This is a genomic window from Pseudomonas kielensis (assembly GCF_014236655.1).
Classification (GTDB): Bacteria; Pseudomonadota; Gammaproteobacteria; order Pseudomonadales; family Pseudomonadaceae; genus Aquipseudomonas; species Aquipseudomonas kielensis.
This window is the reverse complement of the sequence record NZ_JACMYG010000036.1, coordinates 1-53,369: the sequence shown is the minus strand read 5'-3', so window position 1 is coordinate 53,369 and position 53,369 is coordinate 1. Positions and strand designations below refer to the sequence as shown.

The following is a 53,369-nucleotide window of genomic DNA, read 5'->3' as shown; positions in this document are numbered from 1 at the left end:
CGTTCGGGCCTCTTTTTTTTGCCTGTAAGTTGTGCCTCAGATCCTGCCGAGCAGTAGCAATACCAGCAATACCACGACCACTACGCCAATCACCCCGGATGGCCCATAGCCCCAACTTTTGGAGTGGGGGAATACCGGCAGACCACCGATCAACAGCAAAATCAGAATAACCAGAAGAATCGTGCCCATGTCGAATTCCTTATTGGAGAGTTATTGAACGACGCATTGGTTGAATAACAGGCCCGACTGCAGTAACTCCGAGCGGCTTACTGTTTCCGACTGTGGCGGGCGCGAGAAAATTCAATGTTTCTTTATTGCTATTGGCTTGCCGGCTTATTTCCTTTATCACCCCCCCGCGAGGGCGCGGCGCTGTGGTTGGGTTTGCCTGGGGCATTCAGCGCTTTGATGGTCATGGGTGTAGGAAATTCCTTCGCTACACTGCGAGCATCTTTCCCAGAACAACAAGGCAACTTCCTATGCAAAATCGCATGATGATCACTGGCGCCGGGTCCGGCCTGGGTCGCGAAATCGCCCTGCGCTGGGCGCGTGAAGGTTGGCAGTTGGCCTTGTCGGACGTCAGTGAACCCGGCCTGCAGGAAACCCTCAAGCTGGTTCGCGAAGCCGGCGGCGACGGCTTTGTGCAGCGCTGTGATGTGCGCGACTACAGCCAGTTGACGGCCTTTGCCCAAGCCTGTGAGGTCAAGTTCGGTGGCATCGACGTGATCGTCAACAACGCCGGGGTCGCCTCCGGTGGCTTCTTCAGCGAGCTGTCGCTGGAAGACTGGGATTGGCAGATTGCGATCAACCTGATGGGCGTGGTCAAGGGCTGCAAGGCCTTCCTGCCGCTCCTGGAGCAAAGCAAGGGCAAGATCATCAACATCGCGTCGATGGCGGCACTGATGCAGGGGCCGGCCATGAGCAACTACAACGTGGCCAAGGCCGGTGTGGTGGCACTGTCCGAGAGCCTGCTGATCGAATTGGCGCAGCAGGAGATCGGCGTGCACGTGGTCTGCCCGTCGTTCTTCCAGACCAACCTGCTCGATTCATTCCGTGGCCCGACCCCGGCCATGAAGGCCCAGGTCGGCAAGTTGCTGGAAAGCTCGCCGATCACCGCCAGCGATATCGCCGACTACATCTACCAGCACGTTGCGGCGGGCGAGTTCATGATCCTGCCCCATGAACAGGGGCGCATGGCCTGGGCGTTGAAGCAGAAGAACCCGCAATTGCTCTACAACGAAATGACCGTCATGGCCGACAAGATGCGCGCCAAGACCCGGCAGAACGCCGGCTGAACTTGCGGCTTGGGGGCACGATGGTTAGGGTTGCCGCATTCTGGCAACCCTGACGAGATGTGCCCATGCTCAATTACCTGTGGTTCTTCCTCGCGGCGCTGTTTGAAATCGCCGGTTGCTACGCCTTCTGGATGTGGCTGCGCCAGGGCAAAAGCGCCTGGTGGATGGTCCCGGCGCTGCTCAGCCTGACGCTGTTTGCCCTGCTGTTGACCAAGGTCGAGGCGACCTATGCCGGGCGTGCCTATGCCGCTTACGGCGGGATCTACATCGTGGCCTCGATCGCCTGGCTGGGCCTGGTCGAGCGGGTTCGCCCGCTGAGTTCGGACTGGTTGGGAGTGGCCCTGTGCGTGCTCGGGGCGAGCATTATTCTGTTTGGCCCACGCTTTACCTCGTCCTGAGTCAATTGGCGGGTACTGCAGGGGAAGTCTGTAGGGTAAATCGATCTGGCGTGTAGGAGCGGGCTGTTTTCCTGGCGCTGTCTTGAAGGTCCGGCGTTCGCCGGCCATCTTCAGGGCTCGGTAATCTCAAGGACCAGAGCCATGCTTGTACTCAGCCGCGTTGTCGGTGAATTGATCTCCATTGGCGACACCATCACGGTGCGTGTTCTCGACATCAGCGGTGGCAACGTGCGGTTCGGCGTTGAAGCCCCGCGGCACGTCAATGTCCACCGTTGTGAAGTCTACGAACGCATCCAGTCCAAGCGCCTGCGGGACAGGCGCGACTGAGGCTCAGTCGAACAGGTGCTTGGGCACATCGTGCTTGAGCATCAGTTGGCATTGCTCGCTCTCGGGGTCGAAGACGATCAGGGCCTGGCCTTTGCTCAGGGCATTGCGCACCCGTAGCACTCGGGTCTGCAGCGGCGTGTCGTCGCCGTTGTCGGTGCCGTCGCGGGTGACGAAGTCTTCGATCAGGCGGGTCAGGGTGTCGACTTCAAGTTGGTCGTGGGGAATCAGCATGGTTACCTCGGTCATCAATGCGCCGATCCTACGGCGCTTCAAGCAGCAGGACCAGTGCAAAGTCACCCAAATCCTAGGACGAACGTTGTCCTACCAGGCTGTCCACCGAGGGCACGCGGGTATCGCTTTCCATTTGTGCATCGTGTTCCAGCTGATGACTGAAGCGATCCAGTGAACCTTTGGCCGGTTGGGCGTCGCTGGCAAACACCGGCGGGCTGAGGATGTAGGCCCCCAGCAATCGGCTCAACGCGGCGAGGCTGTCGATGTGGGTGCGCTCGTAGCCGTGGGTGGCGTCGCAACCGAATGCCAGCAGGGCGGTGCGGATGTCATGGCCGGCGGTGACGGCCGAGTGGGCGTCGCTGAAGTAATAGCGGAACAGGTCACGGCGCACCGGCAATTCGTGCTCGCTGGCCAGCCGCAACAGGTGGCGCGAGAGGTGGTAGTCGTAAGGCCCCCCGGAATCCTGCATCGCCACGCTTACCGCGTGCTCGCTGGAGTGCTGGCCCGGGGCGACCGGCGCAATGTCGATGCCGACAAACTCACTGACATCCCAGGGCAATGCCGCCGCCGCGCCACTGCCGGTTTCCTCGGTGATGGTGAACAGCGGATGACAGTCGATCATCAAGGGTTCGCCGCTGTCGACAATGGCTTTGAGTGCGGCCAGCAGCGCGGCCACCCCGGCCTTGTCGTCCAGGTGCCGGGCGCTGATGTGGCCGCTCTCGGTGAATTCCGGCAAGGGATCGAAGGCGACAAAATCGCCGATGCTCACGCCCAGCGAATCGCAATCGGCCCGGGTGGCGCAGTAGGCGTCAAGGCGCAACTCGACGTGGTCCCAGCTGACCGGCAGTTCATCGACCGCGGTGTTGAACGCATGCCCTGAGGCCATTAACGGCAGCACGCTGCCACGGATCACGCCATTGTCGGTGAACAGGCTGACGCGGCTGCCTTCGGCAAAACGACTGGACCAGCAGCCCACCGGGGCGAGGGTCAGGCGGCCGTTGTCTTTTACCGCGCGCACGCTGGCACCGATGGTGTCCAGGTGGGCGGAGACGGCGCGATCGGGGCTGTTTTTCTGGCCCTTGAGGGTGGCGCGGATGGTGCCACGGCGGGTCAGCTCAAAGGGGATGCCCAGCTCTTCAAGACGCTCGGCGACGTAGCGCACGATGGTATCGGTGAAGCCAGTCGGGCTGGGAATAGCGAGCATTTCCAGGAGGACTTTCTGCAGGTAGGCGAGATCGGGCTCGGGAATCTTGCGGGTCATGGGAATTCCTTGAAGTGGGCGTACGGCGAGCGGCAAGCGCGGTCTGTCGTGGCTTGCCGCTCGCGGCGTTCAGCTATGGGGAAACAACAGATCCACAAACCGCTCGGCCACCGGTTGTGGTTCATGGTTGGCCAGCCCGGCACGTTCGTTGGCTTCAATGAACACGTAGTCCGGCTGATCGGCGGCCGGCACCATCAGGTCCAGGCCCACCACCGGGATATCCAGTGCCCGCGCCGCGCGCACGGCAGCATCGACCAGGGTGGGATGCAGCACCTCGGTGACATCTTCCAGGGTGCCGCCGGTGTGCAGGTTGGCCGTACGCCGCACACACAGGCGCTCGCCTGCGGGCAGGATGCTGCTGTAGGTGTAACCGGCGGCTTGCAGCGTGCGCTCGGTTTCGTGGTCCAGGGGGATTTTGCTTTCGCCGTCGGTGGCGGCCTGCCGGCGCCGGCTCTGGGCCTGGATCAAGGCGTCGATCGTATGCTGGCCATCGCCGATGATTTGCGCCGGACGGCGGATGGCGGCCGCCACCACCTCGAAGCCGATCACCAGAATGCGCAGGTCCAGGCCTTGGTGGAAACTTTCCAGCAACACCCGGGAGTCGAAGCAGCGGGCGTCGTCGATGGCCTGTTGCAGCTCGTCGATGCTTTGCAGATCCACCGCCACGCCTTGGCCCTGTTCACCGTCCAGGGGTTTGACCACCACCCGTTGGTGTTCGTCGAGAAACGCCAGGTTGTCGTCGGCGTTGCCCGCCAGTTGCTGGGCCGGCAGATTCAGCCCGGCCGCCTTGAGCACTTTGTGGGTCAGGCTCTTGTCCTGGCACAGGCTCATGCTGATGGCACTGGTCAGGTCGCTGAGGGATTCCCGGCAGCGCACCCGGCGTCCGCCATGGCTGAGGGTGAACATGCCGGCCTGGGCATCGTCGACTTGCACATCGATGCCGCGCCGATGGGCTTCATCGACGATGATCCGCGCATAGGGATTGAACTCGGCCTGGGGACCGGGGCCGAGAAACAGTGCCTGATTGATGCCGTTCTTGCGCTTGATGGCGAAGGTGGACAGCGTGCGGAACCCCAGCTTGGTGTAGAGCTGCTTGGCCTGACGGTTGTCGTGCAGTACCGAGAGGTCGAGGTAGCTCAGGCCACGGCTCATGAAGTGTTCGATCAAGTGGCGTACCAGCACTTCGCCAACCCCGGGCCGTGTGCACTGCGGGTCGACCGCCAGGCACCACAGGCTGCTACCGTGTTCCGGGTCCGCAAAGGCCTTGTCATGGTTGAGGCCCATGACGCTACCGATCACCGCGCCGCCGTCTTCATCTTCGGCCAGCCAGTAGACCGGGCCACCTTGATGCCGGGGCGTCAGGCGCTGCGGATCGATGGGCAGCATGGAGCGGGCCAGGTACAACTGGTTGATGGCCTGCCAGTCGGCGTCGCTTTGTGCCCGGCGGATGCGAAACCCGCGAAAGACCCGGGTCGCCTGGCGGTAGTCGCTGAACCACAGGCGCAGGGTGTCGGAAGGGTCGAGAAACAGCTGGGCCGGCTCCAGCCCCAACACTTGCTGGGGCGCGGCCACGTACAGCGCAATGTCACGCTCGCCCGGTTCTTCATGGGCCAGTTCCCCGGCCAGGCTCGCCGCGTCGGGGAAGGTATGGCCGATCAGCAAGCGGCCCCAGCCGCAATGCACGGCAATCGGTTCGCCAGCGTCGCTGCCGTCTTCGGCGAAGCGCGCTTGCAGACGCTCATAGGACGGTGCCTGGCCGCGCAGCAAGCGCTGGTTCAACGCTGTGGCGTAAGGTTTCATCAGTCAGATTCCTTGTTCGCTGAGCCACAGGTTCAGCGCTGCCAGTTGCCACAGCTTGGAGCCGCGCAATGGGGTCAACTGTCCTTGCGGGTCGGTCAGCAGGCGGTCGAGCATGGCCGGCTTGAACAGGCCGCGGTCCTGGCTCGGATCCAGCAGCAGTTCGCGCACCCAGTCCAGGGTCGCGCCTTGCAAATGCTTGAGGCCGGGGACCGGGAAATAACCTTTCTTGCGGTCGATCACCTCACTGGGGATCACCAGGCGCGCGGCCTCCTTGAGCACCTGCTTGCCGCCGTCCGGCAGTTTGAATTTCCCCGGGACCCGCGCCGACAATTCCACCAGGCGGTAGTCGAGAAACGGCGTGCGCGCCTCCAGGCCCCAGGCCATGGTCATGTTATCCACACGCTTGACCGGGTCGTCGACCAGCATCACCGTGCTGTCCAGGCGCAGCGCTTTATCCACAGGCGCGACGGCGCCGGGCTGGGCGAAATGGGTTCGGACAAAGTCGCCGGCGGCATCATGGTCGGTCAGCCATTGCGGTTGCACGGTGGCGGCGTAGTCGTCGTAGCTGCGGTCGAAGAAGGCCTCGCGATAGGCGGTATAGGGGTCGCTGGCGCCATCGACCTGCGGGTACCAGTGGTAACCGGCAAACAGTTCATCCGCACCCTGGCCGCTTTGCACCACTTTGCAGTGCTTGGCCACTTCCCGGGACAGCAGGTAAAAGGCGATGCAGTCGTGGCTGACCATCGGCTCGCTCATCGCGCGGAACGCGGCGGGCAGTTGTTCGATGATTTCCTTCTCGTCGATGCGCAGTTGGTGATGGCGGGTGCCATAGTGCCTGGCGATCAGGTCCGAGTACTGGAACTCGTCGCCCCGTTCGCCGCCCGCGTCCTGAAAACCGATGGAGAAGGTCGACAGGTCCTGCACGCCCACTTCGCGCAGCAGTCCCACCAGCAGGCTGGAGTCGACGCCGCCGGACAGCAGCACGCCAACATCCACCGCCGCGCGCTGACGAATCGCCACCGCCTCGCGGGTGCTCTGCAGCACCCGGTCGCGCCAGTCTTCCAGGGTCAGGTTCTGTTCATCGGCACGGGGGCCGTAGGGCAGCGTCCACCAGGTGTGCTGTTCGGTGCTGCCGTCAGCCTCGATGCGCATCCAGGTCGCCGGCGGCAGTTTCTCGATGCCTGCCAGCAAGGTGCGGGGGGCCGGGACCACGGCGTGGAAGTTGAGGTAGTGATTGAGCGCCACCGGGTCGAGGATCGGGTTGATGTCGCCGCCCTTGAGCAGGGCTGGCAAGGTCGAGGCGAAGCGCAGGCGCTGGCCGGTGCGCGACAGGTACAGGGGTTTCACGCCGAGGCGGTCGCGGGCGATGAACAGGCGTTGGCTGTCGCGCTCCCAGATGGCGAAGGCAAACATGCCGTTGAGCTTAGGAAGCAGGTCGGCGCCCCAGGCGTGATAGCCCTTGAGCAGCACTTCGGTGTCGCCGCCGGAATAGAAGGCATAACCCAGGCTTTCCAGCTCGGTGCGCAATTCGGGGAAGTTATAGATCGCGCCGTTGAAGGCCAGGGACAGGCCCAGTTGACTGTCGACCATCGGCTGCGCCGAGCCGTCCGACAGGTCCATGATTTTCAGTCGCCGATGGCCCAGGGCGATCGGCCCCTGACTGTGAAAACCCCAGGCGTCGGGGCCACGAGGCGCCAGGTGATGGGTGATTCGCTCGATGGCGGCCAGGTCGGCCGGTTGATGATCAAAACGTAACTCGCCAGCTAATCCGCACATAAATTCCTTACCGGTTTTTCCGTTGGGGAGGGCAATCTCAAACCCGCCAGAAGTGGCGGGTACTCAGAAACTGACCTAATGCGGTGCTGTGAGTTTTAGATCAATCGGTTATAAGCAGAAGTTGCCTGACGGGCTTCAGGCTTTGCCGCGAATCAACTGGCGCAAGGCAAATCGATTGGGGTGGCAGGCTTCGGCGACGCTGCGGGGCAGGGGCAGCGGTTCATTTTCCAGCCAGGCGGCGAGCAGTTCGCCGGACAGTGGTGCGGTGATCAGCCCCCGGGAACCATGGCCGCTATTGACGTATAGACCTTCGAGCCAAGGGCACGGAGTGTCCGGTACTTGTCGGGCGTCCTTGGCCAGCGCGCCATAGGCCTGGTTGAAGGCCTTGCTGTCGGCCAGCGGACCGACAATCGGCAGGTAGTCGGGGCTGGTGCAGCGAAAGGCTGCGCGTCCCTGGAGGTGCTCCGGGTCCAGTTCGGCAATGTGCAGGCGCTCGACCAGGTCGGGGGAGATGTCCTTGAGCATGTCCAGGTTGCCCAGGTGTTCGGCGGTGGTGGGCGTGAGGTCGTCGCTCTTGAAGTCGAAGCTGGCGCCCAGGGTGTGTTCGCCCAGGCGCGCCGGGGCGACGTAACCTTCGGCGCACACCACGGTGCTGAGGCTCTGGCTCTGTGGGGTTTGGGCCAAACGAGTGATCTGCCCGCGAATACGCTTGAGCGGCAAGTCGGCACTTTGCGCAAACTGCTTGATCTGCGCCGCGCCCGCCAGGATCACCACCGGCGCGCTGGCCAGCAGGGTCTCGCCGTCCCAGGCTTGCCAGAGCGGGCCGACCTTGCGCAACTGCAGCACTTCACGGTGGGCCAGCAGTTGCACCTGGGGGTGGGTCGCTTGCCAGCGGCACAAGGCGGGCGGGTGTACCCAGCCGCCTTCCGGGTAAAACAGCCCGCCGTGTTCCAGGTCGATGCCGGCGATGGCCTGGGCCTGGAGGCGATCCAGTGGATGCAGCAGATCGGTCGCAAAGGCCGCTGTCAGCTTGGCCTGGCGCTCGGCTTCCTTGGCATCGAATGCCAGTTGCAGGACCCCGCAATCATCCCAGTCATGACCGCGTTGCAAGTGTTCCAGCAGGCGCCGGGTATGGCCGAAGCCGCTGACGATCATTTGCGAAAGGGCGGTGCCGTGGGCCGACAATTTCAGGTACAGCACCCCTTGCGGATTGCCCGAGGCTTCCTGGGCCAGGTCGGCGTGCCGCTCCAGCAGGCTGACCTGCCAGCCACGTGCGGCGAGGCTGGCGGCACTGGCGCAACCGGCCAGGCCGGCGCCGATCACCAGTGCGTGGCGTTCGCTGGGGCGCTGCGGCGGACGGGCAAACCAGGTTTTGACGGCTGGCGGTGCCGGGGTCTCTGCGGGCCAGGCGACGAACGCCCCGCGCAGGATCTCCCATTTGTGGCCGATGCCCGGCGTGCGGCGCATCTTGAAGCCCGCGGCGTTGAGCAATCGCCGCACCCAGCCGGTGCTGGTGAAGGTACTGATGGTCGAGCCGGGGGCGGCCAGGCGTGCCAGCTCGGCGAACAGCTCGGCGGTCCACATCTCGGGATTCTTCGCCGGGGCAAAGCCGTCGAGAAACCAGGCATCGACCTGCGCGTCCAGTTGTGGCAACTGCTCCAGGGCGTCGCCAATCAGCAGCGTCAGCGTGACGCGGCCATGGTCCAGCACCAGGCGCTGGAAACCCTGGTGGATGGCCACGTACTGCGCCAGCAAGGGCTCGGCGAAGGACTTGAGTTCCGGCCACAGGGCCAGGGCTCGCTGCAGATCGGCAGGGCTCAGCGGGTATTTTTCGACGCTGATGAAATGCAGGCGCGCGCCAGCCACTGCCTGCTGTTCAAACAGTTGCCAGGCGCAGAGGAAATTCAGCCCGGTACCGAACCCCGTCTCGCCAATCACCAGTTTTTCGCCGGCGCTCAGGGCGGCGAAACGTTCGCTCAGGCGGTTTTGTTCGATGAATACATAGCGGGTTTCTTCCAGGCCCGATTGGTCGGAGAAATACACGTCATCGAACACCCGCGAGCGCGGGCGGCCTTGGTCGTCCCAGTCGAGCTGGGCGTGGGGCAATACAGGATTCATGGCGGGCTCAGCATTGGCAAGGCCGCCATTCTAGCGGATCAGGGCAACGGGAACTGATCTATGGCAGCTCTACGCGTTTTACCCACACAAACCGCCGGTCAATCCGCTAGGCTTGGGCCATCTTGGATGGGAGCCAGTCATGTTCGAATCTGCCGAAATCGGTCACGCGATCGATAAAGAAACCTACGAGGCCGAAGTACCGGCGCTGCGTGAAGCCTTGCTCGAAGCTCAGTTCGAGTTGCAGCAGCAGAACCGTTTTCCGGTGATTGTGCTGATCAACGGTATCGAAGGGGCCGGCAAGGGCGAGACGGTCAAATTGCTCAACGAGTGGATGGACCCGCGGCTGATTGAAGTGCGCACCTTCGACCAGCAAACCGATGAAGAGCTGGCGCGACCACCGGCCTGGCGCTATTGGCGCATGCTTCCGGCCAAGGGCCGTATGGGGGTGTTCTTCGGCAACTGGTACAGCCAGATGCTGCAAGGCCGGGTTCACGGCTTGTTCAAGGACGCGGTGCTGGACCAGGGGATCAATGGCGCGGAACGCCTGGAGAAAATGCTCTGCAACGAAGGCGCGCTGATCTTCAAGTTCTGGTTTCACCTGTCCAAGCAACAAATGAAGGCCCGCCTCAAGTTGCTGCAGGACGACCCGCTGCACAGCTGGCGCATCAGTCCCCTGGACTGGCAGCAATCCCAGACCTACGACAAGTTCGTGAAGTACGGCGAGCGGGTGATCCGCCGCACCAGCCGCGACTATGCACCCTGGCACATTATCGAAGGCGTCGACCCTCATTACCGCAGCCTGGCAGTGGGCAAGATCCTGCTCGCTGGCCTGCAGGCCGCCCTCAAGCGGCCCAATCTCAAGCCGGACAAGGTCAGCGCCGCGCCACTGACCACCAGTGTGGACCGGCTCGGGTTGTTGGATGCCTTGGACATGAGCCAGCAACTGACCAAGAAAGACTATGAAGAGCAACTGATTACCGAGCAGGCACGGCTGTCCGGCTTGCTGCGTGACAAACGCATGCGCAAGCACGCCTTGGTCGCGGTGTTCGAGGGCAATGATGCGGCGGGCAAGGGCGGGGCGATCCGGCGGGTGGCCGCGGCGCTCGATCCGCGGCAGTACAGCATCGTGCCGATTGCCGCACCGACTGAGGAAGAGCGTGCGCAACCTTATCTGTGGCGTTTCTGGCGGCACATTCCGGCGCGGGGCAAGTTCACCATCTTTGACCGGTCCTGGTATGGCCGGGTGTTGGTGGAGCGCATTGAAGGTTTCTGTACACCGGCTGACTGGATGCGGGCCTATGGCGAAATCAATGACTTCGAAGAGCAGATCGATGCGTCCAATGTGATCGTCGTGAAGTTCTGGCTGGCTATCGATAAGCAGACCCAGTTGGAGCGTTTCCAGGAGCGCGAGCAGATCCCCTTCAAGCGCTTCAAGATCACCGAGGACGATTGGCGTAACCGCGAAAAATGGGACGACTACCGTGCCGCCGTGGGCGATATGGTCGATCGCACCAGCACCGAGGTCTCGCCCTGGACCCTGGTGGAGGCCAACGACAAGCGCTGGGCCCGGGTCAAGGTGCTGCGCACCATCAACCGGGCGCTGGAAGCGGCGTTCGAAAAGTCCGACAAGCACGACAAGAAACGCAAGTAGGGGTAGGTCTCTGGCAAGTCGTAAGCGTCGTGTCAGGCTCCATTCATGTTGGTCGCGAGCGAGCACCATGGGTTTGCATACGCGGGGTGAATGATTGTCGCGGTCGGCAGGGCGGTGGATTTATCCTCGATTCACTCCCCTGAACGACAACAACAATGAGGTATGCCATGCGTGAAGTAGTGATCGTCGATAGCGTGCGAACCGGCCTGGCCAAGTCTTTCCGTGGCAAGTTCAACCAGACTCGCCCGGATGACATGGCGGCCCATTGCGTCAACGCGCTGCTGCAACGAAATGGTATCGACCCGGCCAGCGTCGAGGATTGCATCGTCGGCGCCGGCTCCAACGAAGGTGCCCAGGGCTTCAATATCGGGCGTAACGTGGCCGTGCTCTCGCGCCTGGGCACGGGCACCAGCGGCATGACGCTGAACCGCTTCTGTTCCTCGGGTCTGCAGGCGATTGCCATTGCGGCAAACCAGATCGCTTCGGGTTGCAGCGACATCATTGTCGCCGGTGGCGTCGAGTCCATCAGCCTGACCATGAAAAGCGTCAACACCGACAACCTGATCAACCCGTTGCTCAAGGAGCAGGTGCCCGGTATCTACTTCCCCATGGGCCAGACCGCGGAAATCGTTGCCCGTCGGTATCAGGTCAGCCGCGAAGAGCAGGACCGCTACGCCCTGCAAAGCCAGTTGCGTACCGCCCAGGCGCAGGCCGGCGGATTGTTCGACGATGAAATCGTGCCGATGGCGGTGAAGTACAAGGTCGAGGACAAGAACAGCGGCCAAGTGCAGATCCTCGAGGGCATCGTCGATCGTGATGACTGCAACCGTCCCGACACCACCTACGACAGCCTGGCCGGATTGAAGCCCGTGTTCGCCGAGGACGGCTCGGTGACGGCGGGCAACTCGTCGCAACTGTCCGACGGTGCTTCGATGACCCTGGTGATGAGCCTGGAAAAAGCCCTGCAACTGGGCCTCAAGCCCAAGGCGTTCTTCCGGGGTTTCACCGTGGCCGGTTGTGAGCCGGATGAGATGGGCATCGGCCCGGTGTTCTCGGTGCCCAAGCTGCTCAAGGCCAAGGGCCTGCAAGTCGCGGATATCGATCTGTGGGAACTCAACGAAGCCTTTGCCTCGCAATGCCTATACAGCCGTAACCGCCTGGACATCGACAACGAGAAGTACAACGTCAACGGCGGCTCGATCTCCATCGGCCACCCGTTCGGCATGACCGGCTCGCGCCAGGTCGGGCACCTGGTGCGCGAACTGCAGCGCCGCAACCTGCGCTACGGCGTTGTGACCATGTGCGTGGGCGGAGGCATGGGCGCTAGCGGGTTGTTCGAAGCGGTGCGTTGAGCGGACCGACCCATACAGTCGTGTTAGCGGCTAGTGCGCAACTGTCCCTGTGTGATGCCGGCGTGGAAGCCTAGAATGGGGTTTTCACGCCGTCTTGCTCTGGGGTTTGCATGCACATTTCGTCCGGTCGCTGGGTCTATGGTCTGTTCCTGGCCCTGTTGACCGCTTTTTTATGGGGCATTCTGCCGATCAAGCTCAAGCAGGTGCTGCTGGTGATGGACCCGGTCACGGTGACCTGGTTTCGCCTGCTGGTTTCCGGTGGGTGCCTGTTTGTCTACCTGGCGGCCACCCGGCGCCTGCCAAGCCATAAGTCCCTGGGGCCCAAAGGCGGCTGGCTGGTGCTGATGGCGGTGCTCGGGCTGGTGGGCAACTACGTGCTGTACCTCATGGGCCTGAATCTGTTGAGCCCCGGCACTGCGCAACTGGTGGTGCAGGTGGGCCCGATCCTGTTGCTGATCGGCAGTGTGTTCGTGTTCAAGGAGCGTTTCAGCCTGGGGCAGGGGATCGGCCTGCTGGTGCTGTTGCTCGGCTTCGGGCTGTTTTTCAATCAGCGCCTGGGCGAGTTGTTGACGTCCCTGAGTGACTACACCGCCGGGGTGCTCTTGATTCTGTTGGCCTCCACCGTGTGGACGTTCTATGCGCTGGGGCAAAAACAATTGCTGACGGTGTGGAATTCGCTGCAGGTGATGATGGTGATCTACCTGTTTTGCGCTCTGTTGCTCACGCCTTGGGTGCACCCTCTGGAGGCGCTGCAATTGAGCCCGCTGCAAGGCTGGCTGCTGCTGGCGTGCTGCCTCAATACCCTGGTTGCCTATGGTGCGTTTGCCGAGGCACTGGCCCATTGGGAAGCCTCGCGGGTCAGTGCGACGCTGGCGATCACGCCGTTGGTGACGTTTGCGGCGGTGGCGATGGCGGCCTGGTTATGGCCCGAGTATGTACAGGCCGAGCAGATCAATGGCCTGGCGTATGGCGGTGCGTTGCTGGTGGTGCTGGGTTCGGCGCTGGTGGCATTGGGGCCGTCGCTGATGGCCGGGCTCAGGGCGCGGCGGATGCGGGCAGCGGTCAGTCGGTAGAGCGCATTGTTGTTTATCGCGGACACGCCTTGCTCCTACCTGGGGCAAGGCGTACCCGGTGTTAGCGTGCTGGCGGACTCAGCCCTGCTTGCCGGCCTCCAGCATGTTTTCCGGACGCACCCAGGCATCGAACTGCTCGTCCGTCAGGTAGCCCAACTGCAACGCCGCCTCACGTAGGGTCAACCCCTCGCTGTAGGCTTTCTTGGCGATTTCCGCCGACTTGTCATAACCGATGTGCGGGTTCAGCGCGGTCACCAGCATCAAGCCTCGTTCCAGGTGCGCGGCCATTTGCCCGGCATCCGGTTCCAGGCCGGCGATGCAGTGCAGTTGGAAGTTACTGCAGCCGTCGGCGAGCAAACGGATCGATTGCAGCAGGTTGTGGATGATCACCGGCTTGAACACGTTCAACTGCAGGTGACCTTGGCTGGCGGCAAAGCCGATCGCCACGTCGTTACCCATCACCTGGCACGCCAGCATCGACAGGGCTTCGCACTGGGTCGGGTTGACCTTGCCGGGCATGATCGAACTGCCCGGTTCGTTGGCCGGCAGCTTGACCTCGGCGAAACCGGCGCGCGGTCCGGAGCCAAGCAGGCGCAGGTCGTTGGCGAGTTTCATCAGGGTCACGGCGAGGGTTTTCAGTGCGCCGGACAGGGTGGTCAGCGGCTCATGACCGGCCAGCGCGGCGAACTTGTTCGGTGCGGTGACAAACGGCAGGCCGGAGAGGGCGGCCAGTTCCGCGGCAATCGCTTCGCCAAAACCATGGGGCGAATTGAGCCCGGTGCCGACGGCGGTCCCACCTTGGGCCAGCTCGCAGACGGCCGGCAAGGCGCTGCGAATTGCCCGCTCGGCGTAGTCGAGCTGGGCGATGAAGGCGGAAATCTCTTGGCCGAAGGTGATCGGCGTGGCATCCATCAGGTGGGTACGCCCGGTCTTCACCAGCTTCATGTGGCGCGCCGCCAGCTCGGCCAGGCCGCCGGACAGTTCGTTGATCGACGGCAGCAGGTGCTGTTGCACGGCCTGCACCGTGGCAATGTGCATGGCCGTGGGGAAGCAGTCGTTGGAGCTCTGCGAGCGGTTGACGTGATCGTTCGGGTGCACTGGCGCTTTGCCGCCGCGGGGGTTGCCGGCCAGTTCGTTGGCACGACCTGCAATCACCTCGTTGACGTTCATGTTGCTCTGGGTACCGCTGCCAGTTTGCCAGACCACCAGGGGGAACTGCTCGTCGTGCTCGCCGTCGAGTACTTCGTCGGCCGCCTGTTCGATCAGTCGGGCAATATCGGCCGGCAGGTCACCATTACGGTCATTGACCCGGGCCGCCGCTTTCTTGATCAGCGCCAGGGCGTGCAGCACCGCCAGCGGCATGCGTTCGTTACCAATCGCGAAGTTGATCAGCGAGCGTTGGGTCTGCGCGCCCCAGTAGGCGTCATCCGGGACTTCAACCTGGCCAAGGCTGTCTGTTTCAATACGGCTCATGGGTCACATTCCTTCAGGGTTGATAGCGAAGTTTAGGTGCTGATTGTCGCTGGGGGTTCCATCAGTCGATTTTTCTACCGTTGGGTTGCTGCAAATCAGGCCCGGCACGGGGGAGGGGTTGAGCGCACGCGTTTTTTAGGCGCAGAATGGCTCCCCTTGGGGTTTTACCTCGCTTGCTAGAAAAGGAAACTCGATGACCCGTCTTCGTGCCATCTGTACCGCGGTTGCCCTGGTCTGCGCCAGCGGCCAGGCCTTCGCCGATACCGCCAGCCACAATGCCAGCGCCGAGGCTTTCCTGACCCTGGCGCATGCCGACAAGCTGGGTACCCCGGTGTACATGCAGGTGCAGCAGATGTTTGCCCAGCGCTTTGCCCAGACCAAGGCCCCGGAGTCGAAAAAGGCCGTGCTGGAAACCTACCAGGCCAAGGCCAACGCCGCGCTGGACCAAGCCATCGGCTGGAAAAAGCTCAAACCGGACATGGTCAAGCTGTACACCAGCAACTTCAGCGAATCCGAACTCAAGGACCTGGTTGCGTTCTACAAGTCGCCACTGGGCAAGAAAGTCCTGGAAAAAATGCCCCAACTGACTCAGCAATCGGCGCAGATGACCCAGGCCAAGCTGGAAAGCGCGGTACCGGTGGTCAACAAACTGCTGGCCGACATGACCAACGAACTTGATCCAAAAGCCGCGGCAGATGCCAAGAAAAAGCCCTGACCGGAGCCCGTGATGACCATGCAACAACGTATTGAGACGACGCTGAACGCGTTGCTACCCGTGCACCTGGATGTGCTGGACGAAAGCCACATGCACAGCCGCGGATTGCAGACCCACTTCAAGGCGGTGGTGGTCAGCGAACAGTTCGCCGGGCTCAACAGCGTCAAACGCCACCAGAAGGTCTACGCCACCTTGGGCGACCTGATGGGGGAGTTTCACGCGTTGGCGCTGCACACCTACACCCCTGAGGAGTGGGCCAAGACCGGTGCGGCGCCTGCCTCGCCGACCTGTGCCGGTGGCAGCAAGCACTGACCGCCTACAGGCAAGCGGATTTTTGTTAGACTACGCAGCGCGCCGGTTATGCCGGCGCGTTTTTTTTCGCATCCGGTTCACCCTTTACGAGGGTAGCCACCTGGAGAAATACCCATGACACAACAGATTGTCGTGGCGGCACTGTATAAGTTCGTCACCCTGGAAGATTACGTCGCGCTGCGCGAGCCCCTGCTGCAGGCGATGGTCGACAACGGCATCAAAGGTACCCTGCTGATTGCCGAGGAAGGCATCAACGGCACGGTTTCCGGCAGCCGCGAAGGCATCGACGGCCTGATGGCCTGGCTCAAGAACGATCCGCGCATGGACGATATCGACCACAAGGAATCGTACTGCGACGAGCAGCCGTTCTACCGCACCAAGGTCAAGCTCAAGAAAGAGATCGTGACCCTGGGCGTCGAAGGCGTCGACCCGAACAAGAAAGTCGGCACCTACGTCGAGCCCCAGGACTGGAACGCCTTGATCAGCGACCCGCAAGTGCTGTTGATCGATACCCGTAACGACTACGAGGTCTCGATCGGCACTTTTGAAGGGGCGATCGACCCGAAGACCACCAGCTTTCGCGAATTTCCCGACTACATCAAAGCCAACTTCGATCCGGCCAAGCACAAGAAGGTCGCGATGTTCTGCACCGGAGGCATCCGCTGTGAGAAGGCGTCGAGCTACATGCTCAGCCAGGGCTTCGATGAGGTCTTCCACCTCAAGGGCGGGATCCTCAAGTACCTCGAAGAGGTGCCGCAGGAAGAAACCAAATGGCAGGGCGACTGCTTTGTGTTCGATAACCGGGTCACCGTTCGCCACGACTTGAGCGAAGGCGACTACGATCAATGTCATGCCTGCCGTACACCTGTCAGCGTCGAAGACCGTGCGTCCGAGCACTACGTGGCCGGCATCAGTTGCCCCCACTGCTGGGACAAGCTGAGCGAGAAAACCCGTCGCAGTGCGATCGACCGGCAAAAGCAGATTGAACTGGCCAAGGCGCGAAACCAGCCGCACCCGATTGGCTACAACTACAAGCAATCCAGCACCGAGGCCTGAACCATGACCGCGCGCCTGCTCTATGTAATGGACCCGATGTGTTCCTGGTGCTGGGGGTTCGCTCCGGTGGCCGAGGCATTGGCCTTGCAGGCGCAGGCCGCCGGCGTGGATGTGCACCTGGTGGTCGGCGGCTTGCGCACCGGCAGTGGCTCGGCGCTGGAGCCCACCACCCGGCGCTACATTCTTGAGCATTGGCAGGCCGTCAACGACGCCACCGGCCAACCGTTCAAGCTCGACGGTGCACTGGCGGAGGGTTTTGTCTATGACACCGAGCCTGCCTGTCGCGCGCTGGTCACGGCTCGCAGCCTGGCACCGGATTGCGCCTGGCAGTTGCTCAAGCTGATCCAGCAGGCGTTTTATGCACAGGGTCGCGACGTCACCCATGCCAGCGTGCTGGTGGAGTTGGCCGAGCAAGCGGGCTTGCCGCGGATCGAATTCGCCGCGGCCTTCGACCGTGCCGACCAGCACGCCGCCACGGCGGCGGATTTCACCTGGGTCCAGGACCTGGGGATTGCCGGCTTCCCGACCTTGTTGGCCGAGCGTAACGGTCAACTGGCCTTGTTGACCAATGGCTACCAGCCACTTAGCGAGCTGTCCCCATTGCTCGGCCGCTGGCTGGAGCGTGCTGCCTGTGTATGACCGGCCTGACGCCGAACAGCCACCGGAGCGAGTCGATCGGCTGAGTTGGGCACACATCCGTCGCCTCGCCCTGCGGCATAAAAAAGCCTTGTGGATCGCCAACGGTGTCGCCGTCCTGGCGACCCTGTGCAGCGTGCCGATTCCCTTGCTGCTGCCGTTGCTGGTGGATGAGGTGTTGCTGGGCAATGGTGATGCGGCGCTGAAGGTGATGAACCACGCGCTGCCCCAGGCCTGGCAAAGCGCCGCCGGTTATATCGGCCTGATGTTGCTGATCACCCTGACCCTGCGTTGCGCGGCGTTGTTGTTCAACGTGGTGCAGGCGCGGCTGTTTGCGGGCTTGGCCAAGGACATCGTGTATCGCATTCGCCTGCGCCTGATCGAGCGCCTCAAGTGCATTTCCCTGGGAGAGTATGAAAGCCTGGGCAGCGGCACGGTGACCACCCACCTGGTCACCGACCTGGACACGGTCGACAAGTTTGTCGGCGAGACCCTCAGCCGGTTCCTCGTGGCCATGCTGACGTTGGTGGGCACGGCGGCGATCCTGGTCTGGATGCACTGGCAGCTCGCACTGCTGATTCTGTTGTTCAACCCACTGGTGATCTACGCCACGGTGCAGTTGGGCAAGCGGGTCAAGCACCTGAAGAAGCTGGAGAACGACAGCACCTCGCGGTTCACCCAGGCGCTGACCGAGACCCTGGACGCGATTCAGGAAATCCGTGCCGGCAACCGCCAGGGCTTTTTCCTCGGTCGCCTCGGCACCCGTGCCCGGGACGTGCGCAACTATGCGGTCAATTCCCAGTGGAAAACCGACGCCTCGAGCCGCGCCAGTGGCTTGCTGTTCCAGTTCGGCATCGACATCTTTCGTGCGGCAGCGATGCTCACGGTACTGTTTTCCGACCTGTCCATCGGCCAGATGCTGGCGGTGTTTAGCTACCTGTGGTTCATGATTGGTCCGGTCGAACAACTGCTTAATCTGCAATACGCCTATTACGCAGCCGGCGGTGCCCTGACGCGCATCAATGAGCTGCTGTCGCGCGCCGACGAGCCGCAGTACCCGGGAGGGATCGATCCGTTCAAGGGGCGCGAGACGGTCGGCATCGAAGTGCAGGGCCTGAGTTTCAGCTATGGCGACGAGCCGGTGCTGGATCAGATGAACCTGTCCATTGCGCCTGGAGAAAAAGTCGCCATCGTCGGGGCCAGTGGTGGCGGTAAAAGCACCTTGGTGCAATTGCTCCTGGGGCTTTACACCCCCCAGGGCGGCGAAATCCGTTTTGGCGGTGTCACCCAGCACGACATTGGCCTGGAAACCATACGGGAGCATGTCGCGGTGGTGCTGCAGCACCCGGCGCTGTTCAACGACAGTATTCGCGCCAACCTGACCATGGGCCGCGAGCGCAGTGATGAAGCCTGCTGGCAGGCCCTGCAGATCGCCCAGCTCGATGCCACCGTCAAGGGCCTGCCCCAAGGGCTGGACAGCATCGTCGGGCGATCCGGGGTGCGTTTGTCCGGTGGCCAGCGACAACGCCTGGCCATTGCCCGGATGGTGCTCGCCGAACCCAAGGTGGTGATTCTCGACGAGGCCACCTCGGCCCTCGACGCCGCCACCGAGTACAACCTGCACCTGGCGCTGGCGCGGTTTCTCAGTGGACGCACTACCTTGATCATTGCGCACCGCCTGTCTGCGGTGAAGCAGGCCGACCGGGTGCTGGTGTTTGATGGCGGGCAAATTGCCGAGGACGGCGACCACCAGCAGCTGATCGCTGACGGTGGCTTGTACGCTAAGCTGTATGGTCATTTGCAACAGCACTGAGGGCGATTAGCGCTCACTTTCCTGAAACTGGCGCACCCTGTTCAGGACTAGGCAACGAAACCCAAGGTTCGAGCGTTCAAGTGTTCTCGAGGTGGTATACCTCTATGAGCATTAAAAATGCTGCGGCTTGCCGGGAGTGAGATCGCCTCCTAGGCTAGCTGTAGCGAAATCGTGCAGACGACGATCAAGCAGTGCTAACGCAAGGGACCTCATGAAGCAAAAAAGGACTCTCGGGACACCTCGGTTGCTGGGCATCGTCTGGCCGTTTATTGCCGTCGTGCTATTTCAGGCCCTGCTCGGTGGTGTCAGCCTCTACACGCTGTCAGCGGTTCGCGGCTATGTGGCTGGCGAGAGCCTGTGGTCCAAGAGCCAGAAAGACGCGATCTACTACCTCAATCTGTACGCGGACAGCCGCGACGAGTCGATCTTTGGAAAATACCAGCAGGCCATGGCGGTGCCAGAAGGTGGCCATGAGCTGCGGGTTGCGCTGGACAGCGAGCCGCCGGACCGTGAAGCGGCCCGACGAGGCATTATCAAGGGGGGTAATCACCCCGACGATGTACCGAGCCTGATCTGGTTGTACTTGAATTTTCGCCATTTCAGCTATCTGGAAATCGCTATCGATCGTTGGATCGAGGGTGATGCGTATCTGGTCCAACTGGACGAAGTCGCCCGGGAGATGCATGAGCGCATCATCCACAACCAGGCCACCGACGCGGACATGGCGCGTTGGAAGGCGCGGATATTTGCCATCAATGAAGGTGTAACTCCCGCCGCCAAGGCCTTCAGCGATGCACTGGGCGAGGGCTCGCGGGTGATTCTGCGGTGGCTGCTGTTCACCAACCTGGCGACTGCACTCGGCCTGATTGCCCTGGCCTTGCTGCGGACCCACAAACTGCTGGCCCAGCGCCACGCGTTTGCCGATGCCCTGCAACTGGAAAAAGAGCGCGCGCAAATTACCTTGCAGTCCATTGGCGACGGCGTGATCACCACCGATGTGGAGGGCGCCATCGCCTACATGAACCCGGCGGCTGAAGCGCTGACCCACTGGAAGGCCGCACAGGCCGTCGGCCTGCCGCTGGCGGCGTTGTTCAATCTGCTGGATGAAAACGCCCAGGCCGATGGGTTCAGCCTGATTGAGCACATTCTCAGCGGCCAGCTCAGTGGCAGCAGCGAGCACGCCATGCTGATCCAGCGTCTGGACGGCAGTACGGTGTCGGTGACCCTGGTCGGGTCGCCGATTCACACGGCCGGCAAGGTCAGTGGCACGGTGTTGGTGTTGCATGACATGACCCAGGAGCGGCAATACATCGCCAACCTTTCCTGGCAGGCGACCCACGATGCCTTGACCGGCCTGGCCAACCGCCGCGAATTCGAGTTTCGCCTGGAGCAGGCGCTGCTTAACCTGACACGCCAACCGGGGCGACATGCCCTGATGTTCCTCGACCTCGATCAATTCAAGCTGGTCAATGACACCTGTGGCCATGCTGCCGGCGATGAGTTGTTGCGACACATCTGTGCCTTGCTGCAGTCGGGATTGCGCGAGGGTGACACCCTGGCTCGGCTGGGGGGCGACGAGTTCGGCATTCTCCTGGAGAACTGCTCGCCGGAGTCTTCGGAGAGAATCGCCGAAATCCTGCGCCAGACTGTGCAAAACCTGCATTTTGTCTGGAAAGGCCGGCCATTCGTGACCACTGTCAGTATCGGTGTGGTGCACGTCGCGCAGAATCCAACGACCCTGGAATCCCTGTTGCGGGCCGCGGACATGGCGTGCTACATGGCCAAGGAGAAGGGCCGTAACCGCGTGCAGCTGTACCACGTAGACGATTCGGAGTTGTCGCTGCGGTTTGGCGAAATGGCCTGGGTGCAGCGTTTGCACATGGCCCTTGAAGAAAATCGCTTCTGTTTGTACGCCCAGGAAATCGCCACCTTGGGGCACGTCGAGACAGGCGGTGGGCATGTCGAAATTCTGTTGCGCCTGCATGACGAAGCCGGGCGAATGATATTGCCCAACTCGTTCATTCCCGCCGCCGAGCGTTATGGCTTGATGACTTCCCTGGATCGCTGGGTGGTGGAGAATGTATTCAAGATAATTGCCCAGTGTATAGCCCAACAACATGAAGCGCCGATGGCGATGTGTGCGATTAATCTGTCAGGCATTACTATTGGTGATGATGATTTTTTAATCTTCTTGCGTCAGCAGTTTGTAATTCATCGTATTCCGCCTGAAATGATTTGTTTTGAAATTACTGAAACCAGTGCTATTTCAAATTTAGCCAGTGCAATTAAATTTATTAATGAACTCAAGGGTTTGGGTTGCTACTTTTCCCTTGATGATTTTTGTGCCGGAATGTCATCGTTCGCGTATCTGAAACACTTACCTGTAGACTTTCTGAAGATCGACGGAAGTTTCGTCAGGGATATGCTGGACGACCCGATTAACCGCGCAATGGTCGAAGTGATCAACCACATTGGTCATGTCATGGGTAAGCGCACGATTGCCGAATTTGTTGAAACCCCGCAGATCGAGCAGGCCTTGCTGGAGATCGGTGTGGATTATGCTCAGGGTTACAACATTGAACGACCGCAATTGTTTACCACAGACAGCCTGCTCTGTCGGCCGAGTCGACCTCGGCCATTGTTGTTCAAGGCGCCCGGTACGTTCCGTTGAAGTTGTCTGTCGATCTGTAACCATCACAATCAAAAGGAGTGCGACAGTGATCGATACATTCAACAGGACCGGCCCGCTCATGGAAGCTGCTAGTTATCCCGCCTGGGCTCAGCAATTGATTCAGGCGTGCAGCGAGAGTAAGCGCCGGGTGGTCGAGCATGAACTTTACCACCGCATGCGCGACAACCAACTCAGCGCCCGGACCATGCGCCAATACTTGATTGGTGGCTGGCCGGTGGTGGAACAGTTTGCACTGTATATGGCGCAGAACCTGACCAAGACCCGCTTTGCCCGGCACCCGGGCGAGGACATGGCGCGCCGCTGGTTGATGCGTAATATTCGGGTTGAGCTCAACCATGCCGACTATTGGCTGCACTGGAGTCGTGCCCATGGCGTCAGCCTGGAGGATTTGCAGGCGCAACAGGTGCCTGCGGAGCTGCATGCGCTGAGTCATTGGTGTTGGCATACCAGTTCGTCCGACTCGTTGATCGTCGCCATCGCCGCCACCAACTATGCGATCGAGGGGGCGACAGGGGAGTGGTCGGCGCTGGTCTGTTCCAACGGGATCTATGCGGCCTCATTTGCCGATGAGGAGCGCAAGCGCGCCATGAAGTGGCTGAAGATGCACGCGCAGTACGATGATGCTCATCCATGGGAGGCGCTGGAGATCATCTGCACGCTTGCCGGCCATAACCCCAGCAAGGCGCTGCAGGAAGAACTGCGCCAAGCCGTGTGCAAAAGCTACGACTACATGTACCTGTTCCTGGAGCGGTGCCTGCAACTGGAGTTCGTCCACACGCCCAGCATAGTTCGTGGGCGCATGGCGATGGCCGAAGGCTGACGGCGCGGCCTCTGTAGCAACTGCCGAAGGCTGCGTTGGGTTGCGCAGCGACCCCCCCGACATTCTCAAGCAGGGTGACGGGGGACTATCCCGCCATCGCCAGGCGGTTGCGCCCCTCGCGCTTGGCCACGTACAGGGCGCTGTCAGCACGGCGCAGCAGACTGTCAGCCGACTCTGCGGGGAGCAGGGTCGAGCAGCCGAGGCTGACGGTCAGTTCGATCTGCTTGCCCTCTACCTGGTAATCCGCCATCTGTGAGCTGTAGCGCAGGCGTTCGCCGACCATGGCCGCGGCTTCGCGGCTGGTATTGGACAGCAGGATCAAAAACTCCTCGCCACCGAAACGAAAGACCATGTCGACGTTGCGCAGTTGGTTCTTGATCGACGTGGCGACGGCCTTGAGGATCTGGTCGCCCGCCGCGTGGCCATGGCTGTCATTGACGCGCTTGAAGTGGTCGATATCCAGCATCAGCAGGGACAAGGGCTGCTGGTGACGCCGGGCCATGTGGATTTCTCGTTCCAGGGTCTGATCCATGGCAATGCGATTACCGGTGCCGGTCAGGGGGTCTCGCAGCGCGCTTTGCGTCGCCGCGCGATACAGCAGGGCGTTGCGCATCGGGAACAGCAAGGGCACCAGCAGGGCTTCGAGGTTGGCCTGTTCCTGTTCGCTGAAGCGTTGATTGCGCCGGAACACCAGTTCACCCAAGTGTTCGCCCTGATGGCTGAGGCTGTAGCTCACCGAGTGATGGCCGCGCTGGCCGAGCTCAAGGCGCAACTCGCTGGGTTCATGCCGATAGTGCAGGGCGTCCAGGGGAACGAGGCGCTGAACTTCGCGAAAAAACAGGCCGAGGATGCGCTGCGGCTCCAGGCTGGTTTGCAATTGCAGGCCCATTTGCTGGCGCAACTGGCTCAGGCTCGCAGGGCGTTCCACAAGGGGTGGGATCTGGCCAAAACCCAGGCGTTGCAATTTGGCGCTATCAAAATCAATTGCGTGGGTCTGGGTCGGAGATTTCATATGGCGTGCGCCCCCAAGCAGGAATGCTGTCTGACAGGCTGGGTAACAGCGTGTTTGATGCAGATTTAGAGCGAAATGCGTGCCATCGGTTCATTTTCAGGAAAAACCGATTGCAATCAAATGCTTGAGTCACCCCGAGGGGGATGCCTGCGAGCAATGCGACGGTTGTTTGACTCAGCATAGCAGAATAGTGGCATCGGCTTGCTCCCGCCGCGACGGGAAGCCGTCGCGGCGGGCTGCGGCGCCAGCTTACTGGGCGTCGAACGCCTGGCCGTTGATGCCGCTGCTGTCCGGCCCCATCAGGTACAGGTAGACCGGCATGATCTCTTCCGGGGTCGGGTTGTTGTTCGGGTTTTCCCCGGGGTAGGCCTGGGCGCGCATGCTGGTGCGGGTGGCGCCCGGGTTGATGCTGTTGGCGCGGACCGGTGCGACGGTGTCGACTTCATCGGCAAGGGTCTGCATCAGGCCTTCGGTGGCGAACTTCGAGACGCCATACGCGCCCCAGTAGGCACGGCCCTTACGACCCACGCTGCTGGAGGTGAAGATCACCGAGGCGTCCTGGGACAGCTTGAGCAGGGGCAGCAGGGTGCTGGTGAGCATGAACATGGCGTTGACGTTGACTTGCATGACGCGCATGAAGTTTTCGCCGGACAGTTGCTCGATCGGCGTGCGTGGACCAATGATCGAAGCGTTGTGCAGCAGGCCGTCAAGGTGGCCAAACTCAGTCTCGATCATCGCCGCCAGCTCGTCGTACTGGTGCGGCAGGGCGGTTTCCAGGTTGAACGGGATCACTGCCGGTTGTGGGTGGCCCGCCGCTTCGATTTCGTCGTAGACCTGGGTCAGGTTGGCTTCGGTCTTGCCCAGCAGCAGCACGGTGGCGCCGTGAGCGGCGTAGGTTTTCGCGGCGGCTGCGCCGATCCCGCGGCCGGCACCGGTGACCAGGATGACCCGGTCCTTGAGCAATTCAGGGCGAGCGGAGTAATCAAACATAAAAAACCTCTACAAAAATTCTTCAGATCAGGTGCAACCCCGGTGGGGGCGCCGGTGCGGCTATCGCCAGCAGGTGCGCTCCCTTGGATCCCTGCTTAGCAACTGCACAGCGCGCTATCGAGCACCTTGCGTAACTCCAGCGGATGATCCACCACCACGTCCGCCCCCCAGTGCCGCGGGTTGTCGTCAGGGTGAATGTAGCCGTAGGTCACTGCAGCGGTGCGGGTGCCGGCATCGCGTCCGGACTCGATGTCGCGCAGGTCGTCGCCGACGAACAGGACGCTGGCCGGGTCGAGGTCGAGCATCTTGCACGCCAGGATCAGCGGTTCCGGGTCTGGCTTGCTGTTCTTCACGTGATCGGGGCAGATCAGCAGCGCCGAGCGCTCGGCCAGCCCCAGTTGTTGCATGATCGGTTCGGCAAAGCGCAGTGGCTTGTTGGTCACCACGCCCCAGATCAGATTGGCGTTCTCGATGTCGGCCAGCAGTTCGGCCATGCCATCGAACAGTGCGCTGTGGACCGCGCAGCCCTTGAGGTAGCGCTCGAGGAACTCCAGGCGCAGCGCCTCGAAGCCTGGCGCCTGCGGGTCCAGCATGAAGGTCGCGGCGACCATGGCCTTGGCCCCGCCGGAAATCTCGTCGCGGATGCGTTTGTCCGGGATCGCCGGCAGCCCGCGCTCGGCCAGCATGCCCTGGCAGATGGCGATGAAGTCCGGCGCGGTGTCGAGCAGGGTGCCGTCCATGTCGAAGAGAACTGCTCTGATGGCCATGGGCTTACTCCTCGCGCAGGGTCTGGATCATGTAGTTGACGTCAACGTCGGCGGCCAGCTTGTAGTGCTTGGTCAGCGGGTTGTAGGTCAGGCCGATGATGTCCTTGACGGTCAGGCCGGCCGCACGGCTCCAGGCGCCCAGTTCGGAAGGGCGGATGAATTTCTTGAAGTCGTGGGTGCCGCGCGGCAGCAGCTTCATGATGTATTCGGCGCCGACGATGGCGAACAGGTAGGCCTTCGGGTTGCGGTTGATGGTGGAGAAGAACACTTGGCCACCAGGCTTGACCATGCGGAAGCAGGCGCGGATCACCGAAGAAGGGTCGGGCACGTGCTCAAGCATTTCCAGGCAGGTGACCACGTCGAACTGCTCGGGCATTTCTTCCGCCAGGGCTTCGGCGGTGATCTGCCGATATTCCACGCTCACGCCCGACTCCAGTTGATGCAACTGGGCGACCGCCAGGGGCGCTTCCCCCATGTCGATACCCATCACGGTGGCGCCGCGCTGTGCCATGGATTCGCTGAGGATGCCGCCGCCGCAGCCGACGTCCAGGACTTTCTTGCCCGCCAGTTTGACGCGCTCGTCAATCCAGTTGACCCGCAGTGGGTTGATGTCGTGGAGGGGTTTGAACTCGCTTTCGCGGTCCCACCAGCGATGGGCCAGGGCCTCGAATTTGGCGATTTCAGCGTGGTCGACGTTGCTCATGGGTAATCCTCTGAATCTGAAATATTCTGCTGTCAGCCTTGAGGTTCAGCTCAAGGGTTCGTTCTATTCGGTGTGGCCGCTGATGCGTTGGCCCCAGGCGTTGGCCGTGGCGCATAGCTGTTGTTCATCGAGGCGCGTCAGGCGCCGGTCGTCGAGCAATTGCTTGCCGCCGACCCAAAGGTGTTTCACGCAGTCCCGGCCGGTGGCGTAGATCAGTTGCGATACGGGATCGTAGACCGGTTGCTGGGCCAGGCCGGACAGGTCGAAGGCCACCAGGTCGGCAAACTTGCCGACTTCCAGCGAGCCAGTCTGCTGCTCCAGACCCAGGGCGCGAGCGCCATTGAGGGTCGCCATGCGCAAGGCGCGATGGGCGTCCAGGGCGCTGGCGGAACCGGCAACGGCCTTGGCCAGCAGGGCGGCGGTGCGGGTTTCGCCCAGCAGGTCCAGGTCATTGTTGCTGGCGGCGCCATCGGTGCCGACCGCCACATTGACTCCGGCTTGCCACAAGCGCTCCACCGGGCAGAAGCCGCTGGCCAGTTTCAGGTTCGATTCCGGGCAGTGAATCACGCTGCTGTTGCTTTCTACCAGCAATGCCAGGTCATCTTCGCTGATCTGGGTCATGTGCACCGCCTGGAAGCGTGGCCCCAGCAGGCCCAGGCGTGCCAGGCGGGCCAATGGCCGTTCGCCGTGTTTTTCCAGTGCCTGCTGCACCTCGATCGCGGTTTCGTGAACGTGCATGTGGATGGCGGCGTCCAGTTCCTCGGCGATCACCCGGACTTTCTCCAGGGTTTCGTCGCCAACGGTGTAGGGTGCATGGGGGCCGAAGGCGATTTTGAGCCGTGGATGGTGCTTGAGGTCGCCGAACAGTTCGATGCCCTGGCGGATCGCCTCGTCGGCACTGCTGGCGCCGGGAATCGGGAAGTCGAGGATCGGAATCGCGATCTGTGCCCGTATGCCGCTGTTATGTACGCGCTCACTGGCAACTTTGGGGAAGAAGTACATGTCCGAGAAACAGGTGATGCCACCTTTGATCTGCTCGGCGATGGCCAGGTCGGTGCCGTCGCGCACGAAGGCTTCATCGACCCACTTGGCCTCGGCCGGCCAGATGTGCTGTTCGAGCCAGGTCATCAGTGGCAAGTCATCGGCCAGGCCGCGGAACAGGGTCATTGCTGCATGCCCGTGGGCGTTGATCAGCCCGGGGCTGAGGAGCATGCCTGGCAACTCCCGGACCTCGTGGGCGACGAGTTTGAGTGCAGCGCTGCGTGGACCGATGAAGGCAATTCGGCCGTCGCGGATCCCCAGGCCATGCTCTTTGAGCACCACGCCCGCCGGCTCGACAGGCACCAGCCAGGTCGGCAGCAAGAGGAGGTCGAGCGCGGCAACAGGGTTCGGCATCGAGGATTCGGTCCAGTGCTTTTGTAAAGGATGGCGAAGTATACCCGAGCGTCTTCGCGGGGGGATCGCTATAATCGACGGCTTTTGTTCATGAGTACGGGGTGAGGGATGCGCGATCGACTGTTGGCTGCTGAGAAGGTGAAGGCCATCGATTGGCGAGACGGCGCCCTGTACCTGCTGGATCAGCGCCTGCTGCCGTTCGAGGAACGCTGGATTGCCCATGCCACTGCGGCTCAGGTGGCCGAGGCCATTCGTGCCATGGTGGTGCGCGGCGCTCCGGCAATCGGCATCAGCGCCGCCTATGGCCTGGTGCTGGCCGCGCATGCCCGGTTTGCCGCAGGTGGCGACTGGCAGGCGGCGCTGGAAGAGGATTTTGCCCTATTGGCCGAATCCCGTCCGACCGCCGCCAATCTGTCCTGGGCTCTGGGGCGCATGCGCGAACGCCTGGTGCGACTCAAGACTCACGCCAACCCCTTGGCCGTGCTTGAGGCCGAAGCCCTGGCGATCCATGAAAGTGATCGTGAAGCCAACCTGACCATTGCCCAGTTGGGCGTCGACCTGATTCGCAAGCATCAGGGCAATGCGCAGACCATCCTCACCCATGGCAATGCCGGTGCGCTGGCCACGGGTGGTTTCGGCACGGCGCTTGGGGTCATTCGCGGGGCGTTCCTGGAGGGTATGGTCGAGCGGGTCTACGCCGACGAAACCCGGCCCTGGCTGCAAGGCTCGCGCCTGACTGCCTGGGAACTGGCCAACGAAGGCATTCCGGTGACCGTCAATGCCGATGCCGCCGCCGCCCATGTCATGAAGACCAAGGGGATTACCTGGGTGGTCGTCGGCGCTGACCGGATTGCCGCCAATGGCGATGTGGCCAGCCAGATCGGCACCTATCAATTGGCGGTCAATGCCATGCACCACGGCGTGCGCTTCATGGTGGTGGCGTCGAGTTCGACCATCGACATGAACCTGGCCAGCGGCGAGGACATCGTCCTTGAAGAGCGCGATGTCAGTGAGTTGCTCGAGGTGGGTGGCCGTCGGATCGGTGAGGGGGTCGAGGCCTTCAACCCGGTGTTCGACGTCACGCCGGCGGACCTGATCGATGCCATCATCACCGAAAAAGGCCTGGTCGAGCGGCCGGATACCGCGAAGATGGCGCAATTGATGTGCCGCAAGCGCCTGCATTGATGGGGTCGGGTGTCTGGGCGGTTGCTGTCGCAAGCAGGCTCGCGCCCACGGGTTTTGCGCGTAAACCCACAAACCAGCCTTAATCGAGCCTCGAATCTGCATTCGATAAGCCTCTAAGCTTCTCTCGTCCTCTTCAAGCCTGTCATCGGTCAACTAACTATGCTCCATGCGCATCAGGGGGATAGGTGCGTGGCGGCTCTTGTGATAACATCCGGCGGTTTCCAAGGTCGCCCCACGGGGTAACCTTTACTGCGCAGATCCATGGCATAACTCGTTGATTTGTCGTAAGTCGGTGCATGGCACTCAGCCTGCAGCGGCGAGCTTCGTTCGTCCCATCTGGATGTGACGAAGTTTCACCAGAAAAAGGAATCAGGCTTCTCATGGGCGAACTGGCCAAAGAAATCCTCCCGGTCAATATCGAAGACGAGCTGAAGCAGTCCTACCTCGACTACGCAATGAGCGTAATTGTCGGGCGGGCACTGCCTGATGCGCGCGATGGCTTGAAGCCCGTGCATCGGCGTGTGCTGTTCGCAATGAGCGAGCTGGGTAACGACTTCAACAAGCCGTACAAGAAATCTGCCCGTGTTGTCGGTGACGTGATCGGTAAGTATCACCCTCACGGTGATACCGCGGTGTACGACACCATCGTTCGGATGGCGCAGCCATTCTCGCTGCGTTACCTGCTGGTCGACGGCCAGGGCAACTTCGGTTCGGTCGACGGCGACAACGCCGCCGCGATGCGATACACCGAAGTGCGCATGACCAAGCTGGCGCACGAACTGCTGGCTGACCTGCACAAGGAAACCGTGGACTGGGTGCCGAACTACGACGGCACCGAAATGATCCCGGCGGTCATGCCGACCCGTATTCCCAACCTGCTGGTCAACGGCTCCAGCGGTATCGCCGTGGGCATGGCGACCAACATTCCGCCGCACAACCTCGGTGAAGTCATCGACGGTTGCCTGGCGCTCATCGACAATCCCGAGCTGACTGTCGACGAGCTGATGCAATACATCCCGGGTCCGGACTTCCCGACCGCTGCGATCATCAACGGTCGCGCCGGCATCATCGAAGCCTACCGTACCGGTCGCGGGCGCATTTACATGCGTGCCCGCTCGACGATCGAAGACATCGACAAGGTCGGTGGTCGCCAGCAGATCGTCATCACCGAATTGCCTTACCAGTTGAACAAGGCGCGTCTGATCGAGAAGATCGCCGAGCTGGTCAAAGAGAAGAAGCTGGAAGGCATCACCGAGCTGCGCGACGAGTCCGACAAGGACGGTATGCGCGTTGTGATCGAGTTGCGTCGCGGCGAAGTGCCAGAGGTGATTCTCAACAACCTCTACGCCCAGACCCAGTTGCAGGCAGTGTTCGGTATCAACATCGTCGCGCTGATTGATGGCCGTCCACGGATCCTCAACCTCAAGGACCTGCTGGAAGCCTTCGTGCGTCACCGTCGCGAAGTCGTGACCCGCCGTACCGTGTTCGAGCTGCGTAAAGCCCGCGAGCGTGGCCACATCCTGGAAGGCCAGGCGGTTGCCCTGTCGAACATCGACCCGGTCATCGCCCTGATCAAGGCATCGCCAACGCCGTCGGAAGCCAAGGAAGCGCTGATCAGCACGGCCTGGGAATCCTCTGCCGTGGTGGCGATGGTCGAGCGCGCTGGCGCCGATTCTTGCCGTCCAGAGACCCTGGACCCGCAATACGGCCTGCGCGATGGCAAGTACTTCCTGTCGCCGGAACAGGCGCAAGCCATTCTGGAGCTGCGCCTGCACCGCCTGACTGGCCTGGAGCACGAAAAGCTGCTGGCCGAGTATCAAGAGATCCTCAACCAGATCGGCGAGCTGATCCGCATCCTCAACAGCGCCACGCGCCTGATGGAAGTGATCCGCGAAGAACTGGAAGTGATCCGCGCCGAATACGGCGATGTGCGCCGCACCGAAATCCTCGATGCCCGTCTCGACTTGACCCTGGGTGACATGATCCCGGAAGAAGAGCGCGTCGTGACCATTTCCCACGGTGGCTACGCCAAGACCCAGCCATTGGCTGCGTACCAGGCCCAGCGTCGTGGCGGTAAAGGCAAGTCGGCGACTGGCGTCAAGGATGAGGACTACATCGCTCACCTGCTGGTTGCCAACAGCCACACCACGCTGCTGCTGTTCTCCAGCAAGGGCAAGGTGTACTGGCTGAAAACCTACGAAATTCCGGAAGCCTCCCGCGCTGCCCGTGGGCGTCCGCTGGTCAACCTGCTGCCGCTGGACAGTGATGAGTACATCACCACCATGTTGCCGGTCGAGGAATACACCGAAGGTCACTTCATCTTCATGGCAACCGCCAAAGGCACCGTGAAGAAGACCCCGCTGGAATCCTTCAGCCGTCAACGCAGTGTCGGCCTGATCGCGTTGGAGCTGGACGAAGGCGACGTGCTGATTTCCGCAGCCATCACCGATGGCGAGCGTGAAGTCATGCTGTTCTCTGACGGCGGCAAGGTCACTCGCTTCAAAGAGTCCGACGTCCGTGCCATGGGCCGTACCGCGCGCGGTGTGCGTGGTATGCGCCTGCCGGAAGGGCAGAAGCTGATTTCCATGCTGATCCCGGAAGAAGGCAGCCAGATCCTTACCGCTTCGGCGCGTGGTTACGGCAAGCGTACTGCCATCGGCGAGTTCCCGGAGTACAAGCGTGGCGGCCAGGGTGTGATCGCCATGGTCAGCAACGACCGCAACGGCCGCCTGGTGGGTGCCGTGCAGGTGCTCGACGGTGAGGAGATCATGCTGATTTCCGACCAGGGCACTCTGGTGCGTACCCGTGTCGACGAAGTCTCGAGCCTGGGTCGTAATACCCAGGGTGTGACCCTGATCAAGCTGGCCAGCGACGAAACGCTGGTGGGTCTGGAGCGGGTCCAGGAGCCGTCGGAAGTCGAAGGTGAAGAGCTGGAAGGCGAAGAGGGTGTGGTGTTCGACGGCGAAGTCGTGATCGACGACGTGGTTGACGATCAGCAACTCGATGCCGCCGCTGACGAAGAACCGCAAGAGTAAGCGGACAAACAGGGGGCGGATGAAAATTCGCCCCCTTGTTGTTTGTCCCTATGGAAAATTGATGACCCTGTAGGAGCGAGCTCGCTCGCGATGGACGTTAACGATGACGCGGGTTTCCTGATTAAACGCGGCGTCCTCAGGTTTTTCGCGAGCAAGCTCGCTCCTACAGTTGATCGCTGCTCAGCCATGTGAGTGGCGATCGCCCCCTATAAATGTGTGATACCACCAAATCAGAGCGAGATTGGATGTGAGCAAGAGAGCCTATAACTTCTGTGCCGGTCCGGCGGCACTTCCCGAAGCTGTCCTGCAGCGTGCCCAGGGTGAACTCCTGGATTGGCACGGCAAGGGCCTCTCCGTCATGGAAATGAGCCATCGCAGTGATGAGTTCGTGTCCATTGCCACCAAGGCCGAGCAGGATCTGCGTGATCTGCTGAATATCCCTTCGAACTACAAAGTGTTGTTTCTGCAAGGTGGCGCCAGCCAGCAATTTGCTCAGATTCCGCTGAACCTGCTGCCGGAAAACGGCACCGCCGACTATATCGACACCGGTATCTGGTCGCAGAAAGCCATCGAAGAAGCTTCCCGTTACGGCCACGTCAATGTTGCCGCGACCGCCAAGCCCTACGACTATTTTGCAATTCCCGGGCAGAACGAGTGGCAGTTGTCGCAAGACGCCGCCTACGTGCACTACGCACCGAATGAAACCATCGGCGGCCTGGAGTTTGGCTGGGTGCCGGAAACCGGTGATGTGCCGCTGGTTGCCGACATGTCTTCGGACATTCTGTCGCGCCCGATCGATGTTTCGCGTTTTGGCATGATCTACGCCGGCGCCCAGAAAAACATCGGCCCGAGCGGTATCGTGGTCAATATCGTGCGTGAAGACCTGCTGGGCCGTGCCCGCGCGTTGTGCCCGACCATGCTCGACTACAAGGTCGCCGCCGACAATGGCTCGATGTACAACACCCCGCCGACCCTGGCCTGGTACCTGTCCGGCCTGGTGTTCGAGTGGCTGAAGGATCAAGGTGGCGTGGAAGCCATCGGCAAGCTCAACGAAGTCAAGCAGCGCACCCTGTATGACTTCATCGATGCCAGCGGCCTGTACAGCAACCCGATCAACAAGACCGATCGCTCGTGGATGAACGTGCCGTTCCGTCTGGCTGACGATCGTCTGGACAAGCCATTTTTGGCCGGTGCCGACGAGCGGGGCCTGCTGAACCTCAAGGGGCACCGTTCCGTGGGCGGTATGCGCGCCTCCATCTATAACGCCGTCGACATCGTTGCGGTCAACGCACTGGTTTCGTACATGGCAGAGTTCGAGAAGGAACACGGCTAATGTCTGAGCAAGAACTCAAGGCACTGCGCCTGCGCATTGATTCGCTGGACGAAAAGGTCCTGGAGTTGATCAGTGAGCGTGCCCGCTGCGCCCAGGAAGTCGCGCGAGTAAAGATGGCCTCGCTGGCCGAAGGCGAAGTGCCGGTGTTCTATCGTCCTGAGCGTGAAGCTCAGGTGCTCAAGCGCGTGATGGAGCGTAATCAGGGGCCGCTGGGCAACGAAGAGATGGCGCGGTTGTTCCGTGAGATCATGTCCTCGTGCCTGGCGCTCGAGCAGCCGCTGAAAGTGGCTTACCTGGGCCCTGAAGGTACCTTCACCCAGGCGGCCGCCATGAAGCACTTCGGTCACGCGGTGATCAGCAAGCCGATGGCGGCGATCGACGAAGTGTTCCGGGAAGTGGCTGCCGGCGCGGTGAATTTTGGCGTGGTGCCTGTGGAAAACTCCACAGAAGGCGCCGTCAACCACACCCTCGACAGCTTCCTCGAGCACGACATGGTCATCTGCGGCGAAGTCGAGTTGCGGATTCACCACCACTTGCTGGTGGGTGAAAACACCAAGACTGACAGCATCAGCCGTATCTACTCCCACGCCCAGTCCCTGGCCCAGTGCCGCAAGTGGCTGGACGCGCATTACCCGAATGTCGAGCGCGTGGCGGTCTCCAGCAACGCCGAGGCAGCCAAGCGGGTCAAGGGTGAGTGGAATTCGGCGGCAATCGCTGGCGACATGGCGGCGGGCCTGTACGGCCTGACTCGCCTGGCCGAGAAAATCGAAGACCGTCCGGACAACTCCACGCGCTTCCTGATGATCGGTAGCCAGGAAGTGCCGCCGACCGGCGACGACAAGACCTCGATCATTGTCTCGATGAGCAACAAGCCGGGTGCGCTGCACGAGTTGCTGGTGCCTTTCCACGACAACGGCATTGACCTGACGCGCATCGAGACGCGTCCGTCGCGCAGTGGCAAGTGGACCTACGTGTTCTTCATCGATTTCGTCGGCCACCACCGCGATCCGCTGGTCAAGGGTGTGCTGGAGAAAATCAGTCAGGAAGCAGTGGCACTTAAAGTGTTGGGTTCCTACCCCAAAGCAGTTCTCTAAGGGCGTTAACAATGAGTGGCGACTTCCTCGCTCTGGCACAGCCGGGCGTGCAACAACTTTCGCCTTACGTTCCGGGCAAGCCCGTGGACGAACTGGCGCGCGAGCTGGACATCGATCCGGCTCGCATCGTCAAACTGGCCAGCAACGAAAACCCGCTAGGTGCCAGCCCCAAGGCCTTGGCGGCGATTCGTGAAGCGCTGGCCGAGCTGACCCGGTATCCGGATGGCAATGGCTTTGCGCTCAAGACGCTGCTGGCAGAGCAGTGCCGCGTCGAGCTGAACCAGGTGACATTGGGCAACGGTTCCAACGACATTCTCGAGCTGGTAGCGCGTGCCTATCTGGCGCCCGGCTTGAACGCGGTGTTCAGTGAGCACGCCTTTGCGGTCTATCCGATTGTCACCCAGGCCATTGGTGCTGACGCGCGGGTGATCCCGGCCCGGGATTGGGGGCACGACCTGCCGGCCATGCTGGCGGCGATCGATGCCAACACCCGTGTGGTGTTCATTGCCAACCCGAACAATCCGACCGGAACCTGGTTCAGTGCCGAGGCGCTGGATGAGTTCCTGCAGGATGTGCCTGCGTCGGTGCTGGTGGTGCTGGACGAGGCGTACATCGAGTACGCCGAAGGCAGTGACCTGCCCGACGGCCTGGATTTTCTTGCCGCGTATCCGAACCTGCTGGTATCGCGCACCTTCTCCAAGGCCTATGGCCTGGCGGCGTTGCGCGTGGGTTATGGCTTGTCGACGGCGGTAGTGGCTGACGTGCTCAATCGCGTACGCCAGCCCTTCAACGTCAACAGCCTGGCACTGGCTGCCGCCTGTGCCGCGTTGCAAGACGATGAGTACCTGGCTGAAAGCCGACGCCTGAATGAAGCGGGCATGCAGCAGTTGGAAGCCGGGTTCCGTGAGTTGGGGCTGGGCTGGATCCCGTCCCGGGGCAACTTTATCTGTGTTGATCTGGGGCGCAGTGCTGCGCCGATCTTCCAGGGCTTGCTGCGTGAAGGTGTGATTGTGCGTCCGGTGGCCAACTACGGCATGCCGAACCACCTGCGCATCACCGTCGGCCTGCCGGCAGAAAACAGCCGTTTCCTAGAGGCGCTGAGCAAGGTCCTGACCCGTGGTTGATGTCAGTGCCGTGCAGCCTGCTGCGCCGGTGATCGGTCGCCTGGTGGTGGTCGGCCTGGGGCTGATCGGCGGTTCGTTTGCCAAGGGCTTGCGCGAAAGTGGCATTTGCCGCGAAGTGGTGGGTGTCGATCTCGATCCGCAATCACGCCAGCTTGCCGTAGAGCTGGGCGTGGTCGACCGTTGTGAGGATGACCTGGCGGCCGCCTGTGTGGGGGCGGATGTCATTCAGTTGGCGGTGCCGATCCTGGCCATGGAGAAGCTCCTGGCGCTGCTCGCGGGCATGGACCTGGGCGCAGCGATCCTGACGGACGTTGGCAGTGCCAAGGGCAATGTGGTGCGGGCGGCAACCCAGGCGTTCGGCGGCATGCCGCCACGCTTCGTGCCGGGGCACCCGATTGCCGGTTCCGAGCAGAGCGGGGTAGAGGCCTCCAATGCCCAGTTGTTCCGCCGGCACAAGGTGATCCTCACGCCGCTTGAGCAAACTGATCCGGCTGCGCTGGCGATAGTTGATGCGCTCTGGCGCGAATTGGGCGCCGATGTCGAGCACATGCAGGTCGATCGCCACGATGAAGTGCTGGCCGCCACCAGTCATCTGCCGCACCTGCTGGCGTTCGGTTTGGTCGATTCGTTGGCCAAGCGCAATGAAAATCTTGAGATCTTCCGTTACGCTGCGGGCGGTTTCCGCGATTTCACAAGAATCGCCGGTAGCGACCCGGTGATGTGGCACGACATCTTTCTCGCTAACCGGGAAGCGGTGTTGCGCACACTCGATACATTTCGCAGCGACCTCGACGCCTTGCGCGACGCGGTCGATGCAGGGGACGGGCACCAATTGTTGGGCGTGTTCACTCGCGCCCGGGTTGCCCGCGAGCATTTCAGTAAAATCCTGGCCCGCCGGGCCTATGTGGACGCTATGAACTCCAACGACCTGATTTTCCTGGCACAACCTGGTGGCCGCCTGACTGGGCGGATTCGTGTACCGGGCGATAAATCGATTTCCCACCGTTCGATCATGCTCGGCTCCCTGGCTGAGGGTGTGACCGAAGTCGAAGGCTTCCTCGAGGGCGAAGATGCCCTGGCGACCTTGCAGGCCTTCCGCGACATGGGGGTGGTCATCGAAGGGCCGCACCATGGTCGTGTGACCATTCATGGTGTGGGCCTGCATGGCTTGAAGCCGGCTCCTGGCCCGATCTATCTGGGCAACTCCGGCACTTCGATGCGTCTGCTGTCTGGCCTTCTGGCTGCGCAGAACTTCGATAGCACCCTGACGGGCGACGCCTCGTTGTCCAAGCGTCCGATGAATCGCGTGGCCAATCCGCTGCGGGAAATGGGCGCGGTGATCGAGACCGCCGCTGAAGGTCGTCCGCCGATGATCATTCGTGGTGGCCATGCCCTCAAGGGCCTGACCTATACCATGCCGATGGCCAGCGCCCAGGTTAAGTCCTGCCTGCTGTTGGCCGGTCTGTACGCCGAAGGCCAGACCACGGTCACCGAGCCTGCACCCACCCGTGACCATACCGAGCGCATGCTGCGCGGCTTCGGCTATCCGGTGACTGTCGAGGGCGCAACGGCCTCCGTCGAGTCCGGCCACAAGCTGACTGCCACCCACATCGAAGTGCCGGGCGATATCTCTTCGTCGGCGTTCTTCCTGGTCGCCGCTTCGATTGCCGAAGGCTCCGAGCTGGTGCTGGAGCATGTTGGTATCAACCCAACCCGTACCGGGGTGATCGATATCCTGCGTCTCATGGGTGCCGACATTACCCTGGAGAATCAGCGCGAAGTTGGCGGCGAGCCGGTGGCTGACCTGCGTGTGCGTGCAGCTCAACTCAAGGGCATCGAGATTCCCGAGGAGTTGGTGCCGCTGGCCATCGACGAATTCCCGGTGCTGTTCGTGGCGGCAGCTTGTGCGCAAGGCCGGACGATCCTGCGGGGTGCCGAAGAGCTGCGGGTCAAGGAGTCGGACCGCATCCAGGTCATGGCTGACGGTCTGTTGGCGCTGGGCGTCAAGTGCGAGCCGACGCCGGATGGCATTATCATTGATGGCGGCCAGATCGGTGGTGGCGAAGTCCACGGTCATGGCGATCACCGGATTGCGATGGCCTTCAGTGTTGCGTCGCTGCGCGCCAATGCGCCGATCCGCATCCATGATTGCGCCAACGTCGCTACCTCCTTCCCGAATTTCCTCGCGTTGTGCGCGCAGGTCGGTATCCGCGTTGCCCAAGAGGCTCAGTCGTGAACAACATTGCTCCAGTTATCACCATCGACGGGCCAAGCGGTTCGGGTAAAGGCACTATTGCCGGCATGCTCGCCAGGCGCCTGAACTGGAATCTGCTGGATTCCGGGGCGCTGTACCGTCTGCTGGCGTTCGCTGCGCGCAACCACGGGGTCGACCTGACCAACGAGGAATTGCTGAAGAAACTTGCCGCTCATCTGGATGTGCAGTTCATCGCGGCGACCGACGGTCAGCTGCAGCGCATCATCCTCGAAGGGGATGAGGTCAGCGACGCGATCCGCACCGAAGTTGCCGGCGCCGGCGCCTCCCAGGTAGCCGCGCTGCCGGCTGTGCGTGAGGCGCTGCTGCAGCGCCAGCGGGCTTTCCAGGAAGCCCCGGGGCTGGTGGCTGACGGTCGTGACATGGGCACGGTGGTCTTTCCCGATGCACCCTTGAAGATTTTTCTGACCGCCAGCGCCGAGGAACGGGCGCGCCGCCGATATTTGCAGTTGAAGGGCAAGGGCGAGGATGTTAGTCTGTCGAGTCTGCTAGATGAGATCCGTGTGCGCGATGAGCGCGACACCCAGCGAGCGGTAGCCCCGCTCAAGCCGGCGGTCGACGCGATTCAGCTGGATTCCACGGAGTTGTCCATCGATCAGGTGCTGGAACGCATCATGAGCGAAATCGCCCTACGCGATATCGCCGGGTGACCAAGAAGGCCGCAGGGGACCAGTCATAGTCCTGTGGTGCTTCTTTTAATTGAAACTAACCCACACCGTCTGGGGTGTGGAGATGGGCGTATTCTTCGCCCTTATCAACAGGAATTAAAATGAGCGAAAGCTTTGCGGAACTCTTTGAAGAAAGCCTAAAAACCCTGAACCTTCAGGCAGGCTCCATCATCACCGGTGTTATCGTTGATATCGATTACCAAGCTCGCTGGGTAACCGTTCACGCTGGCCTGAAGTCTGAAGCACTCATCCCGCTTGAGCAGTTCTACAACGACGCTGGCGAACTGAACATCAACGTCGGTGACGAAGTTCACGTTGCTCTGGACTCGGTTGAAGACGGCTTTGGCGAAACCAAGCTGTCCCGTGAAAAAGCCAAGCGCGCTGAATGCTGGATTGTTCTGGAAGCAGCCTTCGCAGCCGAAGAAGTGGTCAAGGGCGTTATCAACGGTAAGGTTAAAGGCGGCTTCACTGTCGACGTTAACGGCATCCGTGCGTTCCTGCCAGGTTCTCTGGTTGACGTCCGTCCTGTGCGCGACACCACGCACCTGGAAGGCAAAGAGCTGGAATTCAAGGTCATCAAGCTTGACCAGAAACGCAACAACGTTGTCGTTTCCCGTCGTAGCGTCCTCGAAGCCGAGAACTCCGCTGAGCGTGAAGCTCTGCTGGAATCCCTGCAGGAAGGCCAACAAGTCAAAGGTATCGTCAAAAACCTCACCGATTACGGCGCATTCGTCGATCTGGGTGGCGTCGATGGCCTGCTGCACATTACCGACATGGCTTGGAAGCGTATCAAGCATCCTTCGGAAATCGTCAACGTTGGCGACGAGATCGATGTCAAGGTTCTGAAGTACGATCGCGAGCGCAATCGTGTTTCCCTGGGCCTGAAGCAACTGGGCGAAGATCCATGGGTTGCTATCAAAGCCCGTTACCCAGAAAGCACTCGCGTTACCGCACGTGTAACCAACCTGACCGACTACGGCTGCTTCGCTGAGCTGGAAGAAGGCGTTGAAGGTCTGGTACACGTTTCCGAAATGGACTGGACCAACAAGAACATCCACCCTTCGAAAGTCGTACAAGTCGGCGACGAAGTGGAAGTTATGGTTCTGGACATCGACGAAGAGCGTCGTCGTATCTCCCTGGGCATCAAGCAGTGCAAATCTAACCCATGGGAAGATTTCTCTGGCCAGTTCAACAAGGGCGATAAAATCTCCGGCACCATCAAGTCGATCACCGATTTCGGTATCTTCATTGGTCTGGACGGCGGCATCGACGGCCTGGTCCACCTGTCCGACATCTCCTGGAACGAAGTGGGCGAAGAAGCCGTTCGCCGCTTCAAGAAGGGCGACGAGCTGGACACCGTTATCCTGTCGGTTGACCCAGAGCGCGAGCGTATCTCCCTGGGTATCAAGCAACTGGAAAGCGATCCGTTCTCCGAGTACGTTCAAGAGAACGACAAAGGCGCAATCGTTAAAGGCATCGTGAAAGAAGTTGACGCTAAAGGCGCCATCATCACTTTGGCTGACGACATCGAAGCGACTCTGAAAGCCTCCGAAATCAGCCGTGACCGCGTTGAAGACGCGCGTAACGTTCTGAAAGAAGGCGAAGAAGTAGAAGCCAAGATCATCAGCGTTGACCGCAAGAGCCGCGTAATCCAGCTCTCCATCAAGTCGAAAGACGATGCTGAAGAGAAAGAAGCAATCCAGAGCCTGCGCGACAAGCCAGCTACCTCTGACATTGCTGCTGGTCCTACCACTCTGGGCGACCTGTTGCGTGCACAGATGGAAAAACAGAACTAAGTTCTGTCAGACCATAAAAAGGGCGACTTCGGTCGCCCTTTTTTGTGCCTGGAATTTGAGTTTGCGGCGCTTGAGTGGTGTGGCGGTTATCCATGAAACGAACCCCGGTCAGTGCTGTCTGGTTCTTTGTGCGGAGCATTTCACTATTTGGGCTAGGCTTAGCCTGAAGCAAACAGCGGTCGGGCAGATCGTCCAACCTAAGGAAGCGAATGAACAGGTTCTTCGTCGTGCTTGTTGTGCTGGCTCTGGCGGGCTGTACCACTAATGTGAAGACCCATGCGGTGCGGGGTGTGAGCGGTATCGAGATCGATTGTTCGGGGCTCGGGTCGGATTGGGATAGGTGCTACAAGCGAGCGGACAAGGAGTGCAAAGCGCAGGGGTACAAGGTCGTTGCCAGGTCCAGTGATGTCAAGGAGGAGGATCAGGACTATCCATTTGGTTGGAATCCGGCGGGATACCTTACGCGCACCATGCTGGTCATTTGTAGGTGATCGAGTGGTGAATTTGTATGGTGAGTCTCGGTTTGATGCCTGAAAAACTCGCTTGAGCGGTGAGGTCGTGGTCGTGCAGATAAGTCAATGCATGGGCTGTTCAAATTCCTTCTGGCATGCTAAAACCTTTGAAGCGCTGATCTAGCTGCTTGAAAAAGAAGGGAAAAATATGACGAAGTCGGAGTTGATCGAACGAATTGTCACCCATCAAGGGCTGCTTTCATCCAAGGATGTAGAGTTGGCCATCAAGACTATGCTTGAACAAATGTCCCAATGCCTGGCAACTGGTGATCGCATCGAGATCCGTGGCTTTGGCAGCTTCTCCCTGCACTACCGCGCGCCTCGTGTAGGCCGCAACCCGAAGACCGGGCAATCGGTTAGCCTGGATGGAAAATTTGTTCCCCATTTCAAACCGGGCAAAGAGCTTCGGGATCGGGTGAATGAAGATGAGGAGGAGGGGCTTTGACAGTCTGCGCAACTCAAGGAATCTCTTATGCGTAGCGTGAAGCGTGTACTGCTTGGCGTTTTTGTCCTGCTGCTGGCGCTGGCGATACTGCTGTTTGTGCTAGAGAATCAGCAGTCGGTGTCTTTGCTGTTTCTGGGCTGGGCGGGGCCGCAAATTCCACTGTCGCTGGTTGTGGTGCTTACGCTTCTGGTGGGGATGGTGATAGGGCCTTTATTGGGGTGGTTCCTGGGCCGAGTTTCCAAGGGGGCGCGAAAGCGAGTGCTGTCCTAGCGGAGCACCTTTGGCATACCTCTGGCTTTGGCTGCAGGTTGTCCATATCCATTAGTAAGCCGTGATTGATCGATAAATTGCAGCAATAGTCCACAAATGATTGGGTTTCACGTCGTTCGGACTGAGCCCGGCATAAAACGACTGGTGCATTCATGGATTAGACGGCGGTCCGGTTGGCGATGCTGTCTGCAACTCAAGGGTATGCTTTCGCGTGAAAATTCTAGTAACCGGCGGTGCAGGATTTATCGGTTCGGCGGTCATTCGCCATATCATTTCCAATACGAATGACGCGGTCGTTAATGTCGACAAGCTAACGTATGCGGGCAATCTTGAGTCTCTGGCTGAAGTCAGCCAAAACGCCCGTTACATGTTCGAGCGAGTCGATATTTGTGATCGCGAGCAGATCGACCGTGTCCTGCGTGAACAGCAACCAGATGCCATCATGCACCTGGCTGCGGAGTCTCACGTCGATCGCTCGATCAGCGGCCCGTCCGAGTTTATCCAGACCAATATTATTGGCACCTACACGCTGCTCGAAGCCGCGCGTCATTACTGGTCAGCGCAAGACGATGCGCGCAAGGCCCGTTTCCGATTTCACCATATTTCGACTGACGAAGTTTACGGCGACCTTGAAGGTCCGCAAGACCTCTTCACCGAAACCACGCCCTATCAGCCAAGCTCGCCTTACTCGGCCAGCAAGGCCAGCTCTGATCACCTGGTTCGTGCCTGGGCGCGTACCTACGGTCTGCCAACCCTGGTCACTAACTGTTCGAACAACTACGGGCCGTGCCACTTTCCCGAGAAACTGATTCCGCTGATCATTCTCAATGCGCTGGAAGGGAAGGCATTGCCGGTGTATGGCAAAGGCAATCAGGTGCGTGACTGGCTCTATGTCGAGGATCATGCGCGGGCACTGTATAAAGTCGTGACCGAAGGTGTCGTTGGCGAGACATACAACATCGGCGGCCATAACGAAAAGCAGAACATCGAGGTCGTGCGTACCCTGTGCGCACTGCTCGATGAGATGCGCCCGGGATCTCCTCATTGTCCGCACGCCAGTCTGATCACTTACGTTCAGGATCGCCCGGGCCACGATCAACGCTATGCAATCGATGCCAGCAAGATCCAGCGTGAGCTGGGTTGGACTCCGCAAGAGTCTTTCGAAACCGGCATCCGCAAGACCGTCGAATGGTATCTAACCCACTCTGAGTGGGTGGATCACGTTAAGAGCGGCAGCTACCAGCAGTGGATCGACCAGAACTACGCGGATCGGTCGAGCAAGGAATGAAAATCCTCCTGCTGGGAAAAAACGGCCAGGTAGGCTGGGAACTGCAGCGCTCTCTTGCACCCCTTGGCGAGTTGATTGCGCTGGATCGTCATGCCTCCGATGGCTTGAGCGGCGACCTGTCCGACCTCGAGGCCTTGCGCGCGACAATCCGCCGGGTCAAGCCCAACGTCATTGTCAACGCTGCTGCTTATACAGCTGTTGATAAGGCCGAATCCGAGACCGAACTGGCTGATCGTGTGAATGGTCAGGCGAGTCAGGTCATGGCGGTTGAGGCCAAGGCTCTCGGCGCCTGGCTCGTTCATTACTCGACCGATTATGTCTTTAGCGGGCAGGGCCTGATTCCATGGAGGGAGCTAGATGCTGTTGACCCCGTGAATCACTATGGCGCCAGTAAGCTGCTCGGTGAGCAGGCGATTATTGGGGCTGGGTGCAAGTACCTGATCTTTCGGACCAGTTGGGTCTACGGGGCTCGCGGCAATAACTTCGCCAGGACCATGTTGCGACTGGCCAGGGAGCGCGAGACCTTGAGTGTAATCGCTGACCAGGTTGGGGCCCCTACGGGGGCAGAGCTTATCGCAGATATCACCGCGCTGGCTGTTCAGAAAGCTATGCACAACCCTGAGCTCGCGGGTCTTTATCACTTGGCTGCTGGTGGTGAAGTCTCCTGGCACGGCTATGCTAGTTATGTGATTGATTTCGCCCGCAGCCAGGGGGAACAGCTGTTAGTGGCGTCAATCAATCCGATCGATACCACTGCCTATCCAACACCTGCACGTCGCCCACTGAATTCGCGATTGAATACGCGGAAGCTGCGCGACAGTTTTTCTCTGTGCTTGCCGGATTGGCAAACTGGTGTAACCCGAATGCTAAGGGAAGTCCTGAATAAATGACCACGACAAATCGTAAAGGCATCATCCTCGCTGGTGGCTCAGGTACTCGGCTTCACCCGCTGACGCTTGGCGTGTCCAAGCAGATGCTGCCGATTTATGACAAGCCGATGATCTTCTACCCCCTATCGGTGCTGATGCTTGCAGGTATACGGGAGATCCTGGTCATCTCCACCCCCGAGGACCTGCCGTGTTTTCGCAAGTTACTGGGTAATGGCAGTCAGTATGGTATCCAGCTCAGCTATGCCGAGCAGGCAAGCCCCGATGGCCTGGCGCAAGCCTTTATCATTGGCGAAGAGTTCATCGGCAAGGACCCATGCTGCCTGATCCTGGGCGACAACATCTTCTATGGTCAGCACTTCTCGGAGAAGCTTCGCTCTGCCAGTACCCAGGCCCAGGGGGCGACGGTTTTCGGTTATCACGTCAGCGATCCTCAGCGCTTTGGCGTGGTCGAGTTCGATGCAACAGGCCGCGCGTTGAGCATCGAGGAGAAACCGCTTGAGCCAAGATCCAGCTACGCAGTAACGGGTTTGTATTTCTACGATAACCAGGTGGTGGAGATCGCGAAGAGCATCAAGCCATCCGAACGTGGCGAGTTGGAAATTACCGACGTCAACCGCGCCTACCTTGAACAGCAGACCCTCAATGTCGAGATGCTCGGTCGCGGATTTGCGTGGCTGGACACCGGCACCCACGAGTCGCTGCTGGAGGCCAGTCACTTTGTTCATACCATTGAGCAGCGCCAGGGATTGAAGGTCGCTTGCCTGGAGGAGATTGCTTACAATTTTGGCTGGATTACGCCAGCTGAACTCGGGGCCCAGGCCGAGCGATTGAAAAAAACCGGGTATGGTCAGTATCTGCAGAAACTGTTGGATACATGACTTGAATGACCGAGGTTTTGCGGATTGTGAGTGGTTCGTAAAGTCTTGGTTAGCTGTAGAATGGGCGGATATGCATTTCAGATCGAGCGAGCATCGATAGCTCAGGTCGAACATCAATAGCAGGGCGGCCCTAGCGCAAGCGAGTGGCTTGATGGTTTCGTAGGCGTTAACAGCGATTTGCATCTCAAAGAGGTGCAAGGTGATCGGAATGTAAGCGAGCGCCGTTTTCTGTGGTTAACCTTTCAGTGAGCGAGGATTAAGGAGGTTGAGTATGGAACTGATTCCCGTAATTTTGTCTGGCGGTGTGGGCAGCCGGTTGTGGCCTGTTTCTCGAGAGGCGCACCCCAAGCCGTTCATGGATCTGCCGGGTGGCCAGAATCTGATCCAGAAAACCTTCCTGCGCGCTTCGCGGTTGGAGGGCGTTGTAGAAGTTCTGACAGTGACTAACCGTGAGCTGCTCTTCAAGACTGAAGACGAGTATGGCGCTGTTGATGCCGCCAAGCACTCACAAGGTTTCATTCTCGAGCCTTTCGGGCGTAACACGGCTGCAGCTGTGGCCGCGGCTGCTCTGCAGTTGGAAGCCACCCATGGTCCTGATGTCCATATGTTGGTGCTGGCTGCCGACCATCTGATCAAGGATGAAAAGGCCTTTGCCGCGGCGGTATCCGGTGCCGTAGCGCTAGCTTCCGAAGGCTGGTTGGTGACTTTTGGCATTCAACCTACCTACCCTGAAACAGGGTTTGGTTACATCGAGGCGCAAAAGAATGCTCCGCTGAATGGCGGCTTGAAAGTGGCGCGTTTTGTCGAAAAACCAGATCTTGAAACCGCTCAAGGTTATGTAAGTGCTGGCAATTACTATTGGAACTCCGGGATGTTCTGCTTCCGGGTCGGCACTGTCCTCGAGGAGCTGCGCAAGCATGCTCCGGACGTAGTTGAAGCGGTTATCAAGACTATTGAAAAATCGCGAGTCACTTCGTCTGAAAAGTATCGTTGCCTGACCCTCGACGCTAATGCATTTGCCCAGGTTCCTGATATCTCCATTGATTACGCGTTGATGGAGCGCTCTAACAAGGTTGCGACTATTCCCTGTGATATCGGTTGGAGTGATATCGGCTCGTGGAACGCAGTGGCTGAGCTGACCAGCCCCGATGCCGATGGCAACCGTTTCGAAGGTGAAGTGTTATCTCATGGTTCGCGCAACAACTATGTAAACAGTGAGGGTCGACTCACTGCCTTGGTTGGGGTTGAGGACCTGCTGGTCATTGACACTCCAGATGCCTTGATGATCGCGCATAAAGACCATGCGCAGGATGTGAAGCACATTGTTGGCCAGCTCAAGGCCAGTGGCCATACGGCGCACTTGCTGCACCGAACGGTACATCGTCCGTGGGGTACTTATACAACGCTGGAGAGCGGTGAGCGCTTCAAAATCAAGCGTATTGTGGTCAAGCCGAAGGCTTCCCTTTCCCTGCAAATGCACCACCACCGAAGTGAGCATTGGATTGTGGTGAGTGGCATGGCTGTGGTTGTGAATGATCAGCAAGAGTTGATGCTTAATACCAACGAATCAACATTTATTCGTGCCGGCCATAAGCATCGTTTGCAGAATCCGGGGGTAATCGACCTGGTAATGATTGAGGTACAGAGCGGAGATTATCTAGGTGAGGATGATATTGTTCGCTTTGAAGATAATTATGGGCGGGTAGATACTTTGGTCACTGCTAAGTCTTGAGTTCAATATTCAGTTTGATAGCGTTAATTGCGAGTTGGGTGTGAGTCATGTCTAGTCAAACTCTGCAATCTTAATATAGCTTTTGGTTGTCTATCCAATGCCTGATTTTTTATCTATTGCTGATAGTGGTTACGATAGCCGGGCTGTTGGTCGTGTTGCTATTTTGTTGTCAACGTATAACGGCGAAAAGTACCTGGCGGCTCAATTGGAGTCGCTGGTCTCTCAGGAGTATCAAAACTGGGAAATTCATGCTTCGGACGATGGATCCACAGATAGGACTTTAGAGATTCTTGAGTCCTACCGTGAGCGATTGGGTACTGATCGCTTGAGTATCTATCGTGGTCCTGGTCGGGGGTTTGCGGCAAATTTCATGTCGCTGGTTCGGCGTGAAGAGATACAGGCAAGTTATTTTGCCTTCTGTGACCAGGATGATATCTGGGCCAAGGAAAAAATTTCCACTGCAGTGCGTTGTTTGGATGAGGGAGAACTGGTACCGGCACTCTACTGTTCGCGCACTCGCCTAGTTGATGAGAACGGCGTCGAGATGGGGTATTCGCCGCTGTTTCCTGGCCGGCCCTGCTTTGAGAGCGCTTTGGTTCAGAGCATTGCAGGAGGTAACACCATGGTGCTCAACTCGCCAGCCAGACAGCTGGTGAGTCGAACGCCCGTGACATTGTCGATCGTTTCGCATGACTGGTGGGCTTATTTGCTGGTCAGCGGTAGTGGTGGCAGAGTTCACTATGATCCGACTCCGCAAGTTGATTACAGGCAGCATGCCAATAATTTGATGGGTTCTAATCGGCGTTTAAGTGAACGCTTATCGCGACTTAAAAAGATGTTTGATGGAACGTTTCGCGCTTGGACTACGGCTAATTTAGCTGCTTTGGAGTGTTTTCGACAGGAATTGACGGTTGAACACTTGAAACGGCTTGACATGTTCCGAAAAGCTCGAGTCGCCGCGCTTCCGATGAGGCTGATTTGCTTTAAACGTGCAGGGATCTATCGGCAATCTACCGCCGAGAACGTGGTTTTGATTGCGGCCGTTCTAGTCAACCGCTTGTGAAGCCGATGCCGTTGGCGGAGCGGGAAGCCAATACCACCTGTGCGGATATTGGATTACACTGCGCGCCCATTTCAGACGGGTAGCTGTCATCCCAGGGTTGGGTGAATCGTTGCCTCCAACGGCTCTGATGGAAGAGGTTGAATACACAAGGCGCTGACTGCGCCTCACTTCGGGACAGAATATGGCAGGTAAGTTGAAGATCAGGCTCAAGCAGGCGCTACTGAAATCCAGCATCTACTTTATGCTGGCAGCGGCAAAATATTATATTGCAAATAATATAATTGCGAAGATGCCGATCGAGTCAGTGCGAAAAGCCTATTATCGGCGGATTATGGGGGTGTCGATTGGGAATGACACCCATCTAAGTATGAGGATTTTCCTTACGGGCTACCATAGCCGCTGCCAGGTCGCAATTGGTGACAATTGCGTCATCAATCGCGATATATATCTGGATGGCAGAGCTGGCGTGTACATTGGTAACAATGTGAATGTGTCGTTCCAGGCGTGCCTCTTGAGCCTGCACCATGATCATAATGACCCGAACTTTTCCGCGATTGGCGCGCCGGTTGTTATTCAAGACCATGCCTGGATCGGTGCAAGGGCTATGATTTTACCTGGAGTCGTTGTAGGCGAAGGAGCAGTCGTCGCTGCCGGGGCTGTGGTAACCCGTTCGGTACCTGACTATGCGGTGGTGGGGGGAGTGCCGGCCCGAGTGATTGGTCAGCGCAACCGCGATCTGACCTATGTGACTAATTTCTCTCCTTTCTTCGACACAGATATCTTCGATGAGTCCCATGCTAAATCTAGTTAAGAAAAGCCTTCTTGTTTTCACGCTTTCTCCACCTCTGCCCGCTAATTCTGGCGCGCCTATCTATATCTGCAATACGCTTCTACCGCTCGCCGAAAAGTATGATCTGCATTTATATACCATCGGTGGCCCGGATGAGATTGCGCACATCAAGCGGCATCAGAGCCTCTATGATCGTTACTTTCGTAGTGTGCATGTAGAGCCGCGGGCGCAGATGCCTTCTCAGAAGGGAACTGTTGGCCGGATTGCTCACAGCCTGATGCACCTGTATCACGGTTTGCCTTTTATGGACGCCAGTTATTACAGCCACAGTGCTGTAAAAAATGCCCGCGAAATTGTCAAGAAATACAATATCCAGGCGATGGAGATTCATTCAAGTCACCTGGCTTTTTTCAAGAAGTTCATCCCGCAAGTTCCTGCGTTATTGGTCAGTCACAATATTGAGTCCGATATTTTTCCTTTCTGGATTCCGCAGCATTTGACCGGCTGGAAAAAAGCTGCAGTTGAATGTGTAGCCAGGGCCAGTCGACGTAACGCCCATCAAGTTGAGTCGGAGAACAAATGGAAGTTTGATGCGATGACGTTTATTTCCATGAGCGACATGGAGCGGGTCGGCGCAGGGGTGGATAAAAGCTATATTCCCCTTTGCCTGCCCGTGAAAGGCGTCAACTATTCAGATAAACCCGATGACTGCGTAAACCTGCTCTGGATGGGCGGCTTCTGGTGGCACCCGAATGCTGAAGGGGTACTTTGGTTTGTCAGAAGTATTCTGCCGTTAATCGTCGATAAGCTAGCAGCTTTGAATATTCGATTGCACTTTCTCGGCGCTGGCCCTCCGGACGAATTGAAGGCGATCGACGACGGTCAAAATATATTTGTGCACGGTTTTGTCGACTCCCTGGACGATATGCTTGCTAGCTCGCACCTGCTGTTTGTTCCCCTGTTGTCGGGTGGTGGAGTGCGGGTGAAAATTCTTGAAGCAATGAGTAATGGCATTCCTGTTCTAAGTACCAGTAAAGGGTGCGAAGGGCTGGGGGCCACTGACGGCCTCGATATAGTGGTTCGTGACGAAGCTCAGGCGTTCGCTGATGCTATTCTTCAACTGGCCGCCGACCCGGTGCGACGTGCTCAGTTGTCAAGTGCTTGTAAGCAACTTCTTAATGAGAAGTACAACTTGCAGAACTGCATTAATGAAAAAGATCGGATTTATCATAAGCTGCTGGCGTCGGTTTGAGCCAGCACCCGAATTGAGATGAAACCTCCTCATGATTAGAACTCTTGCATTCGGTGCTCGGAGCTTCATCAAGAGCCGCGAGCTTATCTGGCAGCTTGTCCGGCGCGAAATCAGCCTTCGTTACAGCGGTTCATTCCTAGGGATAATCTGGTCGTTCATCAATCCGCTCGCGATGTTGATGGTATACAGTTTTGTGTTCGGTACGGTCTTCAAGGCGCGATGGGGAGGAGTGGCCACTGAGAGCCAGGATTACACCATTCTGCTTTTTGTCGGGATGTTGATGCATGGCCTGTTCGCCGAGTGTCTGGGTAAGTCTGCGACGTTGATTGTGGCAAACAGCAACTATGTTAAAAAAGTCATTTTTCCTCTGGAAATATTGCCTTGGACAATAATAGGGGCTGCACTCTTCCACTTGTTTACCGGCCTGGTTGTACTGATGGGGTTGCAGTTGTTTCTGACGGGCGGTTTGCAGTGGACGTTGATATATCTACCGCTGATTTTGATTCCGTTTGTTTTGTTCTTGGTGGGGTTGTCCTGGTTCGTATCGGCGTTGGGGGTGTTTTTCAGAGACATCGCGCAACTCGTCGGGATGATTACCGCGGTAATGATGTTCCTATCGCCGGTGTTCTACTCAATCGAGTCGATACCTGAACGGTTTCGTCCTTATATGATGGCTAATCCGTTGACTCTGGTAATTGAACAGTCTAGGCAAGTCCTGATTTACGGTGGTCAGCCTGATCTACAGACGCTGCTTATCCTCAGCTTGGTTGGCATTTTAACCTGCGGCGCGGGCTTGTGGTTCTTTAACAAGACACGGAAAGGATTTAGTGATGTCCTCTAACGATATCCTCATCGACGTGGCCGGGTTGTCCAAGTGCTTTCATATTTATGATAAGCCGGCGCACCGTTTCATGCAGTTTGTTGTTCCTAGGCTGCAACGTGCTGTCGGGCTTCGGCCCAGTAGTTTCATGCATGAATTCTGGGCGTTGCATGACGTTTCCTTTCAACTGCGCCGAGGTGAGACAGTTGGAATTATTGGCCGTAATGGCTGTGGTAAATCCACCCTGCTGCAAATGATCTGCGGCACGTTGACGCCTACCGGTGGACGAGTAGACATACACGGACGAATCGCGGCTCTGCTTGAACTGGGGGCGGGCTTCAATCCGGAGTTTTCCGGGCGCGACAATGTTTTCCTTTCTGGAAGTATCGCCGGTATTTCCCAAGAGGAAATGCGTAAACGGTTCGCTGATATTGCGGCGTTTGCCGATATTGGCGAATTCATTGAGCAGCCTGTAAAGACATACTCTTCAGGTATGTTCGTGCGCCTGGCATTTGCGACGGCTATCCATACGTCTCCGGATATTCTGGTGGTTGACGAAGCGTTAGCGGTGGGGGATACCGCATTTCAGACGAAGTGTTTGACGCGCATTCGCGAACTGCAGAAGAAAGGTACAACCATTCTGTTGGTCACTCACTCGACCAATACCCTGATTGAATACTGTGATCGGGCGATTTACCTCAAGCGCGGAGTTTTGGTCGAGGATGGTGTGTGTCGTGATGTGGTCAAGCATTACGCCAACGATCTGGTGGAAGAAGAGGGTGGTATTGCGCTTGCCGAGAGAACCCAGGATGAAGCGTTGGCGCTTCAGGATCTTGAGTCCACGGCTTTTGTAGAGACGCCAGGTGGAACAGAGGAAAAAATAGCCATTGTCGGGGTGGAGATATTCGATGCTTCAGGGCTAGCGCGCAGTACTTTTTCCTACGGTGATACCTTTTTGGTTCGGGTGAACCTAAGGGTGGGTGTTGCCGTTGAGTTACCTTGTTTTGGCATGCAGATAAAGAGCGTCGACGATATTGTGCTCTGGAGTGCGACTACCCAGAGTATGGAGGTGCCGTTAGGTCAGCTTGCGGTAGGGCATCATCAGCTTACCTGGGTTTGCAAAGCGACTTTTTCGGGCAATCGTTATGTTTTGGCGATTGGAGCTGGAAGCACCGAAACGGGTGAGTATCGCCGACATTCCCGGCTTCCTTATGCCGGGCATATTGATGTATTGCCTCAGGAGCGCAGCGGTTCTGGCTGGTTGGCCCCATGCCCGACTGTTTCGCTTTCATCAGTCTAGTCGTAGGGGATAAGTTATGACTGACAAACCAAAGGTCGTAGTCAGCGGATGGTACGGGGCCAGCAATGTTGGCGATGAGTTGCTCCTGGGAGCCGTCGCAAATTGGGTTGCAAACGCTGGCGGTGAGCTGACGATCATCAGTCTCAACCCCGCGCATACGGCCCAAGTCTACGGAACCGCCGCGGTTGACTTCCACAACCTGGGCGAGATCGCCTCGGCGCTGGCCGACTGCGACCTGTTTGTGATGGGAGGCGGGGGGATCTTCCAGGACCATCATCCGTTTCACATCAGTGCGCTGTATGATGCAACGGCTTTGGATATTGCCCAGTACGCACGTCCGTTCTATCTGGCTCGGCAGTTTGGGGTAAAGACCCTGATCCTTGCTCATGGCGTAGGACCTCTAGCCAGCCATGATGCTCAGGAGATCGTTCGAGACGTATTCAGTCTTGCGGATTTTGTATCAGTCAGAGATGAACCAAGCGCAGCGCTTCTGCGCAAGATTGGCGTTACTCGTGAACTTTTGGTGGCGGCGGATCCTGGCTGGTTTGCTGCAGGGGAGGTTGTACGTGTCTGCCATGAACAAGCGACTCGTGCACCTGATGACAAGAAAAAACTTGCTCTGATCATTCGTGAGTGGCACGCAGGGCGGGACTGGGAAGAGAAACTGGTCGCGGCGCTTAACAGCCATTTACCCGCTGGCTGGGGCTGTGTCTGGTTTGCTTTTCAGAACGCTCTGGATGAAAGTCGCGCGGGCTCTGACAGACCTTTCCTTGAGCAACTATCGACCGGCCTGGATGCGCGTATACACAGTGAGATCGTTGACTACGTTGCTGTCGCAGACGCGGTAAATGCCATCAATGAATGTGACGCGGTGTTGTCGATGCGCCTGCATGGCAGCATTTTGTCACTTGCTCTGGGTAAACCCTGTGCGTTCCTTGAGTACGATGACAAGATGACTCAGGCGCATAATATGGCGCACGTCCCAGAGAATTTGAGACTTGACCTGAATTGCCCTCTGAGTGCCTACGAGCTCATTATTGCCAAGCTTGCGAACCTTGACGCGAGCTGGCGTATCGATCCGCAGGTTTTGCAAGACCTGCAAGTTTCGGCATTGAGCCACAGGGATTTGCTGGTCGGTGCTTTGGCGCAGGCTCGTGCTGGCGGCGAGAGGCGTAGCCGATGGTCAAGTCAGAATCTGGATTGGATGTCTGTCTGGTTGCAGGATCTTATCTGGCAGAAACGGATTATTCAGCAGGCTAGTACACGCGCGCACGAGCTGTTGAAGTACCGCGACCTGCAAATCCATGAGAGAGACGGTCAGCTCAGCGAAAAGGAGCTGCACTTTCAGGTGCTGCAGCAGCAGAATGCTGAGTTAGACCGAGAGCTTCTGCTGAGCAAGCAGCAGATGGCGGAGCTTGGAAAGCTGCATCAAGAACTTCTGCAACACAATGCCGAGCTTGCTGCTTCTCCGCTGAAAACCCAAGAATTCTATGATCTCGATCATGAACTGCATCAAATTAAACAGCAATTTCTCCTGTTGAAGGCTACTGCCGTTAGCCTACAACAAGAGTTGGATGCCCGGACGACACAGCTACAGACAGTCGAAAGCGCAAAGAAAACCACAGGAATGATCATGTCAGGCAGCATGCAGAATATAACTCGGAAACTTCAGCGCGCGGCTTACTTGTTGCAGAACGGTGGCCCACGCGCATTGCTTTCGGCTCTGAAAAGACGTCGGCAACTGGCGTTGGCGCAACAGATGCCATTGCCGACCATCGAGTTTTCGGAGTCCATGAGCCAGGTTGATCTCGACCGCGCACTGTTTGAAGCAGCTGCGAAACTTCGCGAAGAAGAAATCGTTATTTTTTCCTCGCGCAACTTTGACTCCTTGGGTGGGCATCACCGGGCGGCACAGTTGGCACGGGCGGCCCTGTCTGCCGGACATCGGGTAATTTACCT

Annotated in this window: 46 protein-coding genes; 34 read left to right on the top strand and 12 right to left on the bottom strand. The window is 59.3% G+C overall.

What is annotated here, in order from left to right; all coding sequences use genetic code 11:
• Positions 1-36: 36 nt before the first annotated feature.
• On the bottom strand, positions 37-189 hold the full coding sequence (locus H7995_RS24730) for a DUF3309 family protein (RefSeq protein ID WP_166591341.1): 153 nt from the start codon (positions 187-189) through the stop codon (positions 37-39).
• 287 nt (positions 190-476) lie between these two features.
• On the opposite strand from H7995_RS24730, the gene H7995_RS24725 reads away from it, so the two are divergent.
• The 3 genes from H7995_RS24725 to csrA all read left to right on the top strand — a co-directional run bounded on the left by H7995_RS24725 (position 477) and on the right by csrA (position 2,017).
• A complete protein-coding gene (locus H7995_RS24725) occupies positions 477-1,292 on the top strand; it encodes an SDR family oxidoreductase (RefSeq protein ID WP_166591342.1) in 816 nt (271 codons plus the stop codon).
• A 65-nt stretch (positions 1,293-1,357) separates the two neighbouring features.
• Entirely contained in the window at positions 1,358-1,690 is a 333-nt protein-coding gene (locus H7995_RS24720) for a YnfA family protein (RefSeq protein ID WP_166591343.1), read from the top strand.
• Positions 1,691-1,831: 141 nt separating this feature from the next.
• Positions 1,832-2,017 carry a carbon storage regulator CsrA gene (csrA, locus tag H7995_RS24715; protein ID WP_166591344.1) on the top strand — a complete coding sequence of 62 codons (186 nt, stop codon included), beginning with the start codon at positions 1,832-1,834 and terminating at the stop codon, positions 2,015-2,017.
• Between the two features lie 3 nt (positions 2,018-2,020).
• On the opposite strand, the gene H7995_RS24710 is transcribed toward csrA, so the two are convergent.
• The 5 genes from H7995_RS24710 to mnmC form a co-directional block, all read right to left on the bottom strand.
• Complete coding sequence (locus H7995_RS24710; protein ID WP_095168255.1) at positions 2,021-2,248, bottom strand: YheU family protein; 228 nt, start codon at positions 2,246-2,248, stop codon at positions 2,021-2,023.
• Positions 2,249-2,321: 73 nt separating this feature from the next.
• A complete protein-coding gene (locus tag H7995_RS24705; protein WP_166591345.1) occupies positions 2,322-3,509 on the bottom strand; it encodes an osmoprotectant NAGGN system M42 family peptidase in 1,188 nt (395 codons plus the stop codon).
• A 69-nt stretch (positions 3,510-3,578) separates the two neighbouring features.
• The gene (ngg, locus tag H7995_RS24700) at positions 3,579-5,309 is read right to left on the bottom strand and encodes an N-acetylglutaminylglutamine synthetase (RefSeq protein ID WP_185819058.1); all 1,731 of its coding nucleotides are present in this window, start codon (positions 5,307-5,309) and stop codon (positions 3,579-3,581) included.
• A 3-nt stretch (positions 5,310-5,312) separates the two neighbouring features.
• Positions 5,313-7,085: an N-acetylglutaminylglutamine amidotransferase gene (locus H7995_RS24695; RefSeq protein ID WP_185819057.1), complete on the bottom strand. Its 1,773-nt coding sequence runs from the start codon at positions 7,083-7,085 to the stop codon at positions 5,313-5,315.
• A 135-nt stretch (positions 7,086-7,220) separates the two neighbouring features.
• On the bottom strand, positions 7,221-9,203 hold the full coding sequence (gene mnmC, locus H7995_RS24690; protein WP_185819056.1) for a bifunctional tRNA (5-methylaminomethyl-2-thiouridine)(34)-methyltransferase MnmC2/FAD-dependent 5-carboxymethylaminomethyl-2-thiouridine(34) oxidoreductase MnmC1: 1,983 nt from the start codon (positions 9,201-9,203) through the stop codon (positions 7,221-7,223).
• Between the two features lie 139 nt (positions 9,204-9,342).
• On the opposite strand from mnmC, the gene pap reads away from it, so the two are divergent.
• The 3 genes from pap to H7995_RS24675 all read left to right on the top strand — a co-directional run bounded on the left by pap (position 9,343) and on the right by H7995_RS24675 (position 13,279).
• Entirely contained in the window at positions 9,343-10,854 is a 1,512-nt protein-coding gene (gene pap, locus H7995_RS24685) for a polyphosphate:AMP phosphotransferase (RefSeq protein ID WP_166591349.1), read from the top strand.
• A gap of 167 nt (positions 10,855-11,021) precedes the next feature.
• Positions 11,022-12,206, top strand: a complete 1,185-nt coding sequence (locus H7995_RS24680; protein ID WP_182341645.1) for a thiolase family protein — start codon at positions 11,022-11,024, stop codon at positions 12,204-12,206.
• 110 nt (positions 12,207-12,316) lie between these two features.
• Positions 12,317-13,279, top strand: coding sequence for a DMT family transporter (locus tag H7995_RS24675; protein ID WP_166591351.1), 963 nt, complete (start codon positions 12,317-12,319; stop codon positions 13,277-13,279).
• A gap of 78 nt (positions 13,280-13,357) precedes the next feature.
• Here H7995_RS24675 and H7995_RS24670 read toward each other — a convergent pair whose 3' ends face one another.
• Positions 13,358-14,752: a class II fumarate hydratase gene (locus H7995_RS24670; protein ID WP_166591352.1), complete on the bottom strand. Its 1,395-nt coding sequence runs from the start codon at positions 14,750-14,752 to the stop codon at positions 13,358-13,360.
• A gap of 193 nt (positions 14,753-14,945) precedes the next feature.
• On the opposite strand from H7995_RS24670, the gene H7995_RS24665 reads away from it, so the two are divergent.
• The 7 genes from H7995_RS24665 (at position 14,946) to H7995_RS24635 (ending at position 22,796) form a co-directional block, all read left to right on the top strand.
• Positions 14,946-15,467, top strand: coding sequence for a DUF2059 domain-containing protein (locus H7995_RS24665; RefSeq protein ID WP_185819055.1), 522 nt, complete (start codon positions 14,946-14,948; stop codon positions 15,465-15,467).
• A gap of 12 nt (positions 15,468-15,479) precedes the next feature.
• Complete coding sequence (locus H7995_RS24660; RefSeq protein ID WP_095168004.1) at positions 15,480-15,779, top strand: BolA family protein; 300 nt, start codon at positions 15,480-15,482, stop codon at positions 15,777-15,779.
• 114 nt (positions 15,780-15,893) lie between these two features.
• The gene (gene trhO, locus H7995_RS24655) at positions 15,894-16,835 is read left to right on the top strand and encodes an oxygen-dependent tRNA uridine(34) hydroxylase TrhO (protein WP_166591354.1); all 942 of its coding nucleotides are present in this window, start codon (positions 15,894-15,896) and stop codon (positions 16,833-16,835) included.
• Positions 16,836-16,871: 36 nt separating this feature from the next.
• Positions 16,872-17,474 carry a DsbA family protein gene (locus tag H7995_RS24650; RefSeq protein ID WP_178117407.1) on the top strand — a complete coding sequence of 201 codons (603 nt, stop codon included), beginning with the start codon at positions 16,872-16,874 and terminating at the stop codon, positions 17,472-17,474.
• Complete coding sequence (locus H7995_RS24645; protein ID WP_166591356.1) at positions 17,467-19,284, top strand: ABC transporter ATP-binding protein; 1,818 nt, start codon at positions 17,467-17,469, stop codon at positions 19,282-19,284. Before H7995_RS24650 ends, H7995_RS24645 begins: the two co-directional genes overlap by 8 nt.
• Before the next feature lie 211 nt (positions 19,285-19,495).
• The gene (locus H7995_RS24640; protein WP_166591357.1) at positions 19,496-21,955 is read left to right on the top strand and encodes an EAL domain-containing protein; all 2,460 of its coding nucleotides are present in this window, start codon (positions 19,496-19,498) and stop codon (positions 21,953-21,955) included.
• Positions 21,956-22,034: 79 nt separating this feature from the next.
• Positions 22,035-22,796 carry an iron-containing redox enzyme family protein gene (locus H7995_RS24635; RefSeq protein WP_206684739.1) on the top strand — a complete coding sequence of 254 codons (762 nt, stop codon included), beginning with the start codon at positions 22,035-22,037 and terminating at the stop codon, positions 22,794-22,796.
• Between the two features lie 85 nt (positions 22,797-22,881).
• Here the strand turns inward: H7995_RS24635 and H7995_RS24630 are convergent, their stop codons facing one another.
• The 5 genes from H7995_RS24630 to H7995_RS24610 all read right to left on the bottom strand — a co-directional run bounded on the left by H7995_RS24630 (position 22,882) and on the right by H7995_RS24610 (position 27,663).
• Positions 22,882-23,808, bottom strand: a complete 927-nt coding sequence (locus H7995_RS24630) for a GGDEF domain-containing protein (RefSeq protein ID WP_166591359.1) — start codon at positions 23,806-23,808, stop codon at positions 22,882-22,884.
• 249 nt (positions 23,809-24,057) lie between these two features.
• Complete coding sequence (locus tag H7995_RS24625) at positions 24,058-24,798, bottom strand: YciK family oxidoreductase (RefSeq protein WP_166591360.1); 741 nt, start codon at positions 24,796-24,798, stop codon at positions 24,058-24,060.
• Positions 24,799-24,893: 95 nt separating this feature from the next.
• A complete protein-coding gene (gene mupP / locus H7995_RS24620; protein ID WP_166591361.1) occupies positions 24,894-25,565 on the bottom strand; it encodes an N-acetylmuramic acid 6-phosphate phosphatase MupP in 672 nt (223 codons plus the stop codon).
• Between the two features lie 4 nt (positions 25,566-25,569).
• Positions 25,570-26,268, bottom strand: coding sequence for a bifunctional 2-polyprenyl-6-hydroxyphenol methylase/3-demethylubiquinol 3-O-methyltransferase UbiG (gene ubiG, locus H7995_RS24615; RefSeq protein ID WP_182341636.1), 699 nt, complete (start codon positions 26,266-26,268; stop codon positions 25,570-25,572).
• Between the two features lie 63 nt (positions 26,269-26,331).
• Positions 26,332-27,663: a TRZ/ATZ family hydrolase gene (locus H7995_RS24610; protein ID WP_185819053.1), complete on the bottom strand. Its 1,332-nt coding sequence runs from the start codon at positions 27,661-27,663 to the stop codon at positions 26,332-26,334.
• Between the two features lie 108 nt (positions 27,664-27,771).
• On the opposite strand from H7995_RS24610, the gene mtnA reads away from it, so the two are divergent.
• From mtnA to H7995_RS24505, 21 genes are all read left to right on the top strand, one after another.
• Entirely contained in the window at positions 27,772-28,848 is a 1,077-nt protein-coding gene (gene mtnA, locus H7995_RS24605; RefSeq protein WP_185819052.1) for an S-methyl-5-thioribose-1-phosphate isomerase, read from the top strand.
• 380 nt (positions 28,849-29,228) lie between these two features.
• Positions 29,229-31,883 carry a DNA gyrase subunit A gene (gyrA, locus tag H7995_RS24600; RefSeq protein WP_166591365.1) on the top strand — a complete coding sequence of 885 codons (2,655 nt, stop codon included), beginning with the start codon at positions 29,229-29,231 and terminating at the stop codon, positions 31,881-31,883.
• 247 nt (positions 31,884-32,130) lie between these two features.
• A complete protein-coding gene (gene serC / locus H7995_RS24595) occupies positions 32,131-33,216 on the top strand; it encodes a 3-phosphoserine/phosphohydroxythreonine transaminase (protein ID WP_166591366.1) in 1,086 nt (361 codons plus the stop codon).
• Positions 33,216-34,310 (top strand): prephenate dehydratase, encoded by a 1,095-nt coding sequence (gene pheA / locus H7995_RS24590; RefSeq protein ID WP_017129662.1) that lies wholly within the window; start codon positions 33,216-33,218, stop codon positions 34,308-34,310. The genes serC and pheA overlap by 1 nt, the downstream gene beginning before the upstream one ends.
• A gap of 11 nt (positions 34,311-34,321) precedes the next feature.
• Positions 34,322-35,434, top strand: coding sequence for a histidinol-phosphate transaminase (gene hisC, locus H7995_RS24585; RefSeq protein ID WP_166591367.1), 1,113 nt, complete (start codon positions 34,322-34,324; stop codon positions 35,432-35,434).
• 28 nt (positions 35,435-35,462) lie between these two features.
• A complete protein-coding gene (locus H7995_RS24580) occupies positions 35,463-37,670 on the top strand; it encodes a bifunctional prephenate dehydrogenase/3-phosphoshikimate 1-carboxyvinyltransferase (protein ID WP_232534643.1) in 2,208 nt (735 codons plus the stop codon).
• On the top strand, positions 37,667-38,356 hold the full coding sequence (gene cmk, locus H7995_RS24575; RefSeq protein ID WP_095168025.1) for a (d)CMP kinase: 690 nt from the start codon (positions 37,667-37,669) through the stop codon (positions 38,354-38,356). The genes H7995_RS24580 and cmk overlap by 4 nt, the downstream gene beginning before the upstream one ends.
• A gap of 119 nt (positions 38,357-38,475) precedes the next feature.
• On the top strand, positions 38,476-40,170 hold the full coding sequence (rpsA, locus tag H7995_RS24570) for a 30S ribosomal protein S1 (RefSeq protein WP_014337228.1): 1,695 nt from the start codon (positions 38,476-38,478) through the stop codon (positions 40,168-40,170).
• 209 nt (positions 40,171-40,379) lie between these two features.
• Positions 40,380-40,661 (top strand): hypothetical protein, encoded by a 282-nt coding sequence (locus H7995_RS24565; protein ID WP_166591369.1) that lies wholly within the window; start codon positions 40,380-40,382, stop codon positions 40,659-40,661.
• Between the two features lie 169 nt (positions 40,662-40,830).
• On the top strand, positions 40,831-41,127 hold the full coding sequence (gene ihfB, locus H7995_RS24560) for an integration host factor subunit beta (RefSeq protein ID WP_003369729.1): 297 nt from the start codon (positions 40,831-40,833) through the stop codon (positions 41,125-41,127).
• Positions 41,128-41,154: 27 nt separating this feature from the next.
• Complete coding sequence (locus H7995_RS24555; RefSeq protein WP_166591370.1) at positions 41,155-41,397, top strand: lipopolysaccharide assembly protein LapA domain-containing protein; 243 nt, start codon at positions 41,155-41,157, stop codon at positions 41,395-41,397.
• 211 nt (positions 41,398-41,608) lie between these two features.
• Positions 41,609-42,685 (top strand): dTDP-glucose 4,6-dehydratase, encoded by a 1,077-nt coding sequence (gene rfbB / locus H7995_RS24550; RefSeq protein WP_182341624.1) that lies wholly within the window; start codon positions 41,609-41,611, stop codon positions 42,683-42,685.
• Complete coding sequence (gene rfbD, locus H7995_RS24545) at positions 42,682-43,575, top strand: dTDP-4-dehydrorhamnose reductase (RefSeq protein WP_185819051.1); 894 nt, start codon at positions 42,682-42,684, stop codon at positions 43,573-43,575. The genes rfbB and rfbD overlap by 4 nt, the downstream gene beginning before the upstream one ends.
• On the top strand, positions 43,572-44,453 hold the full coding sequence (rfbA, locus tag H7995_RS24540; RefSeq protein WP_182341618.1) for a glucose-1-phosphate thymidylyltransferase RfbA: 882 nt from the start codon (positions 43,572-43,574) through the stop codon (positions 44,451-44,453). Before rfbD ends, rfbA begins: the two co-directional genes overlap by 4 nt.
• 271 nt (positions 44,454-44,724) lie before the next feature.
• Positions 44,725-46,185, top strand: coding sequence for a mannose-1-phosphate guanylyltransferase/mannose-6-phosphate isomerase (locus H7995_RS24535; RefSeq protein ID WP_182341614.1), 1,461 nt, complete (start codon positions 44,725-44,727; stop codon positions 46,183-46,185).
• Between the two features lie 97 nt (positions 46,186-46,282).
• On the top strand, positions 46,283-47,248 hold the full coding sequence (locus H7995_RS24530; protein ID WP_182341612.1) for a glycosyltransferase family 2 protein: 966 nt from the start codon (positions 46,283-46,285) through the stop codon (positions 47,246-47,248).
• A gap of 181 nt (positions 47,249-47,429) precedes the next feature.
• The gene (locus tag H7995_RS28665; RefSeq protein ID WP_182341611.1) at positions 47,430-48,059 is read left to right on the top strand and encodes an acyltransferase; all 630 of its coding nucleotides are present in this window, start codon (positions 47,430-47,432) and stop codon (positions 48,057-48,059) included.
• Positions 48,043-49,290 carry a glycosyltransferase gene (locus tag H7995_RS24520; protein ID WP_182341609.1) on the top strand — a complete coding sequence of 416 codons (1,248 nt, stop codon included), beginning with the start codon at positions 48,043-48,045 and terminating at the stop codon, positions 49,288-49,290. Before H7995_RS28665 ends, H7995_RS24520 begins: the two co-directional genes overlap by 17 nt.
• 31 nt (positions 49,291-49,321) lie before the next feature.
• Positions 49,322-50,131: an ABC transporter permease gene (locus H7995_RS24515; protein WP_182341607.1), complete on the top strand. Its 810-nt coding sequence runs from the start codon at positions 49,322-49,324 to the stop codon at positions 50,129-50,131.
• Positions 50,121-51,410 (top strand): ABC transporter ATP-binding protein, encoded by a 1,290-nt coding sequence (locus H7995_RS24510; RefSeq protein ID WP_182341605.1) that lies wholly within the window; start codon positions 50,121-50,123, stop codon positions 51,408-51,410. The genes H7995_RS24515 and H7995_RS24510 overlap by 11 nt, the downstream gene beginning before the upstream one ends.
• Positions 51,411-51,426: 16 nt before the next feature.
• Positions 51,427-53,369: polysaccharide pyruvyl transferase family protein (locus tag H7995_RS24505; protein ID WP_185819050.1), on the top strand; the 1,943-nt coding region annotated here is incomplete at its 3' end.

Excerpts from the sequence above, each read along its gene's own strand:
- H7995_RS24705 (WP_166591345.1), bottom strand. The coding sequence starts at position 3,509 with ATGACCCGCAAGATTCCCGAGCCCGATCTCGCCTACCTGCAGAAAGTC.
- H7995_RS24730 (WP_166591341.1), bottom strand. The coding sequence starts at position 189 with ATGGGCACGATTCTTCTGGTTATTCTGATTTTGCTGTTGATCGGTGGT.
- H7995_RS24670 (WP_166591352.1), bottom strand. The coding sequence starts at position 14,752 with ATGAGCCGTATTGAAACAGACAGCCTTGGCCAGGTTGAAGTCCCGGAT.
- H7995_RS28665 (WP_182341611.1), top strand. The coding sequence starts at position 47,430 with ATGGCAGGTAAGTTGAAGATCAGGCTCAAGCAGGCGCTACTGAAATCC.
- H7995_RS24510 (WP_182341605.1), top strand. The coding sequence starts at position 50,121 with ATGTCCTCTAACGATATCCTCATCGACGTGGCCGGGTTGTCCAAGTGC.
- mnmC (WP_185819056.1), bottom strand. The coding sequence starts at position 9,203 with ATGAATCCTGTATTGCCCCACGCCCAGCTCGACTGGGACGACCAAGGC.
- gyrA (WP_166591365.1), top strand. The coding sequence starts at position 29,229 with ATGGGCGAACTGGCCAAAGAAATCCTCCCGGTCAATATCGAAGACGAG.
- H7995_RS24675 (WP_166591351.1), top strand. The coding sequence starts at position 12,317 with ATGCACATTTCGTCCGGTCGCTGGGTCTATGGTCTGTTCCTGGCCCTG.
- H7995_RS24565 (WP_166591369.1), top strand. The coding sequence starts at position 40,380 with ATGAACAGGTTCTTCGTCGTGCTTGTTGTGCTGGCTCTGGCGGGCTGT.
- H7995_RS24515 (WP_182341607.1), top strand. The coding sequence starts at position 49,322 with ATGATTAGAACTCTTGCATTCGGTGCTCGGAGCTTCATCAAGAGCCGC.
- H7995_RS24555 (WP_166591370.1), top strand. The coding sequence starts at position 41,155 with ATGCGTAGCGTGAAGCGTGTACTGCTTGGCGTTTTTGTCCTGCTGCTG.
- H7995_RS24695 (WP_185819057.1), bottom strand. The coding sequence starts at position 7,085 with ATGTGCGGATTAGCTGGCGAGTTACGTTTTGATCATCAACCGGCCGAC.
- H7995_RS24625 (WP_166591360.1), bottom strand. The coding sequence starts at position 24,798 with ATGTTTGATTACTCCGCTCGCCCTGAATTGCTCAAGGACCGGGTCATC.
- H7995_RS24610 (WP_185819053.1), bottom strand. The coding sequence starts at position 27,663 with ATGCCGAACCCTGTTGCCGCGCTCGACCTCCTCTTGCTGCCGACCTGG.
- H7995_RS24640 (WP_166591357.1), top strand. The coding sequence starts at position 19,496 with ATGAAGCAAAAAAGGACTCTCGGGACACCTCGGTTGCTGGGCATCGTC.
- rpsA (WP_014337228.1), top strand. The coding sequence starts at position 38,476 with ATGAGCGAAAGCTTTGCGGAACTCTTTGAAGAAAGCCTAAAAACCCTG.
- H7995_RS24630 (WP_166591359.1), bottom strand. The coding sequence starts at position 23,808 with ATGAAATCTCCGACCCAGACCCACGCAATTGATTTTGATAGCGCCAAA.
- rfbA (WP_182341618.1), top strand. The coding sequence starts at position 43,572 with ATGACCACGACAAATCGTAAAGGCATCATCCTCGCTGGTGGCTCAGGT.
- pheA (WP_017129662.1), top strand. The coding sequence starts at position 33,216 with ATGTCTGAGCAAGAACTCAAGGCACTGCGCCTGCGCATTGATTCGCTG.
- H7995_RS24635 (WP_206684739.1), top strand. The coding sequence starts at position 22,035 with ATGGAAGCTGCTAGTTATCCCGCCTGGGCTCAGCAATTGATTCAGGCG.
- H7995_RS24665 (WP_185819055.1), top strand. The coding sequence starts at position 14,946 with ATGACCCGTCTTCGTGCCATCTGTACCGCGGTTGCCCTGGTCTGCGCC.
- ngg (WP_185819058.1), bottom strand. The coding sequence starts at position 5,309 with ATGAAACCTTACGCCACAGCGTTGAACCAGCGCTTGCTGCGCGGCCAG.
- H7995_RS24680 (WP_182341645.1), top strand. The coding sequence starts at position 11,022 with ATGCGTGAAGTAGTGATCGTCGATAGCGTGCGAACCGGCCTGGCCAAG.
- rfbD (WP_185819051.1), top strand. The coding sequence starts at position 42,682 with ATGAAAATCCTCCTGCTGGGAAAAAACGGCCAGGTAGGCTGGGAACTG.
- hisC (WP_166591367.1), top strand. The coding sequence starts at position 34,322 with ATGAGTGGCGACTTCCTCGCTCTGGCACAGCCGGGCGTGCAACAACTT.
- H7995_RS24720 (WP_166591343.1), top strand. The coding sequence starts at position 1,358 with ATGCTCAATTACCTGTGGTTCTTCCTCGCGGCGCTGTTTGAAATCGCC.
- H7995_RS24725 (WP_166591342.1), top strand. The coding sequence starts at position 477 with ATGCAAAATCGCATGATGATCACTGGCGCCGGGTCCGGCCTGGGTCGC.
- csrA (WP_166591344.1), top strand. The coding sequence starts at position 1,832 with ATGCTTGTACTCAGCCGCGTTGTCGGTGAATTGATCTCCATTGGCGAC.
- mtnA (WP_185819052.1), top strand. The coding sequence starts at position 27,772 with ATGCGCGATCGACTGTTGGCTGCTGAGAAGGTGAAGGCCATCGATTGG.
- pap (WP_166591349.1), top strand. The coding sequence starts at position 9,343 with ATGTTCGAATCTGCCGAAATCGGTCACGCGATCGATAAAGAAACCTAC.
- H7995_RS24520 (WP_182341609.1), top strand. The coding sequence starts at position 48,043 with ATGCTAAATCTAGTTAAGAAAAGCCTTCTTGTTTTCACGCTTTCTCCA.
- ubiG (WP_182341636.1), bottom strand. The coding sequence starts at position 26,268 with ATGAGCAACGTCGACCACGCTGAAATCGCCAAATTCGAGGCCCTGGCC.
- H7995_RS24710 (WP_095168255.1), bottom strand. The coding sequence starts at position 2,248 with ATGCTGATTCCCCACGACCAACTTGAAGTCGACACCCTGACCCGCCTG.
- H7995_RS24660 (WP_095168004.1), top strand. The coding sequence starts at position 15,480 with ATGACCATGCAACAACGTATTGAGACGACGCTGAACGCGTTGCTACCC.
- H7995_RS24650 (WP_178117407.1), top strand. The coding sequence starts at position 16,872 with ATGTGTTCCTGGTGCTGGGGGTTCGCTCCGGTGGCCGAGGCATTGGCC.
- H7995_RS24535 (WP_182341614.1), top strand. The coding sequence starts at position 44,725 with ATGGAACTGATTCCCGTAATTTTGTCTGGCGGTGTGGGCAGCCGGTTG.
- H7995_RS24530 (WP_182341612.1), top strand. The coding sequence starts at position 46,283 with ATGCCTGATTTTTTATCTATTGCTGATAGTGGTTACGATAGCCGGGCT.
- mupP (WP_166591361.1), bottom strand. The coding sequence starts at position 25,565 with ATGGCCATCAGAGCAGTTCTCTTCGACATGGACGGCACCCTGCTCGAC.
- ihfB (WP_003369729.1), top strand. The coding sequence starts at position 40,831 with ATGACGAAGTCGGAGTTGATCGAACGAATTGTCACCCATCAAGGGCTG.
- trhO (WP_166591354.1), top strand. The coding sequence starts at position 15,894 with ATGACACAACAGATTGTCGTGGCGGCACTGTATAAGTTCGTCACCCTG.